51 protein-coding genes and 2 pseudogenes (1 of these 53 cut by a window edge) are annotated in these 57346 nt (G+C 70.4%); 27 read left to right on the forward strand and 26 right to left on the reverse strand.

What is annotated here, in order from left to right; genetic code table 11:
- Positions 1-222 precede the first annotated feature (222 nt).
- From fdxA to PKE79_RS14550, 7 genes are read right to left on the reverse strand one after another with little or no spacing between them, the layout of a single operon-like run.
- On the reverse strand, positions 223-543 hold the full coding sequence (gene fdxA, locus PKE79_RS14520; protein ID WP_271172157.1) for a ferredoxin: 321 nt from the start codon (positions 541-543) through the stop codon (positions 223-225).
- On the reverse strand, positions 540-1892 hold the full coding sequence (locus PKE79_RS14525; protein WP_271174427.1) for an FAD-dependent oxidoreductase: 1353 nt from the start codon (positions 1890-1892) through the stop codon (positions 540-542). Before PKE79_RS14525 ends, fdxA begins: the two co-directional genes overlap by 4 nt.
- Positions 1889-2683, reverse strand: a complete 795-nt coding sequence (gene cobA / locus PKE79_RS14530; protein WP_309299977.1) for a uroporphyrinogen-III C-methyltransferase — start codon at positions 2681-2683, stop codon at positions 1889-1891. The genes PKE79_RS14525 and cobA overlap by 4 nt, the downstream gene beginning before the upstream one ends.
- Positions 2676-3992 carry a sulfate adenylyltransferase subunit 1 gene (locus PKE79_RS14535; RefSeq protein WP_271174428.1) on the reverse strand — a complete coding sequence of 439 codons (1317 nt, stop codon included), beginning with the start codon at positions 3990-3992 and terminating at the stop codon, positions 2676-2678. The genes cobA and PKE79_RS14535 overlap by 8 nt, the downstream gene beginning before the upstream one ends.
- A complete protein-coding gene (cysD, locus tag PKE79_RS14540; RefSeq protein ID WP_271174429.1) occupies positions 3992-4924 on the reverse strand; it encodes a sulfate adenylyltransferase subunit CysD in 933 nt (310 codons plus the stop codon). The genes PKE79_RS14535 and cysD overlap by 1 nt, the downstream gene beginning before the upstream one ends.
- Positions 4921-5664 (reverse strand): phosphoadenylyl-sulfate reductase, encoded by a 744-nt coding sequence (locus tag PKE79_RS14545; protein ID WP_271174430.1) that lies wholly within the window; start codon positions 5662-5664, stop codon positions 4921-4923. The genes cysD and PKE79_RS14545 overlap by 4 nt, the downstream gene beginning before the upstream one ends.
- Entirely contained in the window at positions 5661-7394 is a 1734-nt protein-coding gene (locus PKE79_RS14550; RefSeq protein WP_271174431.1) for a nitrite/sulfite reductase, read from the reverse strand. The genes PKE79_RS14545 and PKE79_RS14550 overlap by 4 nt, the downstream gene beginning before the upstream one ends.
- Before the next feature lie 232 nt (positions 7395-7626).
- On the opposite strand from PKE79_RS14550, the gene PKE79_RS14555 reads away from it, so the two are divergent.
- The 6 genes from PKE79_RS14555 to PKE79_RS14580 all read left to right on the forward strand — a co-directional run bounded on the left by PKE79_RS14555 (position 7627) and on the right by PKE79_RS14580 (position 12735).
- Positions 7627-8901: a sensor histidine kinase gene (locus tag PKE79_RS14555; protein WP_271174432.1), complete on the forward strand. Its 1275-nt coding sequence runs from the start codon at positions 7627-7629 to the stop codon at positions 8899-8901.
- Between the two features lie 124 nt (positions 8902-9025).
- Positions 9026-9661 (forward strand): response regulator, encoded by a 636-nt coding sequence (locus PKE79_RS14560; protein WP_271174433.1) that lies wholly within the window; start codon positions 9026-9028, stop codon positions 9659-9661.
- A gap of 78 nt (positions 9662-9739) precedes the next feature.
- Positions 9740-9997: a FitA-like ribbon-helix-helix domain-containing protein gene (locus PKE79_RS14565; protein ID WP_271174434.1), complete on the forward strand. Its 258-nt coding sequence runs from the start codon at positions 9740-9742 to the stop codon at positions 9995-9997.
- A complete protein-coding gene (locus tag PKE79_RS14570; protein ID WP_271174435.1) occupies positions 9994-10389 on the forward strand; it encodes a type II toxin-antitoxin system VapC family toxin in 396 nt (131 codons plus the stop codon). The genes PKE79_RS14565 and PKE79_RS14570 overlap by 4 nt, the downstream gene beginning before the upstream one ends.
- Before the next feature lie 85 nt (positions 10390-10474).
- Complete coding sequence (locus PKE79_RS14575) at positions 10475-11272, forward strand: ABC transporter ATP-binding protein (RefSeq protein ID WP_271174436.1); 798 nt, start codon at positions 10475-10477, stop codon at positions 11270-11272.
- Positions 11269-12735, forward strand: coding sequence for an FtsX-like permease family protein (locus tag PKE79_RS14580; RefSeq protein WP_271174437.1), 1467 nt, complete (start codon positions 11269-11271; stop codon positions 12733-12735). The genes PKE79_RS14575 and PKE79_RS14580 overlap by 4 nt, the downstream gene beginning before the upstream one ends.
- 7 nt (positions 12736-12742) lie before the next feature.
- On the opposite strand, the gene PKE79_RS14585 is transcribed toward PKE79_RS14580, so the two are convergent.
- Together PKE79_RS14585 and PKE79_RS14590 are read right to left on the reverse strand one after the other, a co-directional pair.
- Positions 12743-13243 carry a hypothetical protein gene (locus PKE79_RS14585; RefSeq protein ID WP_271174438.1) on the reverse strand — a complete coding sequence of 167 codons (501 nt, stop codon included), beginning with the start codon at positions 13241-13243 and terminating at the stop codon, positions 12743-12745.
- A gap of 26 nt (positions 13244-13269) precedes the next feature.
- Entirely contained in the window at positions 13270-13776 is a 507-nt protein-coding gene (locus PKE79_RS14590; RefSeq protein WP_271174439.1) for a GNAT family N-acetyltransferase, read from the reverse strand.
- 79 nt (positions 13777-13855) lie between these two features.
- On the opposite strand from PKE79_RS14590, the gene PKE79_RS14595 reads away from it, so the two are divergent.
- The 3 genes and pseudogenes from PKE79_RS14595 to PKE79_RS14605 form a co-directional block, all read left to right on the forward strand.
- Positions 13856-14488: a 2-phosphosulfolactate phosphatase gene (locus PKE79_RS14595; protein ID WP_271174440.1), complete on the forward strand. Its 633-nt coding sequence runs from the start codon at positions 13856-13858 to the stop codon at positions 14486-14488.
- A gap of 201 nt (positions 14489-14689) precedes the next feature.
- Positions 14690-15556 (forward strand): annotated as a pseudogene (locus tag PKE79_RS14600) (IS5 family transposase).
- Between the two features lie 16 nt (positions 15557-15572).
- Positions 15573-16037, forward strand: a pseudogene (locus PKE79_RS14605) (IS256 family transposase); the annotation flags it as partial.
- A gap of 19 nt (positions 16038-16056) precedes the next feature.
- Here PKE79_RS14605 and PKE79_RS14610 read toward each other — a convergent pair.
- From PKE79_RS14610 to PKE79_RS14645, 8 genes are read right to left on the reverse strand one after another with little or no spacing between them, the layout of a single operon-like run.
- Positions 16057-17529 (reverse strand): FGGY family carbohydrate kinase, encoded by a 1473-nt coding sequence (locus PKE79_RS14610; RefSeq protein WP_271174441.1) that lies wholly within the window; start codon positions 17527-17529, stop codon positions 16057-16059.
- Between the two features lie 39 nt (positions 17530-17568).
- Complete coding sequence (locus PKE79_RS14615; RefSeq protein ID WP_243226795.1) at positions 17569-18372, reverse strand: BtpA/SgcQ family protein; 804 nt, start codon at positions 18370-18372, stop codon at positions 17569-17571.
- Between the two features lie 54 nt (positions 18373-18426).
- The gene (locus tag PKE79_RS14620; protein WP_271174442.1) at positions 18427-19215 is read right to left on the reverse strand and encodes a DeoR/GlpR family DNA-binding transcription regulator; all 789 of its coding nucleotides are present in this window, start codon (positions 19213-19215) and stop codon (positions 18427-18429) included.
- Positions 19206-20558 (reverse strand): amidohydrolase family protein, encoded by a 1353-nt coding sequence (locus tag PKE79_RS14625; RefSeq protein WP_271174443.1) that lies wholly within the window; start codon positions 20556-20558, stop codon positions 19206-19208. Before PKE79_RS14625 ends, PKE79_RS14620 begins: the two co-directional genes overlap by 10 nt.
- Positions 20555-22117 carry an ABC transporter ATP-binding protein gene (locus tag PKE79_RS14630; RefSeq protein WP_271174444.1) on the reverse strand — a complete coding sequence of 521 codons (1563 nt, stop codon included), beginning with the start codon at positions 22115-22117 and terminating at the stop codon, positions 20555-20557. Before PKE79_RS14630 ends, PKE79_RS14625 begins: the two co-directional genes overlap by 4 nt.
- Before the next feature lie 23 nt (positions 22118-22140).
- Complete coding sequence (locus PKE79_RS14635; protein ID WP_271174445.1) at positions 22141-23235, reverse strand: BMP family ABC transporter substrate-binding protein; 1095 nt, start codon at positions 23233-23235, stop codon at positions 22141-22143.
- 44 nt (positions 23236-23279) lie between these two features.
- Positions 23280-24371, reverse strand: a complete 1092-nt coding sequence (locus PKE79_RS14640) for an ABC transporter permease (protein ID WP_271174446.1) — start codon at positions 24369-24371, stop codon at positions 23280-23282.
- Positions 24368-25525: an ABC transporter permease gene (locus PKE79_RS14645; protein WP_271174447.1), complete on the reverse strand. Its 1158-nt coding sequence runs from the start codon at positions 25523-25525 to the stop codon at positions 24368-24370. Before PKE79_RS14645 ends, PKE79_RS14640 begins: the two co-directional genes overlap by 4 nt.
- 185 nt (positions 25526-25710) lie before the next feature.
- On the opposite strand from PKE79_RS14645, the gene PKE79_RS14650 reads away from it, so the two are divergent.
- Positions 25711-25941, forward strand: coding sequence for a hypothetical protein (locus tag PKE79_RS14650; protein WP_271174448.1), 231 nt, complete (start codon positions 25711-25713; stop codon positions 25939-25941).
- A gap of 515 nt (positions 25942-26456) precedes the next feature.
- Here the strand turns inward: PKE79_RS14650 and PKE79_RS14655 are convergent.
- Positions 26457-27860, reverse strand: a complete 1404-nt coding sequence (locus tag PKE79_RS14655) for a cation:dicarboxylate symporter family transporter (RefSeq protein WP_271174449.1) — start codon at positions 27858-27860, stop codon at positions 26457-26459.
- A gap of 155 nt (positions 27861-28015) precedes the next feature.
- Between PKE79_RS14655 and PKE79_RS14660 the strand changes: the two genes are divergently transcribed.
- A complete protein-coding gene (locus PKE79_RS14660) occupies positions 28016-29728 on the forward strand; it encodes a sensor histidine kinase (RefSeq protein WP_271174450.1) in 1713 nt (570 codons plus the stop codon).
- Entirely contained in the window at positions 29725-30414 is a 690-nt protein-coding gene (locus PKE79_RS14665) for a response regulator (protein WP_271174451.1), read from the forward strand. The genes PKE79_RS14660 and PKE79_RS14665 overlap by 4 nt, the downstream gene beginning before the upstream one ends.
- 14 nt (positions 30415-30428) lie before the next feature.
- On the opposite strand, the gene PKE79_RS14670 is transcribed toward PKE79_RS14665, so the two are convergent.
- The gene (locus PKE79_RS14670) at positions 30429-30917 is read right to left on the reverse strand and encodes a SprT-like domain-containing protein (RefSeq protein WP_271174452.1); all 489 of its coding nucleotides are present in this window, start codon (positions 30915-30917) and stop codon (positions 30429-30431) included.
- An 810-nt stretch (positions 30918-31727) separates the two neighbouring features.
- Here PKE79_RS14670 and erm point away from each other — a divergent pair.
- Positions 31728-32495 carry a 23S ribosomal RNA methyltransferase Erm gene (gene erm, locus PKE79_RS14675; RefSeq protein WP_271174453.1) on the forward strand — a complete coding sequence of 256 codons (768 nt, stop codon included), beginning with the start codon at positions 31728-31730 and terminating at the stop codon, positions 32493-32495.
- 3 nt (positions 32496-32498) lie between these two features.
- On the opposite strand, the gene PKE79_RS14680 is transcribed toward erm, so the two are convergent.
- From PKE79_RS14680 to PKE79_RS14690, 3 genes are all read right to left on the reverse strand, one after another.
- Positions 32499-33026, reverse strand: coding sequence for a hypothetical protein (locus PKE79_RS14680; protein WP_271174454.1), 528 nt, complete (start codon positions 33024-33026; stop codon positions 32499-32501).
- A 115-nt stretch (positions 33027-33141) separates the two neighbouring features.
- Positions 33142-34002 carry a spermidine synthase gene (locus tag PKE79_RS14685; protein WP_271174455.1) on the reverse strand — a complete coding sequence of 287 codons (861 nt, stop codon included), beginning with the start codon at positions 34000-34002 and terminating at the stop codon, positions 33142-33144.
- Between the two features lie 54 nt (positions 34003-34056).
- Complete coding sequence (locus PKE79_RS14690; RefSeq protein ID WP_271174456.1) at positions 34057-34470, reverse strand: GIY-YIG nuclease family protein; 414 nt, start codon at positions 34468-34470, stop codon at positions 34057-34059.
- 289 nt (positions 34471-34759) lie between these two features.
- Here PKE79_RS14690 and rpoB point away from each other — a divergent pair, with 289 nt between their 5' ends.
- From rpoB to PKE79_RS14720, 6 genes are all read left to right on the forward strand, one after another.
- On the forward strand, positions 34760-38254 hold the full coding sequence (gene rpoB, locus PKE79_RS14695) for a DNA-directed RNA polymerase subunit beta (protein ID WP_271174457.1): 3495 nt from the start codon (positions 34760-34762) through the stop codon (positions 38252-38254).
- Positions 38255-38296: 42 nt separating this feature from the next.
- Complete coding sequence (gene rpoC / locus PKE79_RS14700) at positions 38297-42172, forward strand: DNA-directed RNA polymerase subunit beta' (RefSeq protein WP_271174458.1); 3876 nt, start codon at positions 38297-38299, stop codon at positions 42170-42172.
- A gap of 130 nt (positions 42173-42302) precedes the next feature.
- On the forward strand, positions 42303-42482 hold the full coding sequence (locus tag PKE79_RS14705) for a hypothetical protein (protein WP_271174459.1): 180 nt from the start codon (positions 42303-42305) through the stop codon (positions 42480-42482).
- A gap of 95 nt (positions 42483-42577) precedes the next feature.
- Positions 42578-43834, forward strand: coding sequence for an ABC transporter (locus PKE79_RS14710; protein WP_271174460.1), 1257 nt, complete (start codon positions 42578-42580; stop codon positions 43832-43834).
- A complete protein-coding gene (locus tag PKE79_RS14715; RefSeq protein WP_271174461.1) occupies positions 43831-44316 on the forward strand; it encodes a DUF6121 family protein in 486 nt (161 codons plus the stop codon). Before PKE79_RS14710 ends, PKE79_RS14715 begins: the two co-directional genes overlap by 4 nt.
- Before the next feature lie 45 nt (positions 44317-44361).
- Positions 44362-45033 (forward strand): spermidine/putrescine ABC transporter substrate-binding protein, encoded by a 672-nt coding sequence (locus PKE79_RS14720; protein WP_271174462.1) that lies wholly within the window; start codon positions 44362-44364, stop codon positions 45031-45033.
- Positions 45034-45110: 77 nt separating this feature from the next.
- Here PKE79_RS14720 and PKE79_RS14725 read toward each other — a convergent pair whose 3' ends face one another.
- On the reverse strand, positions 45111-45500 hold the full coding sequence (locus tag PKE79_RS14725; protein WP_271174463.1) for an META domain-containing protein: 390 nt from the start codon (positions 45498-45500) through the stop codon (positions 45111-45113).
- A gap of 174 nt (positions 45501-45674) precedes the next feature.
- Between PKE79_RS14725 and PKE79_RS14730 the strand changes: the two genes are divergently transcribed.
- From PKE79_RS14730 to PKE79_RS14755, 6 genes are all read left to right on the forward strand, one after another.
- Positions 45675-47792, forward strand: a complete 2118-nt coding sequence (locus PKE79_RS14730) for a S1 family peptidase (RefSeq protein WP_271174464.1) — start codon at positions 45675-45677, stop codon at positions 47790-47792.
- A 272-nt stretch (positions 47793-48064) separates the two neighbouring features.
- Positions 48065-48433 carry a 30S ribosomal protein S12 gene (gene rpsL / locus PKE79_RS14735; RefSeq protein ID WP_018171438.1) on the forward strand — a complete coding sequence of 123 codons (369 nt, stop codon included), beginning with the start codon at positions 48065-48067 and terminating at the stop codon, positions 48431-48433.
- Between the two features lie 5 nt (positions 48434-48438).
- Positions 48439-48909 carry a 30S ribosomal protein S7 gene (gene rpsG, locus PKE79_RS14740; protein ID WP_271174465.1) on the forward strand — a complete coding sequence of 157 codons (471 nt, stop codon included), beginning with the start codon at positions 48439-48441 and terminating at the stop codon, positions 48907-48909.
- A 92-nt stretch (positions 48910-49001) separates the two neighbouring features.
- Entirely contained in the window at positions 49002-51116 is a 2115-nt protein-coding gene (gene fusA / locus PKE79_RS14745) for an elongation factor G (RefSeq protein ID WP_271174466.1), read from the forward strand.
- Positions 51117-51276: 160 nt separating this feature from the next.
- A complete protein-coding gene (gene tuf, locus PKE79_RS14750; RefSeq protein WP_271174467.1) occupies positions 51277-52470 on the forward strand; it encodes an elongation factor Tu in 1194 nt (397 codons plus the stop codon).
- Positions 52471-53057: 587 nt separating this feature from the next.
- Positions 53058-53894 carry an aldo/keto reductase gene (locus PKE79_RS14755; protein ID WP_271174468.1) on the forward strand — a complete coding sequence of 279 codons (837 nt, stop codon included), beginning with the start codon at positions 53058-53060 and terminating at the stop codon, positions 53892-53894.
- On the opposite strand, the gene PKE79_RS14760 is transcribed toward PKE79_RS14755, so the two are convergent.
- Positions 53891-54334: a GbsR/MarR family transcriptional regulator gene (locus PKE79_RS14760; protein WP_271174469.1), complete on the reverse strand. Its 444-nt coding sequence runs from the start codon at positions 54332-54334 to the stop codon at positions 53891-53893. The genes PKE79_RS14755 and PKE79_RS14760 overlap by 4 nt on opposite strands.
- On the reverse strand, positions 54331-55164 hold the full coding sequence (locus tag PKE79_RS14765) for an alpha/beta fold hydrolase (RefSeq protein ID WP_271174470.1): 834 nt from the start codon (positions 55162-55164) through the stop codon (positions 54331-54333). Before PKE79_RS14765 ends, PKE79_RS14760 begins: the two co-directional genes overlap by 4 nt.
- A gap of 132 nt (positions 55165-55296) precedes the next feature.
- On the opposite strand from PKE79_RS14765, the gene PKE79_RS14770 reads away from it, so the two are divergent.
- Both PKE79_RS14770 and PKE79_RS14775 read left to right on the forward strand, forming a co-directional pair.
- Positions 55297-55929: a VanZ family protein gene (locus tag PKE79_RS14770; protein WP_271174471.1), complete on the forward strand. Its 633-nt coding sequence runs from the start codon at positions 55297-55299 to the stop codon at positions 55927-55929.
- Positions 55930-56021: 92 nt separating this feature from the next.
- Entirely contained in the window at positions 56022-56354 is a 333-nt protein-coding gene (locus tag PKE79_RS14775) for a DUF7882 family protein (protein ID WP_271174472.1), read from the forward strand.
- A gap of 343 nt (positions 56355-56697) precedes the next feature.
- Here the strand turns inward: PKE79_RS14775 and PKE79_RS14780 are convergent, their stop codons facing one another.
- Positions 56698-57346: the 3' portion of a helix-turn-helix transcriptional regulator gene (locus PKE79_RS14780; RefSeq protein WP_271174473.1), read on the reverse strand. The gene runs 320 nt beyond the window's last position; the window shows 649 of its 969 coding nt (coding positions 321-969); its start codon lies beyond the right edge, outside the window; its stop codon occupies positions 56698-56700.

A 57346-nucleotide genomic window follows, 5' to 3' on the forward strand; every position in this document is an offset into this window, starting at 1 on the left:
TCCGACGCGCTTCCCGCGCCACCTTGTCGATCGCCAAGTGCGTGCTTCCTTTCGTAAGGAGAACCAGCACCCCTTACACACACCATTTGACACGCTCGACCACCAGCGACCCGGCCACCAGGGCCAGCGACCCGGCCACCACGGACCGGCGACCCGGCCACCGGGGGCGGGTGGTGGCACGGCGAAGGCCCCGAGCCGGAGCCCGGGGCCTTCGCGGATGGCCTACTCGCCCTGGGGCGGGAGGGCGGCGATGAGGGGGTGGTCCTTCTCGATCACGCCGACCTTCGACGCACCGCCGGGCGACCCGATGTCGTCGAAGAACTCCACGTTCGCCTTGTAGTAGTCCTGCCACTCGTCGGGCAGGTCGTCCTCGTAGTAGATCGCCTCGACCGGGCACACCGGTTCGCACGCACCGCAGTCGACGCACTCGTCCGGATGGATGTACAGCGACCGCTCGCCCTCGTAGATGCAGTCGACCGGGCACTCATCGATGCACGCGCGGTCCTTGACGTCGACGCAGGGGAGCGCGATGACGTACGTCACGAGCGTGCGAGCGCGTCGGCGCGCGAGATCTCGACCTGCTCCTCGCGGGGCACGACCTTGACGCGCTCCCGCTGGTGGCGGTGCGTCTCGCCGAGCGTGCGCTCGTGCGCGTCGAGGGCGAGCCATCCCTGCCACGTGGTGTACTCGACGTCGCGCTCGTCGAGGAGCGCGACGACGTCGTCGGCCGCGGGGGCCGTGAGCGATCCGGCGGCCGCGTCCTCGACGAGGTGCTCGACCGTCTCCATCGCGTCGGACTTCGTGTGGCCGATGAGGCCGACGGGCCCGCGCTTGATCCATCCCGTGGCGTACAGGCCGGGAACGCCGTCGACACGGCCCTCGACGTTCGGGATGACGCCGCGGGCGGCGTCGAACGGCGCGCCCTCGACGCGCGTGCCGTAGTAGCCGACGGCGCGGTACACGGCCTGCAGCGGGTAGTCGACGAACGCGCCCGTGCCGACGACCCGGTCGCCCTCGACGCGCGTGCGCTCGAACCGCATGCCCTCGACGCGCTCGTCGCCCAGCACCTCGGCGGGCGCGTGCCAGAAGTGCAGGTGCAGGCGGCGGGGAGCGCCGGTGAGCTCGCGTCCGCGCCACGAGTTCAGCGTGCGGAGCATGATCTTCATCTGGTTGTTCGGCGCCGCGGCCGGGTCGACGCCCTCGAAGTCGGCGTCGTCGAGCACGATGTCGACGCCGCGCACCTCGCCGAGCTCGCGCAGCTCGATCGGCGTGAACTTGATGTCGGCGGGTCCGCGACGGCCGAACACGTGCACATCCGTCACCGCCGAGCCCTCGAGGCCCTCGAGGACGTTGTCGGGCACCTCGGTCGAGCGGAGGTCCTCGGGCAGCTTCGCGAGCACGCGGGCGACGTCGAGTGCGACGTTGCCGTTGCCGATGACCGCCACCTGCTGCGCGTCGAGCGGCCAGGTGCGCGGCACATCCGGGTGGCCGTCGAACCACGCGACGAAGTCGGCGGCGCCGTACGAGCCCGCCTTGTCGATGCCGGGGATGTCGAGGGCCGCGTCGCGGATGGCTCCGGTCGCGAGGATGACGGCGTGGTACCGCTCCTGGAGCTCCTCGATCGACACGTCGCGGCCGACCTCGATGTTGCCGAGGAAGCGGATGCGGCCCGAGTCGAGCATCTCGTGCAGCGAGTTGACGATGCCCTTGATGCGCGGATGATCGGGGGCGACTCCGTAGCGGATGAGTCCGTAGGGCGCGGGGAGCGACTCCAGCAGGTCGATCGAGACCGATCCGCCCGCCTCCTCGACGGCGTTCGCGAGGAGGTTGCCGGCGTAGATCCCGGCAGGGCCCGCGCCGACGATCGCGACGCGCAGGTTGTCGAGGCTCACAGGGCTGCCTTTCGTTCGGAGTCGCGACGCACGGCGTCGACGAGCTCGGATGGTGCATAGGGGCTGAGGGTGACCACGTCGCCGATGACGACGACGGCCGGATTGCGCACCTTCCGCTGAGCGGCCTGGTGCGCGATGGTCTGCAGGGTGCCGAAGGTGACGCGCTGCCGGGGCCCGTATCCATCCTCCACGATCGCGACCGGGCAGTCGCCGCCGCGGCGGCCGGCTCCCAGCACATGCGCGGAATGGGGGAGGGTGCCCACGCCCATGAGCAGCACGACCGTGTGGTCGCGGCCGCCGCCGACCTCGTCGATCTGATCGTGCCCGGAGACGACCGTGAAGGAGGTCGCGAGCCCGCGGTGCGTGAGGGGGATGCTCGCGATCGCCGGCACGGCGCTCGCGCTCGTGACGCCCGGCACGACCTCGACGTGCAGGCCGGCCTCGCGGCAGCGGAACAGCTCCTCGCCGCCGCGGCCGAACACGAAGGGGTCGCCGCCCTTGAGCCGCACGACGTCGCGCCCGGAGAGGGCGATCTCGACGAGGAGCTCCGAGATGGCCTCCTGCGGGATCGGATGGTGGCCCGGCGTCTTCCCGACATCGATGACCTCCGCACGGAGCTCGATGCCCTCGGCAGCGAGGCCGTCGAGCACGCCGCGCGCGCCCAGGCGGTCGGCGACGATGACGTCGGCGCTCTCGAGCGCGCGGAGGCCGCGCACGGTGAGGAGGCCGGCGTCGCCCGGACCCGCTCCGACGAGGGTGACGCGCCCCTCGCGGCGCGCGGTCTCAGTCACGGACGGTGCCGGCGGCGATCGTGTGGCCGTCGGCGGGCCGGATGACGAGGAACGAGCCCGAGTGGCGGGACACGCTGTACGGCTCGAGGGGGAGCGCCTCGGCGAGGCGGATCCGCGCGCGGCCGATCTCGTTCGCGCCGAGCTGGTCGGCCGGCACGTGCGCGAGGGAGTCGAGGTCGCGGCGCTCGACGATCTCGTCGACGATCGCCTGCACGGTCTTCGTGCCGTGCTTGACGAGCACGCGGGCACCCTGCGTGAGGGGGCGCTCGTCGAGGAGGAACAGCTGCGCGTCGATCTCGCGCGAGAGCTGCGGCGGGGCATCCTCCGCCACGATCACGCTGCCGCGCGCGGCGTCGACGTCGTCGGCGAGGCGCACGGCGACCGACTGCGGTGCGGCCGCCTCGTCGACCTCGACGCCCGCGATCTCGACCGCGGTCACCGTGGTCGAGATGCCCGCGGGCAGGACGCGCACGCGGTCTCCCGCGCGCACGGTTCCCGACGCGATGCGGCCGGCCGACGCGCGGTAGTCGCGAAGGCGCTCGACGGCGTCGGGGTCGGTCGCGGCGATCTCGGGCGAGACGCCGCCCTGCGGGCGCAGGACGATCTGCACGGGAAGCCGGAACGGCTCGAGCTCGCGCTCCTCGGCGTCGGCGGCCGGCAGCTGCTCGAGGAGCTCGAGGAGCGACGGGCCCGTGTACCAGGGCGTGCGCGCCGAGCGCTCGACAATGTTGTCGCCCTCGAGGGCGGAGACGGGGAGCACGTGCACATCGGCGACGCCGAGCTCGTCGGTGACCTCGCGCACCTGGCGCTCGACGGGTGCGAAGGCGTCCTCAGCGAAGCCGAGGAGGTCGATCTTGTTGACGGCCACGATGACGTGCGGGACGCGCAGGAGGGCCGTCACGGCGAGGTGCCGGCGGGTCTGCTCGAGCACGCCCTTGCGACCGTCGATGAGCACGACGACGGCGTCGGCCGTCGTGGCGCCCGTGACCATGTTGCGCGTGTACTGCACGTGGCCGGGGCAGTCGGCGAGGATGAAGCTGCGCTCGGCGGTCGCGAAGTAGCGGTAGGCGACGTCGATTGTGATGCCCTGCTCGCGCTCGGCGCGCAGGCCGTCGGTGAGCAGCGCGAAGTCGATGCCGTCTGCGCCCGCGAAGCCGCGCTCGCGCGAGGTGCGCGCGACCTGCTCGAGCTGGTCCGCGAGGATGGCCTTGGAGTCGTGGAGCAGCCGGCCCACGAGCGTGGACTTGCCGTCGTCGACCGACCCGGCGGTCGCGAATCGGAAGAGGGTGGAGGGGGCGAGCGTGCTCATCAGAAGTAGCCGTCCTTCTTGCGGTCTTCCATCGCCGCTTCGCTGATCCGGTCGTCGGCGCGGGTCGCGCCGCGCTCGGTGAGGGTCGACACCGCCACCTCGGCGACGATGTCCGAGATGCCCGAGGCGGCCGACTCGACGGCGCCCGTGCAGCTCATGTCGCCGACCGTGCGGTAGCGCACCGTGCGGGTCTCGACCGTCTCGTCGGCGCGGGGCTCGGAGAACGGGCCCACGGCCATCCACATGCCGTCGCGACGGTAGACCTCGCGCTCGTGCGCGAAGTAGAGGGGCGGCAGGGCGATGCCCTCGCGCTCGATGTAGCGCCAGATGTCGAGCTCGGTCCAGTTCGAGATCGGGAAGACGCGCACGTGCTGGCCGGGCGTGTGGCGGCCGTTGTAGAGGCTCCAGAGCTCGGGGCGCTGGTTGCGCGGGTCCCACTGGCCGAACTCGTCGCGGAGGGAGAAGATGCGCTCCTTGGCGCGCGCCTTGTCCTCGTCGCGGCGCGCGCCGCCGAAGACCGCGTCGTGCTTGCCGGCCGCGATGGCGTCGAGCAGCGGCTGCGTCTGCAGCGGATTGCGGGTGCCGTCGGCGCGCTCGAGGAGGCGCCCGTCGTCGATGTAGTCCTGCACGCTCGCGACCTCGAGCGTGAGGCCGAGGCGCTCGACGGTCTCGTCGCGGAAGCGGATGACCTCGGGGAAGTTGTGCCCCGTGTCGACGTGCAGCACGGGGAACGGCACGCGCCCGGGCAGGAACGCCTTGGCGGCGAGGTGCAGCACGACGACGGAGTCCTTGCCGCCCGAGAAGAGCAGCACGGGGCGCTCGAACTCGGCGACGACCTCGCGGATGACGTGGATGGCCTCCGCTTCGAGCAGGTCGAGCGTGCTCAGGCGCGTGGCCGGCGCGGCGGCGGTCGCGGTCAGGGTGTCGCTCATGTGTGGAGTCCGCATTCGGTCTTGTCGAGTCCGGCCCAGCGGCCGGAGCGGGGGTCTTCGCCCGGGGCGACGGGCTTCGTGCAGGGGCGGCATCCGATCGAGGGATAGCCGAAGTTGAGCAGGAGGTTCATCGGCACCTGGTGGAGCGAGGCGTAGGCCTGCAGGTCGTCCCACGTCCACGCGGCGACCGGGTTCACCTTGACGAGGCCGTTCTTCGCGTCCCACGTGACGAGCGGCGTGTTGACGCGCGTGGGCGCCTCCTCGCGGCGCACGCCCGTGAACCACACCTCGTAGCCCTGCAGGGCGTCGTGGAGCGGGGCGACCTTGCGCAGCGCGCAGCACTGGGCGGGGTCGCGGGCGAAGAGGTCCTTGCCGTGCGCGGCGTCCTGCTCGGCGACGGTCTGCTCGGGGAGCACGTCGACGATCCGGACGTCGAGGCGGCGCTCGACCTCGTCGCGCGTCGCGACGGTCTCGACGAAGTGGTAGCCCGTGTCGAGGAAGAGCACGTCGACACCGGGCAGCTGCTCGGCGACGAGGTGCGGAAGGGCGGCGTCGGCCATCGAGCACGCGACGGCGACGGCGCCGAGGCCGAAGTTGCGCGCGACCCAGTCGACGACCTGCGCGGGCGTGGCCTCGTGGTCGGTGAGGCTGCCGAGTTCGGCGGCGCCGGCCTCGGCGAGCGCCTCGAGCTCGGCGGCGGAGCGGCGCGTCTGCAGACGCGGCGCGAGGCTGACGGTCATCGCAGGACCTCCTCATCGACGCGGTGTGCCCACTGCGCGAAGCTCTCGTCGCCCTCGCGGCTCTCCGCATAGCGGGTGGCGAGGCGCTCGACGTAGTCGGCGATGCCGGTGGCCTCGACCTTGAGCCCGCGCACGGTGCGGCCGAGGCCGGCCTCCTCGCGGTCGTGCGCGGTGAGCCCGCCGCCGAGGTGCACCTGGTAGCCCGGGACCTTGTTGCCGTCGTCATCCGTGATGATCTGGCCCTTGAGCCCGATGTCGGCGGTCTGGATGCGCGCGCACGAGTTGGGGCAGCCGTTGATGTGCAGGCTGAGCGGCGCGGGGAGGTCGACCCCCGCGAGCCGCTTCTCGAGCTCGAGGACGGCGATCCGCGCGTTCTCCTTCGTCTCGACGATCGCGAGCTTGCAGAACTCGATGCCCGTGCACGCGATCGTGCCGCGGCGGATGAGGCTCGGTCGCGCGCTGAGGCCGAGCTCGTCGAGCCCGGCGATGAGCGACTCGACGCGGTCCTCGGCGATGTCGAGGAAGACGAGCTTCTGGTGCGGGGTCGTGCGCAGCCGTGTCGAGCCGTGCGCCTCGAGCAGGTCGGCGAGAGCCGCGAGCTGCGTGCCGGACGAGCGCCCGACGATGGGCGTCGCGCCCACGTAGAAGAGGCCGTCCTTCTGGCGGTGCACGCCGATGTGGTCGCCGGGGGTCGGCGGCTTCGGAGCGGCGGGGCCGTCGGCGAGGCGGTAGCCGAGGTACTCGGTCTCGAGGACCTCGCGGAACTTCTCCACGCCCCAGTCGGCGAGGAGGAACTTCAGGCGCGCCTTGTTGCGGAGGCGACGGTAGCCGTAGTCGCGGAAGATGCGCGCGACGCCGTACCAGACCTCGGCGACCTGGTCGGGGGAGGCCCATGCGCCGAGGCGCTCACCGAGGCGAGGCACGGTCGACAGCGCGCCGCCGACCCACACGTCGTAGCCGACGCCGTGCTCGGGGTGCTCGACGGCGACGAACGCGACGTCGTTGATCTCGTGGACGACGTCCTGGCTCGGATGGCCGGTGAGTGCGGTCTTGAACTTGCGCGGGAGGTTGGCGAGCTCGGGGTCGCCGATGAACCGGCGCGTGATCTCGTCGATCTGCGGGGTCGGGTCGATGAGCTCGTCGGCCGCGATGCCCGCGACGGGCGAGCCGAGGACGACGCGGGGGACGTCGCCGCACGCCTCGGTGGTCGACAGGCCGACGCTCTCGAGGCGGCGCCAGATCTCCGGCATGTCCTCGACCTGCACCCAGTGCAGCTGGATGTTCTGGCGGTCGGTGAGGTCGGCCGTGCCGCGCGCGAAGTCGTTCGAGATGCCCGCGATCACGCGCAGCTGCTCGGTCGTGAGCTGGCCGCCGTCGATGCGGACCCGCAGCATGAAGTACTCGTCCTCGAGCTCGTGCGGCTCGAGGGTCGCGGTCTTGCCGCCGTCGATCCCGGGCTTGCGCTGGGTGTAGAGGCCCCACCAGCGGAAGCGGCCGTGCAGGTCGGTCGGGTCGATCGAGGAGAAGCCGCCCTGCGCGTAGACGGTCTCGATGCGCTCGCGCACGTTGAGGCCGTTGTCCTCCTGCTTGAACTGCTCGTTGGCGTTCAGCGGCTCGGTGCCGTCGATCTTCCACTGCCCGTTCGGCTTGCTCGACGGGCGAGGCGGACGGATGCGCGCCCCGCGCGCCGCCGCCGGTGCGGCCTGCGTGCCGGTCTCGCTCAAGGTCATGCTCGTCTCCCGCTCGCTCGATGTGGGTCGAGCTTAGGGAGCGGAGGGTGAGGGGCTCGCGCGCATGCGCAACAGACCGTCACACGCGGCGAAACAGAGCGTCACATGACGCAACGCGGGTCGTCCTCGGGGCCGCAGCGCGGCCATCCGATCAGCCGTGCGACTCGCGACGGATGGCGGATACGCCGCACGGCGGATGCCGCGCCGCGCGCCGGCCCGTACCGTGGAGGGGATGGACGGCGCCGGAACGAGCACGAGCACGCCCCTGCGCACACGGTGGCGGGGGCTCTTCCGACGCGTGTCGGCGGCGCAGTGGATCCTCGACGGCTTCACGGGCGCGTTCTTCCTCCTCTTCGCGGCCGTGCTGCTGCCGACCTACGACGACGGCTTCTCGTGGATCGGGGGCGCCGCGACGCTCGCGCTCATGACGACCGCGCTCATGCTGAGCCGCTGCGCACCGGCGCTGTCGCTCGCGGTCGCGTGGATCGGCGCGTTCGTGCAGATGGGCACGGGGCAGCAGCCGATGGCGGCGAACGTCGCGATCTTCGTCGTGCTCTTCGCGGTCGCCGCCTACGGCTCGCGCGTCGTCTTCTGGGTGGGCTTCGCCTCGGCGTGCGCGGGGGCGCTCTGCGTCGCGCTGTACCTGTTCGTCTTCGGCCCCGCGATCGCGGGCATCGGCTACGTCGGATACGTCGGGGGAGCGAGCTCGCCGCTGCAGGCGGTGCTGTCGCTCATGCTCGTGTTCGGCGCGGCGCTCTTCAGCCTGCTTCTGGCCTGGACGCTCGGCGCCCTCTTCCGCGTCGTCATCCGAAACCGCGAGACACGGCGCGCGCAGCTGCTCGCCGAGGAGCGAGCCACGGCGGAGGAGGAGCGCGGGCGCATCGCGCGCGACATGCACGACGTCGTCGCGCACTCGCTGGCGGTGGTCATCGCGCAGGCCGATGGCGCCCGGTACGCGGCCGCCGCGGACCCCGAGGCCGCGACCCAGGCGCTCGCGACGATCAGTCAGACCGCGCGCTCCGCGCTGTCGGATGTGCGGATGCTCCTGACCCAGCTGCGGCATCGGCAGGCCGAGGGGCCGCAGCCGACGATCGCCGACCTCGAGCAGCTCTACGCGCACGTGCGCGCCGCGGGCGTCGACCTCCGGGTGACGGTCGACCCCGCTCCGCCCGGCGAGCCGCCCGCGTCCGTGCAGCTCGCGGTCTACCGCATCCTGCAGGAGGCGACGACGAACGCGATGCGGCACGGCGACGGCGGGCCCGTGCACGTCCATCTCGCGTGGCTGCCGGGAAGCGTCGCGCTGTCGGTGCGCAACCGGAGGGTCTCGTCGGACACGCGTCCGGTGCCGGTCACGACGGCGCGGACGAAGGTGCTCCACGCTCCGCCCGTGCAGTCGGCGGGCCACGGGCTCATCGGCATGCGCGAGCGCGCCGAGCTCGTCGGCGGCCGGTTCGATGCCGGCCCGCAGAGCGCCGACTGGGTCGTGCAGGCGACGCTCCCCGTATGACCCGCCGGGCCCGGCGCGCCCCGATCCTGCATGTCTCGTTTCGTGCGGGTATGGCGCCGGGAAAGCCGGGGAAAGTGAGACACGTGCGGGTGCGTGAAAGAGTGGAGCGAGGAAGGGGAGACGGATGATCAGGGTCGTGCTCGTGGATGACCAGGCGCTGTTCCGCGCCGGGATCCGGATGGTCGTGGCGTCGCAGCCCGACCTCGAGGTCGTCGGCGAGGCGGGCGACGGGCAGGAGGCGATCGCCGTCGTGCGGGCGACCCGTCCTGATGTCGTCCTCATGGACATCCGCATGCCCGTCATGGACGGCCTCGCCGCGACCTCGCACCTCCTCGCCGAGCCCGACCCGCCCAAGGTCGTCATGCTCACGACATTCGACCTCGACGAGGCCGCCGCGCGCGCGATCCGGGAAGGGGCGAGCGGCTTCCTGCTGAAGGACGCCGACCCCGAGTTCCTCCTCGCGGCGATCCGCACCGTCCATGCCGGGTCGTCGGTCATCGCGGCATCCGCGACACGGGAGCTCTTCGCGCACTTCGCGGAGGCGCCGCGGCCGGCGCCGCCCGCGTTCGGCGAGCTGACCGACCGCGAGAAGGAGATCTTCGCGCTCGCCGCCCGCGGGCTCAGCAACGCCGAGATCGCCCAGCGCGAGTTCCTCAGCGAGGCGACCGTGAAGACGCACATCAGCCGCATCCTCACGAAGCTCGCCCTGCGCGACCGCGTGCAGCTCGTCGTCTTCGCGTTCGAGCACGGCCTGGCCTGAGCATCACGGTCGCGGCTGCCGAGCTGCCGGCGCCGCTCGGCAACGACCTGCTCGACCCGTGCATGCGATAATGCATGCATGGTCGCCATCCAGATCCGCGACGTCCCCGAGGAGACGCGCGCCGCGCTCGCCGCGGAGGCGGCCGAGCGCGGGGTCTCACTCCAGGCGTACCTGCGGCGGGTCCTCGACGAGGAAGCGCGCAGGCACCGGAACGCGTCCTGGCTCGCCCAGATCCGCTCGCGAGTCGCCGGGCAGGAGACGCGCGCGTGGGAGGGCCCGTCGATGGCTGAGCTCATCAGGCGCGATCGCGAGCGCGACGAGCCGGGCTCGGCATGACGCTCGTGGTCGACGCCTCGGCGTTCGCTGACGTGATCGGCCGTTCTCCGAAGGCGCTGGCAGTCATCGATGTGCTCGCGACCGATCCGCACTGGGCCGTTCCGGAGCACCTGCGTCTCGAGGTCGTGAGCGCATTGCGAGGGCGGCTGCTCGGCGGGCACCTCTCCGCCGAGGATTTCCGCGAGGCCGTCTCCGAGGTGTCGCGCGCCGAACTCGATGTGCACGCGACCGGGCCTCTGCTGTCGCGGATCGTCGACCTCTCGCCGAACGCGAACCCCTACGACGCGGCGTACGTCGCTCTCGCGGAGCACCTCCAAGTGCCGCTCATCACGACCGACGCGAAGCTCGCACGCATCCCCGGCGTCGGCTGCGAGGTCCGCGTCATCTCCTGAGGCGCGCGGGATCATCCTCGCGATGTAGCCGGATGAGCCGGGCGGGCGATGACCGCGACGGGGGTCGGTTCCTAGCGTCGTAGGCATGGAGATCACGACCACCGACATGGGGCTCGCCGCGCGCGTGCAGCAGCTCACCAAGCAGTACGGCGCTGGCGAGAACGGCGTCCGTGCTCTCGACGGCGTCAGCGTCGGCATCCGACGCGGCCAGTTCACCGCCATCATGGGGCCGTCCGGCTCGGGAAAGTCCACGCTCATGCACATCATGGCGGGGCTCGACGCGCCGTCGAGCGGACGCGTCTGGATCGGCGACACCGAGATCACGGGGATGCGCGACGAGGAGCTGACGATCCTCCGTCGGCGCCGCGTGGGATTCGTCTTCCAGGCGTTCAACCTCGTGCCGACGCTCGACGTGCAGGCCAACATCCAGCTCCCGTTCGACCTGGATGGCCGCAAGCCGTCGAGCGCCGAGCGCGCGCGCATCGACGGGCTCATCGAGACGCTCGGCCTCGCGCCGCGCCTGCGCCACAAGCCGCACGAGCTGAGCGGCGGGCAGCAGCAGCGCGTCGCGATCGCGCGGGCGCTCGCGACGGCTCCCGACCTGCTCTTCGCCGACGAGCCCACCGGCAACCTCGACTCCCGCACGGGGCGCGAGGTGCTCGCCCTCCTCGCCGCCGCGAGCCGCGAGCACGGCCAGAGCATCGCGATGGTGACGCACGATCCGTTCGCCGCGAGCTACGCCGACCGCGTGCTCTTCCTCGGCGACGGCCGCATCGTCGCCGACAAGCCGCGGCAGACGCCCGAGCAGATCTCGGTGCACATGCTCGCGGCGGAGACCGCTCCCGCGACGTCGGCCATCCCCACGGCGGGAGCCGCGCGATGACCGCGGTCGCCGCGGCACCTGCCCGGACGGCCGCAGTCCGGCCATCCGCTCGGCTCGCCTTCCTGCGCGAGCGCGGCATGGGCGCGAGCGTGCTCGTCGCCGCGCTGTCGGCGGCGTTCGGCGTGACCCTCGTGACGACGACCGGCTACATCGGCGCCGTCCTGCAGAACGACCCGTACATCGGCGACTCCGAGACGCTCGCGATCGTCGTCGCCATCCTCAGCGTGCTCCTCACCGCGGTCGCGATGTACGTCGCCGCGGTCGTGACGGCCAACACGTTCTCGACGATCGTCGCGGGTCGCGTGCGCCGGATCGCCCTCATGCGCCTCATCGGCGCGTCCGCGCGCTCGCAGCGCTCCGAGGTCGGCCGCCAGGGTCTCGTCGTCGGGGCGATCGGCGCCCTCATCGGGCTGGCTGCGGGCGTGGGGCTCTCCTACGCGGGAACGGCGCTGGGCGATCGGCTGCTCGGCGTCGCAGGGCACGGCTACGTCGTCGCGCAGCCCGTGCTCGTGCTCCCCGCGGCGATCGTCGTGCTCACGACGTGGGCGGCCGCGTGGGTCGGCTCGCGTCGCGTGCTCACCGTCACGCCGCTCCAGGCGCTCGGCGGCTCCGTCGAGCGGACGCACGACGCGGTCTCGCAGCGCCCCGCGCGCAACGTGCTCGCGATCGTGCTCTTCGCGATCGGCGCCGTGCTCCTCGGGGTCGGCGTCGTGGGCGGCTTCGTGACGCCGCTCGGCGTCCTCCCGGCCTTCGCGGGCGGGCTCCTCTCGTTCACGGGACTCGTCCTCGGCGCGACGACGGTCATGCCCCCCGTGCTCCGGATGGTCGGGCGCTGGTTCGGCAGGTCCGCGACCGCGGTGCTCGCGTCGGAGAACGCACTGCGTCATCCGGAGCGCTCGAGCCGCATGTCGATCGGCGTGGTCATGGGCGTGACGCTCGTGACGATGTTCGCCGTCGCGACCGAGACCGCCAAGGCGGTGCTCACGGCGAATGCGGGCGGCGCGCTCGACAGCGAGTTCTCGGTGATCATGGACACCTTCGCGAACATCATGATGGGCCTCGTCGCGGTGTCGGCGGTCATCGCCGCGGTCGGCCTCGTGAACCTCCTCACGATCGGCGTCGTGCAGCGGCGCCGCGAGCTCGGGCTGCTGCGCTCGCTCGGCCTCTCCGGGCGCCAGGTGCGCGCGATGGTGCTCCTCGAGGCGACGCACATCACGCTCGCCTCGCTCGTCACGGGCCTCGTGCTCGGGATCGCCTACGGATGGGCCGGGGCGCAGTCGCTGCTCGGGTCGGTGCCGGCGTATCCCGGCGGCCCGGCCGGCTCGCTCGTCCTGCCCGCTGTGCCGTGGGCGCCCGTGCTCGCGATCGTCGCCGCGATGGCCGTGCTCACCGTGGTCGCGGCGGTCACGCCGACGCGACTGGCCACGAGCATCGCACCCGTCGAGGCGCTGGCCGCCGACTGACAGGAGCTCAGCCGGCCTCGGCCGCGTCCGCCTCCGGATCGAACGCCCACGTGCGGGCGAGCTTCCGCAGGCGGACGCCGCGCACCTGCCACATCGCCCACAGCGGCAGCCAGAGCAGGGGAGCGGTCGGCCCGCCGATCGTGAGCCGCTCGCGCCACAGCGTCCGGCCATCCGCCGTCGCCGAGACCGCCATCTGGTGGTCCCAGACGTCGAGCGAGCCGAGCGGACCGGTGAGCGGCATCCCCACGTCGCGGAGGATGCGGACGGCGCCGCCCTCCTTCTCGCGGTCGACGGTCGCGATGAGCTGAGAGCCGAGCGGGATGGCCCCCGTGTCGAGCTGGACCGCCGCGTCCGACCCCGACTCCCACTGGAGCGGCATCGGATCGGCGCCGAGCGGCCGCATGCGCACGATCGGGCCGTAGAGCTCCGCGAGCACGGCGGGCGAGTGCAGCGCGCGCCAGGCGGCGTCGGCGTCGCAGTCGAGGACGAGCTTCTGCAGGATCCGCATGCTCCAGTGTCGCACCGGGCGGGGGCTCACGCGCGGGACGACTCCCTGGCCATCCGCAGCTCGGGGAGGGGCGTGCCGTCGGCCGCGTCCTCGACGCGCTCGACGCCGTCGAGCGCGAAGCCGTGCTTCTCGTAGAAGCGGATGGCCCGGGCGTTGCCCGCGAGCACCCACAGGTAGGCGGGGCGGTCGCCGATCGCCTCGCGGATCAGCGCGTCGGCGACGCCCGAGCCGTGGCGATCGGGGTCGAGGTAGAGCGCGTACAGCTCCCGCTCGGCGGGCGGCTCGGGATCGCGGGCCGGGCCCGACGACGCGAACCCCAGCACGCGTGGCCCCTCGAGCGCGATCCATGTCGGATTGCGGTTCTGCCGGAGGATGCGCTCCCACCGCCGAGCCCGTGCGGGCACCGACAGACGCGAGAGCGTCTCGGCCGGCAGGAGGTGAGCGTAGGCGATGCGCCAGGTGCGGATGTGCACCTCCGCGAGCCCTCGGGCGTCGTCGGGTCGCGCTCGCCGGATCTCGATCGTCGTCTCCACCTCAGCACGATGCCGCATCCGGCGACGCCCGCGCCAGGGGCTTGCGCCGAGCACTCGGACGGTCGGGGAGAATCGAGGGATGGCCTCCGCGTTCGATCAGTCCTCGTATCAGGTGCGCTTCGACTGGGGAGTCGACGGGCTGCGGCGCCTCGCGCCCGCCGACGTCGTGATCGTGGTCGATGTCATCCGCTTCACCTCGAACGTCGCCGCCGCGGTCGCTCGCGGCGAGCAGGTCGCGCTGGCCGACGCGCACGCCGTCTCGATCAACGGCGCCGCGGTCGCGCAGGCCGCCGCTGGGCTGGAGCACGCACCGGTCGTGCTCGCCGGGGCGCTGCGCAACGCGGCGGCCGTCGGCCGCGCCGTGCTCGCCGAGCAGGAGCGCCGCGGCGCCCGAACGAGCATCGCCGTCATCGCGGCGGGCGAGAGGGATGGCGCCGGGCTGCGGTTCGCGGTCGAGGACCAGCTCGGCGCGGGCGCCGTGATCGCCGCACTGTCGGACCTCGGCATCGACCACTCCTCGCCCGAGGCCGTGGTGCCGGCCGAGTCGTTCCGGGCGCTCCGTCGCGCGGTGAAGCACCTGCTGACCGCGAGCGGCTCGGGCCGCGAGCTTGACGGCGACCCACGGCACGCCGACGTGAAGCCCGCCGCCGCGATCGACGACCTCGACATCGTGCCCGTGCTGCGGGACGGGGTGTTCACGGCCCTGGACTGAGGGGCGCGGCCCTGTTCAGGTCGCAGTTTTGGCCGCTATTCGGCCGTTTGGGGACGGTTACTGCGACCTGGGCGGGGTGGCGGGGTCGGGGCCCTATTCAGGTCGCAGTTTTGGCCGCTATTCGGCCGTTTGAGGACGGTAACTGCGCCCTAGGGCGTGTTGCTAAAGGGGTGTCGGTGGCGCGCGGGTGACGCTTGAAGCGTGTCGCGTACTGAGATCTCCGATGAGGCCTGGGCTGTGATCGGCCCACTGTTCCCGGTCGCGAAGGCGACGGGCCGACCGCCGGTGGACCGGCGTGCAGTGGTCGAGGCGACCGCATGGCGTTACCGGACCGGGGCTCCGTGGCGGGATGTGCCGGAGCGGTTCGGGAACTGGAACACGATCTACAAGAACTTCAACCGCTGGTCGGAGCAGGGCGTGTGGGCGCGGGTGCTCGAGAAGGTCCAGTCGCTGACGCATCTGCGCGGCGAGCTCGACTGGATGGCCTCGATCGACTCGACGATCGTGCGCGTGCATCAGCACGGCGCGACCCTGAAGCGGGACACAGGGGGCCGGGTCGAACTACAAGAAGTTCGGGGCCGAGCCTCCTGATCACGCGATCGGCCGCTCCCGCGGCGGGCTGACGACGAAGAATCACCTGGTCCGCGACGGGAAAGGCCGCGCGCTCGCGTTCGTGCTGACCCCGGGCAGGCCACGGACACGAGCATGCTGAATGACACGCTCTCCGAGATCCGCGTGGCCGGGCACACCGGCAGGCCGAGATCGCGACCGGATCGGGTGCTCGCCGATAAGGGCTACCCGTCGAAGGCGAACCGGGCCTGGCTGCGCGAACGAGGCATCGCCACGATGATCCCCGAACGCGACGACCAGATCGCCCACCGCCGCAAACGGCCAGGCCGGCCCATCGACTTCGGGCGCGAGCAGAAGGAACGTTACAAGCGCCGCAACGTCGTTGAGCGCTGCTTCAACAAGCTCAAGCAGTGGCGCGGCATCGCGATGCGCTCAGACAAGACCGCCCGGAACTATCACGCCGCCATCTGCCTCGCCGCGACCCTCCAATGGGTTTAGCAACACGGCCTACTGCAAGGTCCGCATCGACCACCGCGTCGTCTCCCAAGCCGTTGTCGTCGCGATCGGTGTCGCCGCCGATGGCCGCAGGGTCGTGCTCGGCTTCGACGTCGGTGACAGCGAGACCGAACAGTTCTGGAAGCAGTTCCTGCGCTCGTTGAAGACCCGGGGGCTTTCCGGGATGAAGCTGGTGATCTCCGACGCCCACGCGGGGCTGAAGAAGGCTGCAGCGACGGTGTTGCAGGGCGCGGCCTGGCAACGCTGCCGCGTCCATTTCATGCGCAACGTCCTCACTGCCCTGCCAAAGGGCCGTCAGGAGATGGTCGCCAGCGTGATCCGCACGATCTTCGCCCAGCCCGACGCCGAGCACATCGACGCCCAGTTCGACGAGGTGCAGCGCATGATCGAGCGCGTCCACCCCAAGACCGCCGGCATGCTCGCCGACGCCCGCGACGACATCCTCGCGTTCAAAGCGTTCCCTGCCCGCCGTGCCCCTCCCCTCACCGTCGCGCGAGGGCGCGCATCGTCGGCGCCGTCGCGCCGGCGAGATCCCGCCACAAGCCGTAGGCCTCGTCGTATCGTTCGACGAGAGGGGGCACGGGATCGATCGTGTCGCCCGCGCGCACCACCTCGAGCGCCTCCGGCCAGGCCGCGAACGATCCCGCTCCCATCCCGGCCGCGAAGGCGGCGCCGAGCGACGCACCCGGGTGGTCACGCACCGTGCGCAGCGGCGTCGCCAGCACCGAAGCGTGAATCTGCTTCCACAACAGCGAGGTCGCACCACCGTTGGTCACTGTCGCCGATGTCAGCGCCACCCCGCGCGAACGCAGCACCTCGGCGTTGTGACGGAAGCCGAAGGCGATGCCCTCCAGCGCGCACCGATACACGTCCGCCCCATCGTGACCGAGATGCAGGCCCGCGAACACACCCCGCACGTCCGGGTCGTTCAGCGGGCTCTTCTCGCCGAGGAAATACGGCAGGCAGAGGATCTCCGCGGCCTGCCGCTCGGCTGCCACCGCATCCATCGACCGCAGATCGTCGATGCGCAACACCGACTGCACCCACCGCACCAGGCTGCCGCTCGTCGCCATGCACCCGTTCGGCAGCCACAGCCCGGGAACAGTATGCGCATCGAGGAAGAACCGCTCATCGACCACTGGCGCATCCGTGACGGCGAGGATGTCTCCCGCGCCGCCGAGCTTCACCAGCCAGTCCCCCGCCGCGGCGAGTCCTGCACTGTACGCCGAGAGCACGTGGTCCGCCCCGCCCACCACGAGCGGGACGCCCGCCGGTAGCCCGACCCGGTCGGCGACCGCCGCACTCAGCCCTCCCACGACCTCCCCGGAGACTCGCACGGGCGCGAGCCGATCGGCGAGCCCCGGAACCGCCTCGGCCATCGGGGCGAACACCGCGCCGTCGAGATCGAACAGCCCCGACTCGAGCGCCCAGTTCGCCTCCACGTGCAGCGCAGCGCCGAGCTGCATCAGCACCCAGTCGTACGAGCCGACGAGTGCACGGGTACGACCCCACGAGTCCGGCTCGTTCGCCGCGACCCACATCGCCTTCGGCGCCACCGACTGCTGGCTCGGAACCGACCCGGTCGACGCCAGCGCGCCCGCATCCGCGGTCTCGTCCGCCAGCATCCGCACCTCGTCCCTCGCGCGCGCGTCGTTCTGCAGGATCGCAGGACGCACCGGCTGCCCGTCCTCGTCGACGAAGACGAGGGACGGCACCATCCCGGTCGTCGCGATCGCGCCGACCGCACGCCCGCCGGCGCGAGACACCACCTCCGTCAACGCGGACAGCACGTTCTCGCGCCACTGCGCCGGGTCCGCCTCCGCCCACCCCGGATGCGGCGAGCCGAGCCGGTTCGCCCGGGTGGCCTGCGCGACCACCCCCACGCCGGGGTCGACCAGCACCACCTTCACCCCGGTCGTGCCGATGTCGATCCCGACGAGCAGGCGCTCCGTCATCCGTTCTCCCGTTCCATCCGCTGCGCGTTCCGCCGCACTCTACGCGTGGGCGGCGTCGACGAACCGACGCGCGCGGTCGGCATCCACCGGGTTCCAGGTGTAGCCGTCGACCTTCAGCGACGACCCCACGATGCAGCCGTCGGCGATCGTCAGCATCTGCGCGATCGTCTCGGCCCGCGCCCCCGTGTTCAGCAGCACCGGTACCTCCGCGGGAACCGCCTCTCGCACCTCTCGCAGCACCGAGGTGTCAGGCCCCGCACCTGCCATCGGGCCCGAGACCAGGATCGCATCCGACAGCGACGAGACCACGGTCGACTTCGCGATCTGCGCGAACGACCGCGACCCGATCGGCGACGCGAACTCCGGAGAGATGTTCATCAGGACCGCGACCTCGGTCGCGTCGAGGCGACGCCGCTCCCGCAGCGTCTCGGCCGCATCCGTGTTCCACAGCCCCATGTCCGACTCCCAGACGCCCGTGACGACCTCACGGAGGAAGGACGCCCCCGTGGCGACGGCCGTGGCCAGGGCGATCCGCGGATCCCAGAGATAGTCGACGCCGAACGGGATCGACGTCGGCCGGCACTCGGTGACGACCCGCGCCATCACCGCGGCCGCCTCCGGCCCCGCGTGCAGCTGATACGGGCGGTCGTTCTCGTTGCAGAACATGACCGCGTCGAAGCCGGCATCGACGAGCACGTCGACATCACGCCTGACGTGCTCGACGAGCGCATCGACGCCGCCCTCGGCGTCGTACAGCGGGGTGCCCGGCAGCGCCGGAACGTGCGCCATCGCGACCAGCGGCGTGTCGGTGTGCGGAAAAAGGGCGCGAAACAGAGAGGTCATGATGCTCCATCACTCGATTGAAAGGAAAAAGTCAGCGGCGCGGGACGCCCACGCCTACACGGGACGCGACGCCGGCGCCGGCGCGAACACGACCTCGGTGCCCGCGGCCTGGGCCTCCAGCACGGTCGGATGCGACGCCTCGGCGTCGGTGACCAGCACCTCCACGGCCGCGAGCGGTGCGATGTTCACCAGGTGCACGCGCCCGAGCTTGGCCGCATCCGCCCCCACGACCACACGCCGTGCGGCGGCGACGGCGGCGCGCTTCACGGAGGCCTCCTGCGGGTGGTACTCGGTGAGGCCCCGCTCGGCGTCCACTCCGGCGACGCCCGCCACATACGTGTCGCAGTTGTACGCGGCGATCACCCGCTCGGCCTCCGAGCCGATCACGCTGAGCTCCCCCGGCCTGACGACCCCGCCGGCGAGGATGACGGTCGTGTCGGGTTCGTCGGCCAGCGTCGCCGCGACCGTCAACGACGGGGTGACGACCGTGAGCCCCAGGCCTCGACCGCACAGCGCCCGCGCCACCGAGGCGACCGTCGAGCCGCTGTCGAGGATGACGGTCTCACCGGGCGACAGCAGATCGGCGATGGCCCGGGCGATATGCGCCTTCGAATCGACCGCACGACCTGCGCGCGACCCGTAAGAGGGCTCGAACGCCGTGCCGCCGACGGCGATCGCGCCGCCCGCGATCCGGCGCACGACACCGGCCGTCTGCAGCGCCTCGATGTCGCGCCGGATCGTCATCTCGCTGACGCCGAACTCCTGCGCGAGCTCCGCGAATTGCACCTCGCCGTTGCGGATCACACGGTCCTCGATCGTGCTCCGCCGCTCCGTCACGTCCATGATGATCCCCTGTCACCCCGTGCGATCCTCGACACCAGGATGTCGTAATCCCGCTGCTGCTGGGCGAGCGCGGCGGCGACATCCACAGAGAGCACCTCCCGGTCGCGCATGAGCCATCGCCCGGCGACCATCGAGTCGCGCACCGAGGCCCCGCTCGTCCCGTAGACGAGCCCCGCCTCCAGGCTCTGCGCCCCCACCGGTCCGCGAGCGATCTCGGCCAGCGGAATCGCGAGCAGATCCGCGACGGCGCCGGGCTCGATCCGGCCGTCCTGCGGCGCACCGCCGAGCGCACGGTGCCCGTTGACCGTGGCGATACCCAGGATCTCGCGCGGCGTCACCTGGTTCGGCACCTGCGAGGTGAAGGCCGCCAGCTTGCCGAGCAGGCGCATCTCCTCGAACAGATCGACGTTGGTGTTGTTGCAGACGTTGTCGGTGCCGAGGGTCACGGTGACCCCCGCATCCAGCGCCGCCCGCACGGGCGCCGCCGGCACCCCCGACTGCATCGCGACCGACGGGATCACCGCCATGGCGGCCGACGTGCCCGCCAGCAGAAGCAGCTCATCGACCGGCACCGTGTTGCAGTGGGCCAGGATGGTCGGCACCGAGAGCATGTCCATGCGGCTCAGCTGCTCCAGCGCCGACGTGCCGTACGCCGACCGGCAGTACTCATCCTCCTCACCGGAGGTGGAGAAGTGCACATGGAGTCCGACCCCGAGCCGGGCCGCCGCCTCGCGCTCGGCGAGCATCGCGTCGGGCCGGTTGTCGACGAAGAAGGCGTGCGGCCCAAGCCAGCCGCGCACGACGTCCGAGACGCCCTGCATCGACTCCGCGAACGCCGTCGCTGCGGCGATCTCGCGCGCCCGGGCCTCGTCGTCGCCGAGCTCGACGATGCCCCACGCCAGCGCGGCGCGAAGGCCCGACTCGATCACCGCGGGGGCGATGCGGTCGGCATAGAAGTACTGGTCTGCGAAGGTCGTCACCCCGTGCCGGATGAAGTCGGCGCAGCTCACCGAGACGGATGCGGGCACGAGGTCGGGCGTCAGGTGCGCCTCCCGGGTGCGGAGCACCTGCAGGAAACCCTCCATCGTCAGCAGCGAATGCCCCTCCGCGACGCCCCGCATGAGCGACATCGGGGTGTGGGCGTGGGTGTTCACCAGGCCGGGCATCACGAGCGCCTCTCCGAGGTCGACGACGCCCGGACCACTCGGCCGGCTGTCGCGCACCGGCCCGACGGACACCACCCGGCCGCCGTCGATCTCCACGACGCCCGGGGAGTAGGTGATGCCGGGCGGGGTCCACACCACATCCGCCACGATCAGGCGGGGATCCGCGTGCTCGGTCATACTGCGGCCTTTCCCGCCGCCATGATGCGGCCGATGCGTTCCCGATCGACATCCGCCCGATCGAAGGGGCCCACGAGCTCACCGCGGTACATCACCGCGACGCGATGCGACAGCGCGAGGACCTCATCGAGCTCCGTCGACACCAGGACGACGCCGGCCCCGGCCGAGCACGCGTCCAGCAGGGCGCGATGGACGAACTCGATCGAGCCGACATCGAGACCGCGCGTCGGCTGGTTCGCCAGGACGACCGCCGGCTCGCCCGCCAGTTCGCGGCCGATCACGATCTTCTGCAGGTTGCCGCCGGAGAGCGACCTCACCGCGCGGCCCGCCGCGGCGCCGCGCACCTCGTAGTCGGCGATCAGCTTCTGTGCGAACCGGCGCCGGGCACGTCGGCGGATGAGCCCGAAACGGCTGAACCGTCGCGAACGGAATGCCGTCGCCGCGGCGTTCTCCTCCAGCGTCGCATCCAGGTTCAAGCCGACGCGCATGCGGTCGGCGGCGATGTGCGCGATTCCGGCGGCACGCCGCTGCGCAGGCGAGGACGCCGTGATGTCTCGATCGGCCAGCCGGATGCGACCGCCCGCGATCGGGGTGAGTCCGGCGATCGCCTCGACCAGCTCGTCCTGACCGTTGCCGCTGACGCCGGCGATGCCGACCACCTCGCCGCGCCGCAGGCCGAGGCTCGAGCCGTCGCCGTGGTCGTGGCCGCGGCGGTCGTGGCGGTCGCCGTGGCCGTGGCCGGCCAGCCGCACCCCCTCCAGGCTCAGGACGACCTCGCCCTCCTGGGAGCCGCGGGTCGCCGAGGCCGCGTGGACGTCGCGCCCCACCATGAGACGGGCCAGTTCCGCGTCGTCGGCATCGCCGCGCGCGAGGGTCGCGACCACGCGACCTCGACGCATCACGACGATGCGGTCGGCCACGGCCTGTACCTCCGGAAGCTTGTGAGAGATGAACAACACCGACCGGCCCCCGGAGGCGAGCCCTCGGATCATCGTGACGAGCTCGTCGGCCTCCGCCGGGGTCAGCACAGCCGTCGGCTCATCGAAGATGAGGGTCTGCGCATCGGCGGCGAGCGCCTTGAGGATCTCCACGCGCTGCTGCGAGCCGATGGACAACTCGCCCACCTTCGCCGCGGGATCGATCGACAGCCCGCTCTCGGCGGCGACCCGGGCGACCCGATCACGGGCCGCCCGGTCGTCGTACAACCCGGAGCGAACCGGCTCGTGACCGAGCAGCACGTTCTGTGCGACGGAGAAGCTCGGCACCAGCTCGAAGTGCTGATGGACCATGCCCAGTCCCGCGTCGATCGCATCCTGGGTGGTGCGGATGTGTCGCACGCGTCCGTCGACGAGGATCTCACCGGCATCGGCGCTGTGCACCCCGAACAACAGGTTCATCAGCGTGCTCTTGCCGGTGCCGTTCTCACCGATGATCGCGACGACCTCGCCGGGCCAGACCTCGAGTGAGACATCCGCGACGGCGAGCACTCCGGTCGAGGCGAAGTACTTGCGAAGGCCCCGCAATTCGAGTCGCGGCGCGGGCACCGAGGTCTGGCCCATGGTCATCTCCTGTCCGGTGTCGGTCAGCTGCTGAGCCCGAGGGCGGCGCACTGATCGGACGTCGCGTCGTTCAGCGCGTCGCACACCTCGATCTGCCCGTCGAGGATCTGCTGCGACAGCTCTGCGACCTTGGCCTGCACGTCGGGCAGCAGCGCGACCATGTCGGCGGGGCCGTTGTCGGCGAAGACGGTCGACTCGTCATCCCACGACAGCCCGCTCACGCCGTCGGCCATGCCGGCCGCGACGAAACCGGACTGGAACTCGCCGTCCATCGCGGACTTGATGAGGTTGAAGGTCGTCATGTCGACGCGCTTCATCACCGACGTGATGACGGTGCCCGGGGCATCGCCATCCTGGTTCGAGTCGACGCCGATCGCGTACTTGCCCTCCTGCTCCGCGGCGGTGAAGACGCCCTGGCCCGACAGCCCGGCCACGGCGTAGACGATGTCATTTCCGTCCTGGTAGAGCGCGAGCGCGGCCTCCTGCCCGACCGAGGGGTCGGAGTACTCGTTGTTGAGGTAGCTCGGGGTGACCACACAGTCCGCGCACGCGGCAAGCACACCCTGCTTGAATCCGTAGAAGAACTGGTTGATGCCCGGGTTGTCACCGCCGAGAACGGCGCCGACCTTCTTGGTCGTGGTCATCGCACCCGCGACGTACCCGCCGAGGAAGCTCGACTCGTTGACGTTGATCGAGTACGCCTGAACGTTGTCGGGCAGCTCGTCGACGAAGATGTCGCTGGGGACGCCGAACAGCTGGTCGGGGTTCTCCTCCGCCACCGCGAGCAGCGAGTCGGGGTCCAGGCCCGGGGCGAGGATGATGTCCGGGTGGGTCGCCACGGTCGAGCGCAGCACGCTCTCCTGCTGCGACACCGACTCGGCTTCCACGACGCGACCGGTGACGCCCAGCTGTTCCTCGGCCAGCTTCGCGCCGGCGATCGAGGAGTCGATGTAGCCGCCGTCGCCGGCAGCACCGGGGGTGACGAGCGCATAGGTGAACGCCCCGTCGGCCGAGTCGCTGGATGCGGCCGTGCTCGCGCCCGAACAGCCGGTCAGAGCCAGCGCGGAGACGACACCGACGGCGAGCGCGAGACCGCCGGTTCTGTGGATGCGGGACATGGTTCCTCCTGGAGATGAGATCGACGCGAGCCGCGTCGATGGGATCAGTGGTGCAGGGTGGAGCGTCTGGGGGCGTCCGGCGCGGTGTCGTCGGCCGGGGGGTCGGAAGGAGCGACGCCGGCATCCGGTCGTGGAGCGACGGCGTCAGGTCGTGGAGCGACAGCATCCGGTCGCGGAGCGACGGCGACCGTGCGCCTGCGTCGAGGCAGTGCCAGCGAGATGCGGGAACTGTTCGACCAGAGGCGAAGAACCTGGCCGCGCGAGGTCGAGCGCAGTCCCACCAGCACGAGGGCGACGAAGGCCGCTCCCTGGGGGATGAACTGGGTGAGGTTGGCGGGGACGTCGAACTGCTGCAGGCGGATGCTGGCGGCGCTCGCGAGCCCGAACACCCCGGCGGCCGGGATGAGGAACGCCGGCTTGTTGAGCGCGAGCAGTGCGGCGGTGATCCCGATCCATCCGCGATCGGCGCTCATGTTGCGCGTGAAGAGCCCGAGATCGCCCACCGAGAGGAACGCGCCGCCCAGACCCGCGATCGCGCCGGCGACGATCAGCGTCAGCACCTGGGACCGGCCGACCTTCAGACCCGCGCTCGCCGCAGCGAGCGGCGCCTCGCCGACCGCGAGCAGATGACGACCTGCCCGGGTGCGGAACCACAACGCGATCGCCGGCACCAGCAGGTAGGCGAGGTAGACGAGCCAGTTCAGGCGGGAGAGCAGGTTGCCGGCCACCGGCAGGTCGCTGAGCACGGGGACGCTCACGGACGCGATCGGGTCGATGTCGGGCTTGTAGGTTCCGACACCGCCGAGGAAGGAACGCATCAGGAACACCGTGAGCTGCAGCACGAGGATGTTCAGACCGATCGCCAGCACGACGAGGTCGACACCGAGTCGGTGCGCCGCGGCCATCACCGCACCGATTGCGGCGCCGGCGGCAGCCGCGGCCACGACGCCGAGGAGGGTGTTGCCGGTGCCGGCAGCGACGAGGATTCCGACGAAGGCGCCGATGAGAACCTTCGACTCGATGGCGAGATTGAGGATCCCCGCCCGTGCGGAGAGCATCGAGGCGATCGCCGCGAACAGGATCGGCGTGGTCAAGCGGATGCCGGAGTTCAGGAAGTCGGCCAGGACGAGGATCATGCGGATGCTCCGATCCGGGGTGGAACAGCGAGGTTCCGGTCGATGAGCCGGTTGGCCCGCCGCCGTTCTCGGGCGCGTTCGATGCGGGTCGTGAGGGGTGCCTGCACGGCGACGAAGACGATCATCAACGCCAGCACGGTCGAGCCGATCTCCCGGGGGACGCCGAGCACGATCTGCAGTCCGTTGACCGCCCCCACCGTGATGCCGGCATAGAGGAACCCGACGATCCCCGCACCGATCGCCGTGGTGCCCCCGAGGATGGCGGCGGTCAGCCCGGTCAACCCCGTGCCGTCGCTGAAGCCCTCGATCACCCGGTAGTTGGCACCGAGCACCTGCACGGCTCCGCCGATCCCGGCGAGGGCACCGCCGATCACCCCGGCACGCAGCACGCTGGATGTCGCAGACATCCCCGCGTAGCGGGCGAACATCGTGGCCTCGCCGCTCATGCGCTGCTCGTATCCACGGGTCGTGCGCGAGAGGTAGAACCAGACCGCGACGCAGGCGATCGCAGCCAGCACAAAGGCCAGTCCCGACTTCGTCGACGCGTCGAAAACGGGCAGCTTCGCCGTGTCCGCGATCGAGGGCGTGTACCCCACGGTGGAGGCCTCCGCCCGCAGCGGATAGTTGACGAGGAAGTCGACGAGCAGCCCCGCGATCGCGTTGAGGACGATCGTGATGATGAGTTCGTTCACCCCCAGGTACACCTTGAGCGCCGCGGGGATGAGACCCCAGCCGGCGCCGACCGCGGCGGCTGCCGCGATGCACAGCACGGGGTGGATAGCGGCCGGCGCTGGGACAGCGAACCCGACGACCGCGGCAGCGAGGCCGCCCAGCGCGTACTGCCCCTCCTGGCCGATGCTGAACAGGCCGCTTCGCAGGCTGACGACGGCGCCGAGGGCGCAGAAGATGATCGGACCGGCCAGCGCGAGAGTACCGCCCACGTTGCAATAGCCCGGGTCGCAACCGAAGCCCGCCTGCACGACCGTGGCGGCGGCATCCAGTGGCGGCACACCGAGGGTCGAGATCAGCAGCCCTCCGACGAGCAACGCCAGGACGACGGCAGCGACCGGCAGGGCGGCGCGAAGCGCGGCCTGCTCGACACCTTCTCGCGTCACGGCACTTCCTCTCCCTCCGGCCCGCAGGAGCGGGCACATAGCAGAATGACGTGACCGTGTAACAGAATCACACTGTTTGCGTTTCTCGGATGTAACAGATTCACATCCGCGTGCGTGCCGGCGCGCCGAATCGGTTGCACGCGCGAGACTTCTGCTCGACCTCCCACCGATATGCTCCGAAGCGTCGCTCACCGATTCAGTCGCTCGCCGATTCAGGGGGAACCATGAACGGCTACACGGGCGCCGGACTCGGCGTCGGCATGTTCCTGATCTTCGCGCTCATCTACCTCTGCATGATCGCGCTCATGCTGTGGGTCGGCTACCTGGTCATCCGCACGGCCGTGAAGAACGGCATCCTGCGGGCAGATGCCGAACGCGCCGCGCGATACACGGCGGCCTCTGTGGGCCCGCCCTCCGGCGGCCCCGCCGGCCCGCCCGCGCCGCCGGTCCGATGAGCGCCGACACACACGCCGGCTGGTACCCTGACCCCTGGTCGCCCGGGCCTACCCGCTGGTGGGACGGCTCCGGGTGAGCGCCCCCTCGTCTCCGCCTCCCCGGGGCGAGCCTACGGATGGCGCGGGCGCGGCGGCATCCCCCGCACGGGTGAGATGCGGTGGGGCTCAGATGCGGCCGCGCCGGGCGCGTGCGGCGAAGGCGTCGAGAGCGTCGAGGACGTCGGGTGCCTGCCAGATCCGGTAGCGGGCCTTGCCCGAGGCCTTCGTGAGGATCCCGGCGTCGGCGAGGCGTGAGATCGCGGAGGCCGCTGCGACGTCGCTGATCCTCAGAATGGTCGCGAGAACGCGGGTCGTGACGACGGGCTGGGTGAGCAGCGCGTCCAGCGCACGATGGACCGAGGAGCCGATCGTAACCGAAGGCTATCGCCTTAGCCTTTTGTCAGAGCGCGAGACGTCCGCGCACGACGCGGCCCCGGCCATCCGACCGGGGCCGCGTCGCAGCGGATGAGCGGGACTTATCGCCCGGCGCGCACCTCGTCGGTGCGGATCACGCGCGAGATGGGCGACGGGCCCTGGCCGTCCTCGGGGAGCTCCGGCAGGTTCGAGAAGTCGGGCTCGTCGTGGTCGTCGGTCATCGTCTCCTCGTCGAACGGCCGCTCGCCGCGGAGCACCTGGCGCGCCTGGTCGCGGTCGAACTCGCGCGTCCACGTCGCGATGACGATCGAGGCGACGGCGTTGCCCGTGAAGTTCGTGAGCGCGCGGGCCTCCGACATGAAGCGGTCGATTCCCGTGATGATGCCGACGCCGTCGACGAGGTCGGGGCGGTAGGTCTGCAGGCCGCCCGCGAGGGTGGCGAGCCCCGCGCCGGTGACGCCCGCGGCGCCCTTCGACGCGATGATCATGAAGACGAGCAGCCCGATCTGCTCCGAGATCGACAGCGGCGTGCCCATCGCGGTGGCGATGAACAGCGACGCCATCGTGAGGTAGATCGCGGTGCCGTCGAGGTTGAACGAGTAGCCGGTGGGCACCGTGATGCCCGCGACGGGCTTCGAGACCCCGAGGTGCTCCATCTTCGCGATGAGGCGGGGCAGGGCCGACTCCGACGACGACGTGCTCACGATGAGGAGGTACTCGCGGGCGAGGTACTTCATCACGGAGAAGATGTTGATGCGCGCGGTGAACCACAGCACGGCGGCGAGCACGACGCCGATGAAGAGGATGCACGTGACGTAGAAGCCGATCATCAGCGTCCCGAGCGCGAGCACGGCGCCCCATCCGGTCGAGCCGACGACGCCGGCGATCGCGCCGAAGGCGCCGACCGGGGCGACCCAGAGGATCATCGTCAGCACGCGGAAGACGACGGCCTGCACGAGGCGGATGCCCTCGAGGATGCGCTCGCCCTTCGCTCCGAGGCGCTGGATGGCGAAGCCGACGAGCAGCGAGACGAAGAGCACCTGCAGGACCGACTCGCCCGTGAGCGGCGAGAAGAGCGTCGCGGGGATGATGCCCATGAGGAAGTCGGTCGTCGACTCGGCCTCGCCCTCGACCTCGTAGCCCGGGTTGCTGAGCTGGAGTCCCTCGCCGGGGTGGATGAGGTTGCCGACCACGAGGCCGATGAGCAGCGCGAAGGTCGACATCACGAGGAAGTAGCCGAGCGCGAGCCCGCCGACCTTGCCGACGGTCGCGGCCTTCGCGATGGAGCCGATGCCGAGCACGATCGTGCAGAAGATCACCGGGGCGATCATCATCTTGATGAGGCCGACGAAGGCCTTGCCGATCCAGGCGAGCGATGCGCCGAAGTCGGGCCAGATGAGTCCGACCGCGATGCCCGCGACCACGGCGATGATGACCGCGATGTAGAGCCAGTGCTGCTTGTCGATGCCGCGCCTGCGCTGCGCGGCCTGTGGCGTCGTCGCCATGGTGCGTCCTCTCCTTCGGGGCACCGGAGCCTCGGGTTCGCGGTCCGGCGTGCGGGGTTCATCCTGTTCCGGGGCGGATGGCCCGGACGACTTGCGTGCATAGTGTTCGCGTCGAGAGGCGGATGATGAGGGCGCGCGGCCGACACAATGGGGGGATGGCACGACGAGGCGCCGGGATCGGCGCGCGCGGACGACGACGCAGCGTGGCGGCGTGGGTGCTCGGCGTGCAGACGGCCGTGCTGCTCGCCGGCGGGGCGATCGTGTTCGGCGTGCTCGCGTGGGACGCGCAGACCGCGGCGCACGCGGACGCCGAGGAGCGCTCGACGAGCCTCGTGCTCACCCTCGCGAGCGAGCCGACGGTGATCGAGGTCGTCTCGGCCGCTCACGCGCGCATCGGCGCCGACCCGGAGGGCGCCGTCGCGACGGCGTCGGCCGAGCTGCAGCCGTACGTCGAGCGGATCATCGCCGCGACGGGCGTCTCGTACGTGACGATCATGGACACCGATCGCACCCGCTACACGCACGCCGACCCCGCGCGGATCGGCGGAGCGTTCATCGGCACGATCGCGCCCGCCCTCGAGGGGGAGACGTTCACCGAGGTGTACTCCGGCACGCTCGGGCCCTCGGTGCGCGCGGTCGCTCCCGTCGCGGACGACGGCGAGATCGTCGGCCTCGTCTCGGCCGGCGTGACGCTCGAGAACGTGACCGGGTCCATCCTGCTGCGTCTGCAGCTCGTCGGCCTCGCCACGCTCGCGGTCGTGGGGCTGGGAGCGCTCGCGACCATCCTGCTGTTCCGCCGCCTCTACCGCGTGACCGACGGCCGCGATCCCGACGAGCTCGCGCGGCTCTTCGCCGCGCACGAGGCGGTGCTCCACTCGCTCGAGGAGGGCCTGCTGCTCGTCGAGCGCCCGCGATCGGATGGCGCGGCGCGCGTCGTGCTCGCGAACGACCAGGCGGGCGTGCTGCTCGGCATCGCGGAGGAGCCGCCGTTCGCGGTCGACGATCCGGCTCTCCCGGCCGAGGTGCGCGACGTGCTCACCGGGCGAGACGGCGGAGCCGTCGTGCGGGTGGGTGCGCGCGAGCTCGTCGTCGACCGGTCGGAGATCGAGCTCGGCGGCCGTCGCGCGGAGATCCTCGCGCTCCGCGATCGCACCGAGCTGCGGCGGATGGCCGGCGAACTGTCGTCGGTGAAGACGATCTCCGATGCGCTGCGCGCGCAGGCGCACGAGTTCGACAACCGCCTGCACGCGATCGCGTCGCTCATCGAGCTCGGGCGACCCGACGAGGCGCTCGCGTTCGCGGCGTCGGAGCGCGACCTCGGGCAGAGGCTGGCCGACCGCGTGCTGCACGCCGTGGACGAGCCGGTCATCGCGGCGCTCGTGCTCGGCAAGGTCGCGCAGGCGCATGAGCGGGCCGTGGAGATGCACTTCGAGACCCATCTCGCCCCGGGAACGCATGGCCTCCCGCCGGCCGACGTCGTGACCATCCTCGGCAACCTCATCGACAACGCGATCGAGGCGTCGGCGAGGCGGGCGGCGCGCACGGGCGTCCGCGATGCGTGGGTGGAGGTGTATCTCGGCGAGACGGAGGACGATGCGCTCGTGTTCCAGGTGACCGACAGCGGAGACGGCGTCGCGGCGGTCGACCGCGAGCGCATCTTCGAGCGCGGGTTCTCGACGAAGGCCGATGACGCGCAGGGCCACGGCTACGGTCTCGCGCTCGCGCGTCAGGCCGCGCGCGGGCTGGGCGGCGACATCGAGGTCGCCGACGCTCCGGGCGGGGGAGCCGTCTTCACGGCGACGCTGCCGCGGCCGGATGGCGCGGGAGCCGCGGGGGAGGACGCGGCCCGCGCGGGGGAGCGGTCATGACGCCGATCCGGGTCCTCGTCGTCGAGGACGACCCCCGAGCGGCGCAGGCGCACGGCGCGTACCTGGCCCGCCTCGACGGGTTCGCGCTCGTCGGGACCGCGCACACCGCGGCATCCGCGCGCCGGGCCATCCGCCATGCATACGCGACCGACGAGCGCATCCATCTCGTGCTGCTCGACCTCAACCTGCCGGATGGCCACGGGCTCGAGCTGTGCCGAGAGCTGCGGGCGGCGGGGATCGCGATCGACGTGATCGCCGTCACGGCCGTGCGCGAGCTCGGCGCGGTGCGGCAGGCGGTCGCCGTCGGCGTCGTGCAGTACCTCATCAAGCCGTTCACGTTCGACGTGTTCGCGGCGAAGCTGCGGGCGTACCGCGAGTACTTCGAGCGAATGCGGTCGCCCGTGTCGGCGCTCAGCCAGCGCGAGGTGGACACGGCGTTCGCGGCGCTGCGGACGACGAACCTGCCCGGGCTGCCGAAGGGCCTCTCTCAGGAGACGCTCGACGCGGTCACGGAGCTCATCGCGGCCGAGGGGCTCTCGGCATCCGAGGTGGCCGACGTGCTCGGACTGTCGCGGGTGACGGCGCGCCGGTACCTGGAGTTCCTCGCCGACGGGGGCGTCGTGGCGCGCTCGCCGCGTCACGGCGGCCGCGGGCGCCCCGAGCTGGAGTACCGGCGCGTCGAGTGAAGGCCGCCGGGGTCTTACCGCGGCGTCATCGCGGCGACGCGGTCAGCGCGCGTGATCTCGCGGCGCTCCCACGTGAAGAGGAAGCGCCGGTCGAACGTCGGCGCGCACTTCACGCACGACGACGCCCGCGCCGGACGCCGATGCCGGTACACCGTGTGGCCGCCCGGGCACGTGCCGACCCAGGGCGCGAGTTCGGTCGCCGTCTCGCCGTCGTGCGTCGTGCCACCGACGTAGCCGAGGTCGCGGGCGATGCGCTTCCAGGCCTTGCCGTGCCCCGCGGCGCGCCCCGCGAGGGCGTGCGCGACCTCGTGCAGCAGGGTCTGGTGGTTCGTGTCGTCGTCGTACCGTGCGGCGAGGTAGCGCGAGACGGTGATCCGCTTGCGTGAGAAGTCGCACTGGCCAGCCCGGCGCTTGGCGTTGTCGAAGGCGAAGCTCCAGCTCTCGTCGAGGTGCTGGGCGATGAGGGCTTCGGCCCATCGGGTGACGCGCTGCAGATCCGACACGCTTCGAGGCTAAGCGCCCCCGCCGACAACGCGGCCCAGCGCTGGCCCGCGGGTGGGCGTGTGTCGCGCGGCGCGTGGGGCGTGGTGCGGAGGCGTGGGGCGCGGAGGCGTGGGGTGTGGGGTGTGGGGTGTGGGGTGTGGGGCGTGGGGGCGAGGGGCGTGGGCTTCCATGTCTCACTCGGCGCGGCCATCCGCCGGTCTTTCTGGTCCGCCGTGAGACACGCGTGGTTCGCCGGGGTCACCTGCCTCGGCACACGGCACGTCGTGTCTCACCTGGTGCGGGTATCCCGCGGCTTATCCCGCCGGGGGTGAGACATGTGGTGTCGGCAGGGCCACCGTGTCTCGGTCAGTGCGGGTATCGGCCCGTCTTTCCCGCCGTGGGTGAGACACGCAACGCCCCCCAACCGCCCGTGTCTCGCCCGCCGCGGTTATCGGCCCGTCTTTCCCGCCGGAAGTGAGACACGCAACGCTCACCCAACCGCCCGTGTCTCGCCCACTGCGGCTATCCGCCCGTCTTACCCGCCGAAAGTGAGACACGCAAAGCCCCCACACCCCCCCCCGCGTCTCACGCCCCACCGCCATCCGCTCGTCTTTCCCGCCGAGAGCGAGAAATGCATAGACTGGGGCGCATGGGGACTCTGTGCAGCGCGCTGACGGCGTGCGTCTACGTCCGCGACCGCCGCGCCTGACGGCGCGTTCGCAGGTCGACCTTCTCCGCGCCGTCGTTCCGGATGCCATCGCGCCCGGACGCGCGTCCTCGCTCACGCCCGACGTGCCCGGGTGCTCCGAATCCTTCCCAGGAGCGCTCGCATGCGACCCCGATCCATCCATGGCGGACGCCATGAACTCGGACAGAACTTCCTCATCCACCAGCCCACCATCGACCGGCTCGTCGCGCTCGTCGCCGACACCACCGGTTCGGTGCTCGAGATCGGCGCGGGAGACGGCGCCCTCACCCGCCGCCTTGCGACGCTGCCGCGTGACCTCACGGCGCTCGAGATCGACGAGACGCGGGTGCGCGGGCTCCGCCGACGCCTGCCCGGCGTGCGGATCGTCCGCGCCGACGCGCTCGGCCATCCGCTCGACGCCGACGTCGTCGTGGGCAACCTGCCGTTCCACCTGACGACGCCCCTGCTGCGTCACCTGCTCGCCGCGCGGCGCTGGACCGACGCCGTGCTCCTCACTCAGTGGGAGGTGGCGCGCAAGCGGGCGGGCGTCGGCGGCGCGACCCTCATGACGGCTCAGGCCGCGCCGTGGTTCGCCTTCGCGCTGCACGGGCGCGTTCCGGCGCGGGGCTTCCGCCCGGTGCCCGGCGTCGACGGCGGCATCCTGACGATCTCGCGCCGGGCGACCCCGCTGATCCCGATCCGGGAGCGACGCGGCTACGAGCGCTTCGTGCGCTCCGCCTTCACCGGCCAGGGGCGGGGGATGGCCGAGATCCTGCGCCGTGCGACGGGTGCGGATGGCCGCAGCGCGCGCCGTGCGCTCGCGGCGTGCGGCATCGACGCGGCGCGTCTCCCGCGCGATCTCCAGCCCGAGGACTGGGCGGCGCTGTGGCGGGAGGTGTCGCGGCGGTAGCCGTCAGCTCGCGACGGCGGAGCGGGGGCGACGGCGCTCGGCGGCCTCGATCGCCGACATCGTCGCCTCGAGCTGCTGCTCGGGGGCGCCCATCTCCTGGCGCAGGAAGAGCACGCGCTTGAAGTCCTGGCGGGCGCCCTCGAAGTCACCAGCGTCGAAGCGCGTCTTGCCGCGGTGCTGGAGCGCGAAGGCGGCGATGCCCGCCCACTCCTGGCCCTCGGCCTCCTCGATGCAGGTCGACAGCTCGTACTCGGCGGCCGCGTACGCGCCGCGGAACTGCTGCACCGTCGCGTGCAGCACACGAGCGCGCAGGAGGTCCTTGCGGGTTCCGGCCATCCGCGCGACGCGGACGGCCTGCTCCGAGATCGAGAGGGCCTCGTCGAGCTCGCCGAGCACCTTCAGCAGCCACACCCGCTCGAGCAGAGCGGGGAGGCTCCGCTGCGGGCCGATCTCCGCGAGGCGCTCGCGGCACTCGGCGGGGTCGACGACCTCACGAAGGGTCTCCGGATCGTATCCGTGGATGTAGCTCAATTCCCACTCCCTTCCGCGCAGTCGCCTGTCCAGTGTGCAACGCGTCCGCGCATCCGCCGGGCAGGCACACCGGGCCGGGTCGGATCGATCGCGGATCGGAAGAAACGCGCCCGCGTCAGCGCTCGAAGAGCAACGCGGATGGCTTGGGCGAGGCCGTCGCATCCGCGTCGGTCGCGGGGATGGCGCCGCGCACGAACTCGTCGATCTCGCGGCCCTCGGCGACCTTCGCGGGGTGCGGCCCGGCCGCCATGAGCCGCGGCAGCCACTCGGTCGGGAGGGGTGCGGCGGACGCCGCGACGACGAGGTTGCCGAAGCGCCGGCCCTTGAGCACCTGCACCTCGGCGAGCACGACGACGTGCGGCAGCACGTCGCGGATGGTCGCCACCTGCCTCCGCGCGAACGCGAGGCCCGCGCCATCCGCGACGTTGACGAGCAGCACGCCGTGCGGCGCGAGGAGCGCGGCGGCCGCGCGGTAGAACTCGACCGTCGTGAGGTGCGCGGGCGTCTGCGCGCCCGAGTACACGTCGGAGACGAGCAGGTCGACCTGCCCCGTCAGGGCGGAGGGGAGTCGTCCGAGGCCCTCGCGTGCATCGCCGATCCGGATGCGGATGGCCGCGCCGCGAGGGAGCGGGAGCTGCGCGCGGACGAGGTCGACGAGCGCCTGCTCGAGCTCGACGACCTGCTGCCGCGACCCCGGCCGCGTCGCGTCGATGTACCGCGGGATCGTGAGGCCCCCGCCGCCGAGGTGCACGGCCGTGAGCGGGCCGGGCGGCAGCTGGTCGATGACCGCGCCCATCCGCGCGACGTACTCGAAGTGCAGGTGCGTCGGATCGTCGAGGTCGACGTGCGACTGCGGGGTGCCGTCGACGATCAGCTCCCAGCCCGAGCCGAACTCGCTCGGCGCGATCCGTGCGATCGACCCGTCCGACAGACGCGCCTGCGGCTCGTCGCGCTCGTCTCTCCGCTGGCGTCCCATGCGTCCATCCTCTCGCGGGGCGATGCGTCTCGTGCCGCAGGGCCTCTCGCGGGGTCAGGGACGATGCGCGTCGGCGAGCCAGCGCAGGTACCGGTGCCACGGGTCGCCGTCGGCGAGCGACGCGATGTGCGCGAGCAGCTCGGGCGCGGCCGTGAACCACTCGCCGCCCTCGCGCAGGTGCGCGAACTGCGCGTGCCGCGCCTGCTCGACCGGCCTCCCGCCCGGCTCGAACGCGAGCAGCTCCTCGTGGCGGATGGCGCGGAGCCGGCGGCGGGGATCGGCCGACGTCCCGATCTTCACGCGCTCGGCGTAGCGGAGGTAGTAGACGACCTCGACGCGCGGCGGGGCGAGGTCCGCGTCGGGAACGTCGCCGACGATCCATCCGCACCGTGCGCACCGCGGCCATCCGCCGACGCGCTCGCCCTCGCGCCCTCCGCAGAAGGCGCACGGGTCGGCCAGTGTCGTCACCCGCCGAGGCTACGCCGGGGCGCCGACACCAGCCGCAGCGCCGCTGGGCGCGCATTTATACCGGACAGTCCGAGCGAGGTCAAGGACTCCGCTTGCCACGGCGCGTCAGAGGGTCTATGCTTGAGATTTGCGCTCTTATGGGTCATCCATGCCTTCATATGGTGGTCGGCTGGCTCCCGTGATCCCCGCAGATAGCGGCGTGCGAATCACAGGATAGACCCGAAGCGCACCTCACCTGTCGACAAGGAATCTAGCGGCCCCGCACGCGGGGCTCATGGAGGTTTTCCCCTTGGCTGCTGCGCGCAACGCATCCACCACCACCCCGAAGAACGGACGCGGAGCATCCCGCCTCTCGTTCGCCAAGATCTCCGACACGCTCACGGTCCCCGACCTGCTGGCGCTGCAGACCGAGTCGTTCGACTGGCTGGTCGGCAACGAGGCCTGGAAGGCCCGCGTCGCCGAGGCGAAGGCCGCCGGACGCACCGACGTGCCCGAGCGGAGCGGTCTCGACGAGATCTTCGAGGAGATCTCGCCCATCGAGGACCTGAGCGAGACGATGCAGCTCTCGTTCACCAACCCCTACCTCGAGCCCGAGAAGTACACGATCGAGGAGTGCAAGGACCGCGGCAAGACCTACGCGGCCCCGCTCTACGTCGAGGCCGAGTTCATGAACCACCAGACCGGTGAGATCAAGACTCAGACGGTCTTCATGGGCGACTTCCCGCTGCAGACCGACAAGGGCACGTTCATCATCAACGGCACCGAGCGTGTCGTCGTGTCGCAGCTCGTCCGCTCGCCCGGCGTCTACTTCGACAAGACCCCCGACAAGACGTCCGACAAGGACATCGTGTCGGCGCGCGTCATCCCCAGCCGCGGCGCCTGGCTCGAGTTCGAGATCGACAAGCGCGACCAGGTCGGCGTCCGCATCGACCGCAAGCGCAAGCAGTCGGTCACGGTGTTCCTCAAGGCCCTCGGCCTCTCGAGCGACGACATCCTCGCCGAGTTCGCCGGCATCTCCTCGATCGAGGAGACCCTCGCAAAGGACACGATCCTCACGCAGGAGGAGGCGCTCCGCGACATCTACCGCAAGCTGCGTCCGGGTGAGCAGGTCGCCGCCGAGGCCGCGCGCTCGCTGCTCGACAACTTCTACTTCAACCCGAAGCGCTACGACCTCGCCAAGGTCGGCCGCTACAAGCTGAACCAGAAGCTCGGCCTCGACAAGCCGCTCACCGACTCGGTGCTCACGGTCGAGGACATCGTCGCGACGATCAAGTACCTCGTCCGCCTGCACCGCGGCGACGAGACCTTCGAGGGCGTCCGCAAGGGCGGCGAGGTCGTCGACCTCCGCATCGAGGTCGACGACATCGACAACTTCGGCAACCGTCGCATCCGCGCGGTGGGCGAGCTCATCCAGAACCAGGTCCGCACCGGTCTGTCGCGCATGGAGCGCGTCGTCCGCGAGCGCATGACCACGCAGGACATCGAGGCGATCACGCCGCAGACCCTGATCAACGTGCGCCCCGTCGTCGCCGCGATCAAGGAGTTCTTCGGAACGTCGCAGCTGTCGCAGTTCATGGACCAGAACAACCCGCTCGCGGGTCTGACCCACAAGCGCCGCCTGTCGGCGCTGGGCCCCGGCGGTCTCTCGCGCGACCGCGCGGGCGTCGAGGTCCGTGACGTCCACCCGTCGCACTACGGCCGCATGTGCCCGATCGAGACGCCGGAAGGCCCGAACATCGGCCTCATCGGCTCGCTCGCGTCGTTCGCGCGCATCAACGCGTTCGGCTTCATCGAGACGCCGTACCGCCGCGTCGTCGACGGCCGCGTGACGAACGAGATCGACTACCTCACCGCCGCCGAGGAGACGCGCTTCAACGTCGCCCAGGCCAACGCGGTCCTCAACGAGGACGGCACGTTCGCCGACGAGCGCGTGCTCGCGCGTCAGCGCGGCAACGAGGTCGACCTCGTGCCCGCCGACGAGGTGTCGTACATGGACGTCTCGCCGCGCCAGATGGTGTCGGTCGGAACCTCGCTCATCCCGTTCCTCGAGCACGACGACGCGAACCGCGCGCTCATGGGCGCCAACATGCAGCGTCAGGCCGTTCCGCTCCTCGTCGCCGAGTCGCCGCTGGTCGGCACGGGCATGGAGCGCTACGCGGCCATCGACGCGGGCGACTCGATCATCGCCGACAAGGCGGGCGTCGTCACCGACGTCACGAGCGACTACGTCTCGGTGCAGCTCGATGAGGGCGGCCGCCGCGACTACTTCCTGCGCAAGTTCGACCGCTCGAACCAGGGCAACTGCTACAACCAGCGTGCGATCGTGACCGCGGGCGAGCGCGTCGAGGTCGGCGAGGTCATCGCGGATGGCCCGGCGACGGAGAACGGCGAGCTCGCACTCGGCAAGAACCTGCTCGTCGGGTTCATGTCGTGGGAGGGCCACAACTTCGAGGACGCCATTATCCTCAGCCAGAACCTCGTGAAGGATGACACCCTCACCTCGATCCACATCGAGGAGTACGAGGTCGACGCCCGCGACACGAAGCTCGGCAAGGAGGAGATCACCCGCGACCTCCCCAACGTGAGCCCCGAGCTCCTGAAGGACCTCGACGAGCGCGGCATCATCCGCATCGGCGCCGAGGTCCGCCCCGGCGACATCCTCGTCGGCAAGGTCACGCCCAAGGGCGAGACCGAGCTCTCGGCCGAGGAGCGCCTGCTCCGCGCGATCTTCAACGAGAAGAGCCGCGAGGTCCGCGACACGTCGCTCAAGGTGCCGCACGGTGAGCAGGGCACGATCATCGCGGTCAAGGAGTTCAACGCCGAGGAGGGCGACGACGAGCTCGGCTCGGGCGTCAACCGCCGCGTCGTGGTCTACATCGCCCAGAAGCGCAAGATCACCGAGGGTGACAAGCTCGCCGGCCGTCACGGCAACAAGGGCGTCATCGCGAAGATCCTCCCCGTCGAGGACATGCCGTTCCTCGCGGACGGCACGCCGCTCGACGTCGTGCTGAACCCGATGGGCATCCCCGGTCGAATGAACTTCGGCCAGGTCCTCGAGACGCACCTCGGCTGGATCGCCAAGCAGGGCTGGAAGATCGAGGGCGAGCCCGAGTGGGCCGTGCACATCCCCGAGGACGCCCGCGAGGTCGACCCCGGCACGAAGGTCGCGACCCCCGTGTTCGACGGCGCCTACGAGTCGGAGATCGCGGGTCTGCTCGACTCGACGCTCCCGACGCGCGACGGCGACCGCCTCATCGACCGCTCGGGCAAGGCGCAGCTCTTCGACGGCCGCACCGGCGAGCCCTACCCGGCTCCGATCTCGGTCGGCTACATGTACATCCTGAAGCTGCACCACCTCGTCGACGACAAGATCCACGCGCGCTCGACGGGCCCGTACTCGATGATCACCCAGCAGCCGCTCGGTGGTAAGGCGCAGTTCGGCGGTCAGCGCTTCGGCGAGATGGAGGTGTGGGCCCTCGAGGCCTACGGCGCCGCGTACGCGCTGCAGGAGCTCCTCACGGTCAAGTCCGACGACATCCTCGGCCGCGTCAAGGTGTACGAGGCCATCGTCAAGGGCGAGAACATCCCCGAGCCCGGCATCCCCGAGTCCTTCAAGGTGCTCATGAAGGAGATGCAGTCGCTCTGCCTGAACGTCGAGGTCCTCTCGTCCGACGGCACGGCGGTCAACCTCCGCGACACCGACGACGAGGCCTTCCGCGCTGCGGAGGAGCTCGGCATCAACATCTCCAGCCGATTCGAGTCCGCCTCGATCGACGAGATCTGATCCGGCCAGCCGATTTAGAGATTTCCGAATACAGGAGAACTAGTGCTCGACGCAACAACTTTCGATGAGCTTCGCATCGGCCTGGCCACCGCCGACGACATCCGTCGCTGGTCCTTCGGCGAGGTCAAGAAGCCCGAGACCATCAACTACCGCACGCTGAAGCCGGAGAAGGACGGCCTCTTCGGCGAGCAGATCTTCGGTCCCAGCCGCGACTGGGAGTGCGCCTGCGGCAAGTACAAGCGCGTCCGCTTCAAGGGCATCGTCTGCGAGCGCTGCGGCGTGGAGGTCACCAAGAGCTCCGTCCGCCGTGAGCGCATGGGCCACATCGAGCTCGCCGCGCCCGTGACGCACATCTGGTACTTCAAGGGCGTTCCGTCGCGCCTCGGGTACCTGCTCGACATGGCGCCGAAGGACCTCGAGAAGGTCATCTACTTCGCCGCCTACATGGTCATCTCGGTCGACGAGGAGGCGCGTCACCGCGACATGCCGACTCACGAGAACAACCTGCGTCTCGAGATCAAGAACCTGAACGACCGTCGTGACTCGCGCATCGCGGCTCGCCTCCAGAAGCTGGAGGAGGAGCTCGCGGCTCTCGAGGCCGAGGACGCCAAGGCAGACCAGAAGAAGAAGGTCCGCGACGCCGCCGAGAAGGAGATGGCGACCATCCGCAAGCGCGCGGACGAGTCCATCGCCAAGCTCGAGCGGATGTGGGAGGAGTTCCGCTCCCTCAAGGTCGGCGAGCTCAAGGCGGAGGACGACGTCTTCCAGGAGCTCCAGGACCGCTTCGGCCAGTACTTCGAGGCGCACATGGGTGCCGAGGCGATCCAGCGTCGCCTCGCGGAGTTCGACCTGGAGGCCGAGGCCGAGTCGCTGCGCAACCAGATCGCCGAGGGCAAGGGCCAGCGCAAGATCCGTGCGATCAAGCGCCTCAAGGTCGTCAACTCGTTCATCTCGACCGGCATGACGCCGGCCGCGATGGTGCTCGACGTCGTCCCGGTCATCCCGCCGGAGCTGCGCCCGATGGTCCAGCTCGACGGCGGCCGCTTCGCCACGAGCGACCTGAACGACCTCTACCGTCGTGTGATCAACCGCAACAACCGTCTGCGCCGCCTTCTCGACCTCGGGGCTCCCGAGATCATCGTGAACAACGAGAAGCGCATGCTGCAAGAGGCCGTCGACGCGCTGTTCGACAACGGCCGCCGCGGTCGCCCCGTCACCGGCACCGGCAACCGCGCCCTGAAGTCCCTGAGCGACATGCTCAAGGGCAAGCAGGGCCGCTTCCGCCAGAACCTGCTCGGAAAGCGCGTCGACTACTCGGGCCGTTCGGTCATCGTCGTCGGCCCGCAGCTCAAGCTGCACCAGTGCGGTCTGCCCAAGCAGATGGCGCTCGAGCTGTTCAAGCCGTTCGTCATCAAGCGCCTGATCGACCTCGGTCACTCGCAGAACATCAAGGCCGCCAAGCGCGCGGTCGAGCGCACGCGTCCCGAGGTGTGGGATGTGCTCGAGGAGATCATCCGCGAGCGCCCGGTTCTCCTGAACCGCGCCCCCACGCTGCACCGTCTGGGCATCCAGGCGTTCGAGCCGCAGCTCGTCGAGGGCAAGGCCATCCAGCTGCACCCGCTCGTCTGCGCGGCGTTCAACGCCGACTTCGACGGCGACCAGATGGCCGTGCACCTTCCGCTGTCGGTCGAGGCCCAGGCCGAGGCGCGCATCCTCATGCTCGCGTCGAACAACATCCTGAAGCCGTCGGACGGCCGTCCGGTGACCCTGCCCTCGCAGGACATGATCATCGGCCTGCACCACCTGACCACGCTCAAGGACGGCGCGACCGGCGAGGGCCGCGTGTTCGGCTCGGTGTGGGAGGCGCAGCTCGCCAAGGAGGAGGGCACGCTCGACCTCCAGGCGAAGGTCCGCATCCGCATCCCGGGTCTCGAGTTCCTCGAGGGCCAGGCTCCGGAGGGCTACGACAAGCACGGCCTCGTCGACACCTCGCTCGGCCAGGCGATCTTCAACGACCAGCTGCCGAAGGGCTACCCCTTCGTGCGCGAGCAGGCCGACAAGGGCAAGCTCTCGCAGATCGTGAACAAGCTGGCCGAGGAGTACCCGAAGGTCGTCGTGGCGGAGACGCTCGACAAGATCAAGGACGCGGGCTTCTACTGGGCCACGCGCTCGGGTGTCACGGTCGCGCTCAGCGACGTGCTCACGCCGCCGAACAAGGCCGAGATCGTCGCGCGCTACGAGCAGCAGGCCGCGAAGGTCACCGCTCAGTACGAGAAGGGCCTCACGACCGACGAGGAGCGCCGCACCGAGCTGGTCCGCATCTGGACCGAGGCGACGGACGAGATCCAGAAGGAGATGCGCGCCAACTTCCCGGCCGACAACACCATCAACCGCATGGTGTCGTCGGGCGCCCGTGGTAACTGGCTGCAGATCCGGAACATCGCGGGTATCCGCGGTCTGGTGAACAACCCGAAGGGCGAGATCATCCCCCGCCCGATCATCTCCTCGTACCGCGAGGGCCTGTCGGTGGCGGAGTACTTCATCGCCACGCACGGTGCGCGCAAGGGTCTCGCCGACACGGCTCTCCGTACGGCCGACTCGGGCTACCTCACGCGTCGTCTCGTCGACGTCTCGCAGGATGTCATCATCCGCGAGGAGGACTGCGGCACGTCGAAGGGCCTCGAGTACCCGATCGCCGCGGCCGACGCGTCGGGCGTGCTCGTGCGCGACGCGAACGTCGAGAACTCGGTGTTCGCCCGCAGCCTCGCGGTCGACGTGGTCGGGGAGGACGGCACCGTCCTCGCGCAGGCCGGCCAGGACGTCGGCGACGTGCTGATCGACCAGCTCGTGGAGTCGGGCGTCACCTCCATCAAGGTGCGCTCGGTGCTCACGTGCGACTCGGCGGTCGGCGTCTGCGCCCGCTGCTACGGCCGCTCGCTCGCGACCGGCAACCTGGTCGACATCGGCGAGGCCGTCGGCATCATCGCGGCCCAGTCGATCGGCGAGCCCGGCACGCAGCTCACGATGCGCACGTTCCACACCGGTGGATCGGCGTCGGCAGACGACATCACGCAGGGTCTTCCCCGCGTGCAGGAGCTGTTCGAGGCCCGCACCCCGAAGGGCGCATCGCCCATCGCGGAGGCGGATGGCCGCATCACGATCGAGGAGACCGAGAAGCAGAAGAAGGTCATCCTCACGCCCGACAACGGCGACGAGCCGCACGTCTACCCGGTGCTGAAGCGCGCGACGCTTCTCGTCGAGGACGGCCAGCACGTCAAGGTCGGCGACCCGCTTCAGGTCGGCACGCTCGACCCGAAGGAGATCATGCGCGTGCAGGGCGCCCGCGAGGTGCAGAAGTACCTCGTCGGCGGCGTGCAGGGCGTGTACCGCTCGCAGGGTGTGCCGATCCACGACAAGCACATCGAGGTCATCGTGCGCCAGATGCTGCGGAAGGTCACCGTGGTCGACCACGGCGAGACCGACCTGCTGCCGGGTGAGATGGTCGACATGCGCCGCTACCAGGACATCAACCGCGCGGCGATCGCCGAGGGCAAGCGCCCCGCGTCGGGTCGTCCCGAGCTGATGGGTATCACGAAGGCGTCGCTCGCGACGGAGTCGTGGCTGTCGGCCGCGTCGTTCCAGGAGACGACGCGCGTGCTCACCGAGGCCGCCATGCAGGGCAAGCGCGACCCGCTGATCGGTCTCAAGGAGAACGTCATCATCGGAAAGCTCATCCCCGCGGGGACGGGCCTGTCGAAGTACCGCGATGTCGTGGTCGAGGCGACGGAGGAGGCGAAGAGCGAGCGGTACCCCAACCGCATCTTCGCGTCGGACGGCGCCTACGCCGAGGGCGACTACTCGTTCGTCGACTTCGACGCGTTCTCGACCGACGACTTCACGCCCGGGACGTACAACTGATCCGGCTGTGAAGCACGCCAGGAGGCCCCGGGGTTCGCCCCGGGGCCTCCTTCGTCGTCCGGGGCCGGATGGCACTCCCAGCGGACGCGTGTCGCGCGCGGGCGCCGGGTGCGGGCTCTACCCTGGTGCCATGGCGATCGGGGGACGCAATCTCGCAGCCACGTGGATCGCGGGGCTGCTCATCGTGGGGATCATCGGCGCGATCCTGTGGGTCGCGTTCCCGTCGCTGCACATCGTCGGCGACTGGGTCGTCGCGGCGGTCGACTTCTTCTTCGACTGGCTCCGCTCGATCACGCCGACACGCCCGTAGAGCCCGACATTCCGCGGCGAGGCTCCGGCGACACGCCGCGCCGCGTAGGTATTCTCGCGGGCAGGGGAGAGTCCCCGTCGTGAGGAGTGCTTCTGATGAGCGACGCCCAGGGTTCGAACGGCGGACCGCGCAACGGCGATCCCATCGAGGAGTCGGCACCCGCCGACGCGCCCGAGACCGCCGTGCCCGAGAACGACGACGCCCGCGCCGCCGAGGCGTGGTCGCCCGCGGATGGCCAGGGCGCGGAGAGCGCTGAGGTCGCGAACTCCGACGGGCGCGTCGCGGGCACCTTCACGGAGTCCGCGGAGCCCGCCCCCGCTGCGCCCGCGTCGAGCGAGGCCCCGGCGGACGACTCCGAGGCAGGGCCTGCCGACGCGGCCATCCCGGCGGCGTCCTCGGACGAGCCCCACGTGCCGGCCGCTCCCGAGGACGACGCCACGGCCGCCGATGCGCCCGTCGCGGACACTCCCGCCGATGCAGCCGCGTCCACGCACGTCCCGCCGGTCGACAACGACCACGACGGCGAGCCCGACTACGCGGCCCTGGCCGCCGAGCTCGAGGAGTTCGAGCGCCGCAACGCGGACGCGAGCGACTCCTTCTCCGCGCCGGGCGCCGCAGGGCCCACGGCCGCGGGCGTCGCAGCCGCGGGTGCCGCCGACGCGCAGGACAAGCGGAACGACCCGTGGTTCGAGCCGGCCAAGACCGAGACGTTCTCGGCCTCGGAGCCGGCGGTCACCGCATCCGAGCCCGTGGTCGAGCCGCAGACGACGGCTGCCCCGGTCGCACCCCAGCCGATCTTCGTGCAGGCGCCCGAGCCGCCGAAGGTCCGCGGCAACCGCGGCGCGGCCGGCCTCATCGGCCTCGTCGCCGCGATCGTCTTCGCCATCCTCTACTTCGCCGCGACCCTCGGCTGGCGCCTGCTCGCCGGCGAGGCCGAGCTCGCGACCATCGCCGAGCCCGCCGTCGCGCTTCTCACGAGCTTCGAGTTCTGGGTTCCCGTGGTCGTGTTCTGGCTCGGCTTCTGGCTGCTCGGCGCCCTCGTGAACCGCGCCCGCTGGGGCAAGTGGGTCATCTTCGGCCTCCTCGTGGGCGTGATCTCCTACGGCGGGCACCTCCTCGGCCAGCTGTTCCAGGCGCCGTTCTGGATGCTCACGCCGTCGCAGGGGTTGGAGCTCGTCGCCGAGAGCCTGCTGTCGCCGGTCGCGATCGTCGCGTTCATCCTCGGCCGCGAGATCACGATCTGGTTCGGAGCCTGGGCCGCCCGCCGCGGCGCCAAGGTCACGGCGCAGAACGCCGAGGCTCAGGCCGAGTACGAGCGCACGCTCGAGGCAGGTCCGCAGCTCTCGCAGTGACCGCACCTCTTCGCGAAGGCGAGGGGCTTCCCGCAGGGACGCTCCTCGCCTTCGCTGTCGCTGCCGACGGCGCGCTCGTCGTCTGCGGGCTCGGCTTCGGCAGCCTCCTCACGGGCAGCGATGTCATCGAGACCCCGGGCATCGGGATCGTCCCGGCCGCTCTCGCGGTCGTCGTGAGCATCGCGGTGTTCGGCCTCGCGCTGTGGCCCGCGCTGCGCATCCCTCATCCGAGCTTCGTCCGCGTGATCGGGGTGCTGTTCGCGTCCGCCGCGGCTTACGGTGCGGCGCTCTGGCTGCTCGCGCTCGCGTTCGGCGCGGGCATCGCGTCGGCGACGGCCGCGGTCGCCGACGTGACGATCGGATGGCCGGTGCCGGTCATCGCGGGCGCCGCGGCGGTCGCGGCCTGGGGCGCGATCGCCGTGCGGCGCACGCGCGCGCGGCGCCCCCTCTGGCCGTGGGAGCGCCACGATGACGACGAGTAGCCGAGAGTCCGCACCGCGAGAGCCCGGGCGTCATACCCTGTGATCATGGAGCGCGCGCTCGACTCGCAGGTGGCGCAGGCGGTGGATGCCTGGCTCCGCTGGCTGCCGCGCTGGCAGCCGGCGACGCACCGCGGTCGATCCGCGCCCTGCCGCCGCTGCTTCGGCTCGCCCGTGCTCTCCGCCGCGGGGGTCGGATCGGATGTCCCGCACGGCGTCCAGCACGGCCTCTCGACCCGCATGAAGAAGATCGTCGACCTCGCGGTCGCCGAGTACACCGCCCGGAACCTGCCGCTTCTCCAGCTCGAGCTCGACCAGCAGGCGGCGCGGAATCAGGCGCGCTCGTATCGTCCGGGGGAGGACCTCGCCCCCGAGTACGAGGGGCTGCCGCTCGACCCGGATCCCGTGCCGGGCGCCCCGTTCCTCTTCACGATCGAGGGGCTCGCGAGCGAGGCAGACGCCGAGGTGCCGAGCCTGCCGCCGCTCTCCGACGAGGCCAAGGAGGCTCTCCGCCGCGAGGTCGGCCTGGCTGACGAGTATGCGAACCTCGTCGGGCGGGAGATCTGCTCGCTGCTCCTGGGGCACCGACTGCGGATCCAGGCCGCGATCGTGGAGTTCGTCGAGCCTCAGGTCGAGGCCATGCTGGCCGAGCTGACGCGCTCCCTCGACACGCCGTTCGGCCCCGACGACTTCCTCCCCGGGCCGGGCAAGACCGCCTGAAACGCGACATCCCCGCCTCCGAGGAGACGGGGATGTGTCCATTCCGATGGGCAGTTGTGCCCATCGAAATCGTCGAATCAGCTCTCGCGAGCGAGCGATCCGAGCGGCTCGCCGGTCTTGTCGAAGACCTCGAGAGTGGTCTCTCCGACCGTGATCGTCTTGACCTTCGAGAGCCACGTGTCGACCCCGGGGCAGCCCTTCAGCGTGCTCGCCGCGAACGTCACGGTGACGGTGTCGCCGTCCTGCTCGTAGCGGCCGCCGATGCCGTTGCACCCGTCGTTTCCCTGGAATTTCCCGTCCTCCGAGAAGGTCAGGTACGGCTCGTTCTCCTCGCTGCTCTGCCAGGTTCCGACAACCGAGTTCACGTCTTCCACCCCTTCTCCGCTGGTCGCGTTCGACGCGCAGCCGGCGAGCGCGAATCCCGCGAGCATCATCGCCGCTGCGGCCGTGATCCGCTTCCTGACCATGTCGTCCCCCGTTCATGTCGGCGAATGTGGACTTGCGTTTCATAGTAGGTGTGCGGATACTCTGGGTTCGCTGTGTCTCTCCCGAGAGACCCAAGCTTCCGGGGGCTGTGGGCCGAACCAGGCCTGGACCCCTGTTCCGAGAAGTTCGCACAAACGAGATCTGGGGGACTGGGTTTGAAGTCTTCAATTACGCGCGTCGCGCGTCTGGGAGCGCTGGGCGTCGCATCGGCGCTGGCGTTCGGCGGTGTCGCCGCGACGTCGGCGACCGCCGCCGAGGGCGCGGTCGCGCCGACCGAGGGAGAGGCCTTCGAAGCGCTCGCGCTCGACCTGTTCAAGGACGAGGCCGTCACGGGCGTCCTCCATGACGGCGCGGGCAATGTCGTCGTGCAGCGCCTCGAGGAGACCGCGGGCTCCGCCTCGGCCAAGATCGACGCGTCCGCCGCGGCTGCGGAGATCGCCGGCGCGTACGAGAACGTGAAGATCGTCCCGGTCACCGAGGACGAGCTCGCCAAGCCGACCGCCGCGACCGACGTCGTCGGCGGCTACGGCATCGGCCTGTTCGACAACTCCGGCAGCGGCGGCGTCTGCTCGGTCGGCTTCCCCGCGTGGACGCCCGACGGCAAGCCCGCCGTGCTCACCGCCGGCCACTGCACGGGCGATGGCGCCTACAACAACGTGTACCTCACCGACCCCAAGGGCGACACGGCCGGTGGCGGCGCGGAGGACCTCTCGACGGTCACGCCGACGCACGAGGTCGGCCAGGTCGGCTTCAACCAGTTCGGCGGCTCGGGCAACACCGCCGGTGAGCCCGGCAACGCGACCGACATCGCCGCGATCGACGTCACGAACGCCGACCTCGACCTCATCGCCGCGATGACGGACTGGAAGAACACGAACGACCTGTCCGCGTCGCTCGCGTCGAACATCACGGGCGTCGGCACGGCCGAGGTGGGCGAGACGGTTCAGCGCTCGGGCCGCACGACGGGCTACTCGTCGGGCGTCGTCGACACCGACCAGATCAACCCCTACGTCGACTACGAGGGCTACATCGAGGTCGACGGGCGCCTGGTCAAGGGCTTCTCGGCCGCGACCGAGGTCATCCCCGGCGACTCGGGTGGCACCATCCTCCAGGGCAGCACCGCCGTGGGCGTCGTGACGGCCACGTTCGAGTTCAACGGCGAGCCGCACATGTGGGGCGCCGACCTCAAGACGGGCCTCGAGGCCGCGGCCGGCTACACGGTCAAGCTCGACCTGCCCGAGGCGAAGGTCACCTCGGTCAAGGACGGCGCGAACGTCTCGTGGAACGCCGAGCTCTCGGGCACGGCCGGCGCGAACGCCGAGGTCGAGTACGCGTTCGTGAAGCAGGGCGCGAAGGCGTCCTGGAAGAACAGCGCGAAGACGAAGGCCGACGGCGAGGGCAAGTGGACGCTCACCGGCCCCGCGACCCCCGGCGACTACACGATCTACGCCCGCTCGACGAGCGGCTTCAACACGTCCGACGTCACGTCGATCGACGTGCAGGTCTTCCCGACCGCTCCCGGCATCACCTCGCCCGAGAACGGCAAGACCTACACCGACCCGGTGACGAAGATCACGGGCAACGCGGCGCCGAACACCGAGGTCACGCTCTCGGGTGACGTCAACGCCAAGGTCACGTCGGACGCCGACGGCAACTGGTCGCACAGCGTCGACCTCGCCGACCGCCGCGAGTACACCGTCAGCGCGCAGCAGACGATCAACGGCAAGACCTCGGACCGCACCACGGTGACCTTCACGGTCGGCGCGGCTGCTCCCGCGGCGCCGGAGTTCATCAACCCGGTCGACGGCGGCTCGTACGTGGAGGGCCAGGTTCCGACGACGATCACCGGCACCGGCACGAACGGCGCCACGGTCGAGCTCCGCGTGGGCGACAAGGTCGTCGGCACGGGCACGGTCGACGCCAACGTGTGGTCGATCAAGATCGAGCAGCTGCCGGTCGGCGAGCACAAGCTCGCTGCTCGCCAGATCGTCGACGGCGTGGCCAGCACCGACGCCGTGATCACCATCACGGTGACGGCCGCTCCGCAGGAGCCGCAGCAGCCTGAGCAGCCGCAGGGCGAGGAGAGCCCGACCCCGGCTCCCCAGGACCCGCAGCAGCCCCAGAAGCCCGAGCAGGAGAAGGACGGCAAGCTCGCTCCCACGGGCGCGGAGTTCAACGCCACGGCCCCGATCGCCATGAGCCTCGGCCTCGCGGTCGTCGCCGGCGGTGTCCTCCTCATCGCGCGTCGGCGTCAGCTGAACTCGGAGCGCTGAGCACGAGTTAGCGCATAGCGCAGAAGGGGCGTCCCGTACGGGGCGCCCCTTCTTCGTGCGTGCGGATCGCCGTTTGACCGCGTGTCGCGCGACCCGTATCATGGGACGGGTGTGCGTACACGCGTCTGCGTGCGTGCCCACGATCGGGATGGGCCTGCGAACAGGTCACCCCCACGGCATATCCACCAGAAGTCTCTCGCTCTTTCGGCGTGGGGGTGGGTTTTCGTGAAACATCACGCGCTGTCACCGTGCAGCAACGAACAAGGAGAAACGTGCCAACTATTCAGCAGTTGGTTCGCAAGGGCCGTTCGCCGAAGGTCTCGAAGACCAAGGCTCCGGCGCTGAAGGCGAACCCGCAGCAGGCGGGTGTCTGCACCCGCGTCTACACGACCACGCCCAAGAAGCCGAACTCGGCGATGCGCAAGGTCGCCCGTGTCAAGCTGCGCAACGGCACCGAGGTCACCGCCTACATCCCCGGTGAGGGTCACAACCTTCAGGAGCACTCGCTCGTGCTCGTCCGCGGTGGTCGTGTGAAGGACCTCCCCGGTGTGCGCTACAAGATCGTCCGCGGTGCGCTCGACACCCAGGCCGTCAAGAACCGTAAGCAGGCGCGCAGCCGCTACGGCGCGAAGAAGGGTTGAGTTAGATGCCTCGTAAGGGTCCGGCCCCCAAGCGCCCCGTCGTCAACGACCCGGTCTACGGCGCCCCGATCGTCACGCAGCTGGTCAACAAGATCCTCGTCGACGGCAAGAAGTCCATCGCCGAGCACATCGTCTACACCGCTCTCGAGGGTGTGGCCGCGAAGAATGGCCAGGACGCTGTCGCCACGCTGAAGAAGGCGCTCGACAACGTGCGCCCGACGCTCGAGGTCCGCAGCCGCCGCGTCGGCGGCTCGACGTATCAGGTTCCGGTCGAGGTCAAGCCTCACCGCGCCAACACGCTCGCTCTGCGCTGGCTCGTGAGCTACGCGAAGGGTCGCCGCGAGAAGACGATGACCGAGCGTCTCATGAACGAGATCCTCGACGCGTCGAACGGCCTCGGTGCCGCGGTCAAGCGCCGCGAGGACACCCACAAGATGGCCGAGTCGAACCGCGCCTTCGCGCACTACCGCTGGTAGGAAGCGCCCCGAGCCGGTCCCGGATCGCTCCCCGGGGCATCCGGGGCCGGCTTCCTGCTTCATTCCCTCTCCACACGTAAGGAAGAACGCAAGTGGCACAAGACGTGCTCACCGACCTCAAGAAGGTCCGCAACATCGGCATCATGGCGCACATCGATGCCGGTAAGACCACGACGACCGAGCGCATCCTGTTCTACACGGGCGTCAACCACAAGATCGGCGAGACCCACGACGGTGGCGCGACCACCGACTGGATGGAGCAGGAGCAGGAGCGTGGTATCACCATCACCTCCGCCGCTGTGACGTGCTTCTGGGACAAGAACCAGATCAACATCATCGACACCCCCGGTCACGTCGACTTCACCGTCGAGGTGGAGCGCTCGCTCCGCGTCCTCGACGGCGCGGTCGCCGTGTTCGACGGCAAGGAGGGCGTTGAGCCCCAGTCCGAGACGGTGTGGCGTCAGGCCGACAAGTACAACGTCCCCCGCATCTGCTTCGTCAACAAGATGGACAAGCTGGGCGCGGACTTCTACTTCACGGTCGACACGATCATCAACCGCCTGAAGGCGAAGCCGCTCGTGCTGCAGCTTCCCATCGGTGCCGAGAACGACTTCGTCGGCGTCGTCGACCTCGTCAACATGCGCGCACTCACGTGGCCCGGCGACGCCAAGGGCGACGTGACCATGGGCGCCAAGTACGAGGTCGGCGAGATCCCCGCCGACCTCGCCGACAAGGCTGCCGAGTACCGCGAGAAGCTCCTCGAGACCGTCGCCGAGAGCGACGACGTGCTGCTCGAGAAGTACTTCGGCGGCGAGGAGCTCACGGTCGACGAGATCAAGGGCGCCATCCGCAAGATGACGATCGCCAGCGAGGTCTACCCGGTCCTCTGCGGCTCGGCGTTCAAGAACCGCGGCGTGCAGCCCATGCTCGACGCGGTCGTGGACTACCTCCCCTCGCCCCTCGACGTGCCGGCCATCGAGGCCCACGACCCGAAGGACGAAGAGAAGATCATCGAGCGTCACGCCGACCGTGACGAGCCCTTCGCGGCTCTCGCGTTCAAGGTCGTCTCGCACCCGTTCTTCGGCCGTCTGACCTACATCCGCGTCTACTCGGGTCACCTCGAGTCGGGTGCGCAGGTCGTCAACTCGACCAAGGGCAAGAAGGAGCGCATCGGGAAGATCTTCCAGATGCACGCCAACAAGGAGAACCCGGTCGAGTCGGTCACCGCGGGCCACATCTACGCGGTCATCGGCCTCAAGGACACGACCACGGGCGACACGCTCAGCGACCCGAACAACCAGGTCGTCCTCGAGTCGATGACGTTCCCGGAGCCGGTCATCGAGGTCGCGATCGAGCCCAAGACGAAGGCCGACCAGGAGAAGCTGGGTCTCGCGATCCAGAAGCTCGCGGAAGAGGACCCGACGTTCCGCGTCGAGAACAACGCCGAGACCGGTCAGACCGTCGTCAAGGGCATGGGCGAGCTGCACCTCGACATCCTCGTGGACCGCATGAAGCGCGAGTTCAAGGTCGAGGCCAACGTCGGCAAGCCGCAGGTGGCGTACCGCGAGACGATCCGCAAGGTCGTCGAGCGTCACGACTACACGCACAAGAAGCAGACCGGTGGCTCGGGTCAGTTCGCGAAGATCCAGTTCAAGCTGGAGCCGCTCGAGGTGACCGCCGACAAGACCTACGAGTTCGTCAACGAGGTCACCGGTGGTCGCATCCCGCGCGAGTACATCGAGCCGACGAACCAGGGCTTCCAGGACGCGATGAACACCGGCGTGCTCGCCGGCTACCCGATGGTCGGCGTGAAGGCGACCCTCGTGGACGGCGCATCGCACGACGTCGACTCCTCGGAGATGGCGTTCAAGATCGCCGGTTCGATGGGCTTCAAGGAGGCCGTCCGCAAGGCGAACCCGGTCATCCTCGAGCCGCTCATGGCCGTCGAGGTCCGTACGCCCGAGGAGTACATGGGCGACGTCATCGGCGACCTGAACTCGCGTCGTGGCCAGGTCCAGTCGATGGAGGACGCTCAGGGTGTGAAGGTCGTCAAGGCCCTCGTCCCGCTCTCGAGCATGTTCGGCTACATCGGCGACCTGCGTTCGAAGACGTCGGGCCGCGCTGTCTACTCGATGGAGTTCGACAGCTACGCCGAGGTCCCGAAGGCTGTCGCCGACGAGATCATCCAGAAGGGCAAGGGCGAGTAATTCGCCCGAGCCTCATGGCTCGCCGGGGCCGGCTGCGTGGCCGGCCCCGGCACCTCAAAACTTCATAACGAGTCTCTACTAGACTGTGAAACATCCCCGTAGAGGCCCGGTCGCAATCCGGCGACCGTGATCTCTGCACGACCGTCCTGAGGAGGACCCAGTGGCTAAGGCCAAGTTCGAGCGCACCAAGCCGCACGTGAACATCGGAACGATCGGTCACGTCGACCACGGCAAGACGACGCTCACCGCGGCGATCTCGAAGGTGCTCGCTGACAAGTTCCCGTCGGCGACCAACGTGCAGCGCGACTTCTCGTCGATCGACTCCGCTCCTGAGGAGCGCCAGCGCGGCATCACGATCAACATCTCGCACGTCGAGTACGAGACGCCGAAGCGTCACTACGCTCACGTCGACGCCCCGGGTCACGCCGACTACATCAAGAACATGATCACCGGTGCCGCCCAGATGGACGGCGCGATCCTCGTGGTCGCCGCGACTGACGGTCCCATGGCTCAGACCCGTGAGCACGTTCTGCTCGCGAAGCAGGTCGGCGTTCCCTACCTGCTCGTCGCGCTGAACAAGGCCGACATGGTCGACGACGAGGAGATCCTGGAGCTCGTCGAGCTCGAGGTCCGCGAGCTCCTCTCGTCGCAGGACTTCGACGGCGACAACGCTCCCGTCGTCCGCGTCTCGGGCCTCAAGGCTCTCGAGGGCGACGAGAAGTGGACGCAGTCGATCCTCGACCTCATGGAGGCCGTCGACGAGTCCATCCCGGACCCGGTGCGTGACAAGGACAAGCCGTTCCTCATGCCCATCGAGGACGTCTTCACGATCACCGGTCGTGGCACCGTCGTCACGGGCCGCGCCGAGCGTGGCACGCTCGCCATCAACTCCGAGGTCGAGATCGTCGGCATCCGCCCGACGCAGAAGACCACGGTCACGGGTATCGAGATGTTCCACAAGCAGCTCGACGAGGCGTGGGCCGGCGAGAACTGCGGTCTTCTCCTCCGTGGCCTCAAGCGCGAGGACGTCGAGCGCGGCCAGGTCGTCGTGAAGCCGGGCTCGGTCACCCCTCACACCAACTTCGAGGGCACCGCGTACATCCTCTCGAAGGACGAGGGTGGCCGTCACAACCCCTTCTACACGAACTACCGCCCGCAGTTCTACTTCCGCACCACGGACGTCACCGGCGTCATCACGCTGCCTGAGGGCACCGAGATGGTCATGCCCGGCGACACCACGGACATGACGGTGGAGCTCATCCAGCCCATCGCCATGGAAGAGGGCCTCGGCTTCGCGATCCGTGAGGGTGGCCGCACCGTCGGCGCCGGCACGGTGACCAAGATCATCAAGTAAGTTCTTCCGAACCTGCTTCGTCAGCGGGGTCGCCCTTCGGGGCGGCCCCGCTTTCGTGTGTCCGCGGTTCTATCGCGTCCACGTGCGGGCATTTGCCGCGATCGGCCGGTGAGGATGGCGGATGCCGGCCACTCGCGGCAAGCCCCCGCGGCGGATGGCCCTGCCCCGGTCGTTGAGCGAGCGGAGCGAGTCGAAACGTGGTGACCTTTCGAGGGTCGGTCGCGTCGTTTCGTCTCGGTCGCTGGCGCTCCCTCGCTCAACGACCGGGGGCGAGCGGATGGGCACCTTCCGGTCGTTGAGCGAGCGGAGCGAGTCGAAACGTGGTGACCTTTCGAGGGTCGGTCGCGTCGTTTCGTCTCGGTCGCTGGCGCTCCCTCGCTCAACGACCGGGAGGCGTCGTTTCGTCTCGGTCGCTGGCGCTCCTTCGCTCAACGGCCGGGGTCGGGGCGTTTCGTCTCGGTCGCTGGCGCTCCCTCGCTCAACGACCGGGAGGCGAAGCTCGCCACCGACCCGCGAGAACCGCCGCGACATCCAATCGCGGTGTCAAGCCGCTCGCGCCATCCGCCGTCGCCGTCTAGGAAAGACGCATGACCATCCCCACCTGGACTGCACATGGCGGGCTCGAGCTGCCCGTCCTCGGATTCGGAACCTACCGCCTCAAGGGATCGGATGGCGCGGATGGCGTCGCGCGCGCCATCGAGAAGGGCTACCGGCTCATCGACTCTGCCTTCAACTACGAGAACGAGGGCACGGTCGGCGCGGGGGTGCGGCGGGCCGGGATCGACCGCGACGAGGTCATCGCCACGTCGAAGCTCCCGGGTCGGCATCACGCGTACGACGAGGCGCTGGAGACGATCGAGGAGAGCGTGTTCCGGTCTGGGCTCGGCGATCTCGACCTCTATCTCATCCACTGGCCCAACCCGAAGACCGATCGGTACGTCGAGGCGTGGGAGGCGCTCATCGAGGCGCGCGAGCGCGGGCTCGTGAAGGCGATCGGGGTGTGCAACTTCCTGCCCGAGCACCTGGAGCGGCTCGAGCGCGAGACCGGCGTGCTGCCCGAGGTGAACCAGATCGAGATGCACCCGTACTTCCCGCAGGAGGAGCTGCTGCGGTTCGATGCGGAGCACGGCATCCTCACCGAGGCCTGGAGTCCGCTCGGGCGCGGCAACGACCTCCTCGAGAACGAGGTCATCGTCGACATCGCGCGCAAGCACGGCGCGACACCCGGCCAGACGGTGCTCGCATGGGCGATCGCGCGGGTGTCGATCCCGATCCCGAAGGCGGCGAGCGACGAGCGGCAGCTCGAGAACCTCGGCGCGCTCGAGGTGGAGCTCGACGAGGACGACATCGCGGCGATCACGGCGCTCGGGCGCGCGGATGGCCGACTCGCCGACCAGGACCCCGCCGAGTACGAGGAGTTCTAGGTCGCGCGGCGAGCTCGTGCACGCAGCACGTGCTCGCCCGCCTCGACGTACGACGTGAACAGCTCGGTCACGTCGTGCAGTCGGTCTGCGGTCTCGGGCGTCTCGGTGAGGCTCTCGGCCGCCTGCAGCGTGCGGATGAACGCGCGTGCGCGCTCATGGCTCGCCGCGAGCAGGCTCTCGAATCCGCCTGTCGCCTCGATGAGGAGGCGCCGGCTGCCGGGCTGGGGGATGGTCCGGGCGAGCCCCCACGCCACGAGCTCGCGGACGGCGGTGCTCACGGCTCCCGCACTGAGCGAGAGTTCGGCGCGCAACTCCTCTGCGCGGGACGGCTCATCCTGGAGCAGGAGATAGCCGTAGACTCGGCCGGTTGCGCGAGGGAGGTTCCACGCGGCGAGTCTGTCGCCCATCGCGTCGATGAACTGCTCGCGGTCCGCGCTCATCCGCGCCGCCCCAAGGGCCCGGGCTTCGCGGCACGCCACTCGTCGAGGATCTCGCACAACGCGCGAGACGTCTCCGCGGGCGCATCCCAGGTGAGGATATGCCCGGCGCCGGGAATGACCCGTTCGCGCACGTCCTCGGCCGCCGCCCACCGCGCCATCGCCGACGCGATGTTCCCCGTTCGATCCTCCGCGCCGCGCACGAGGCCGAGCGGCACGGGGGAGAGGTAGGTGGGATCCGGCTGCACGAACGAGGTCGTCGCCCGCCAGACGTCGAGGAAGACGCGCTTGGGCATCCGCGCGAACACCGACTCGGCTCGAGTCACCGCCTCCGGCCGCACAGCCGACGCACGGGCCATCAGGCGCGCCATGGTCCGCGCCGGCATCGCCGCGAGCGCAGGCGCGGCGAGCCGGAGGCCGAGCCGCTCCATCGCGGACAGAGGGCCGGTGTTCCACGTCGACCCGAGCACGATCAGACCGCTCACGCGATCAGGGTGCGCACGCGTGAAGGCCTGGGCGAGGTTGCCGCCGAGCGAATGCCCCACGAGCACCGGCGACGGATGGTCGCAGGCCGAGAGAAGAGCGTCGAGATCCCGCAGCGCGTCCTGCGCGGCGAAGCGCGTGCCCGCCTCCATCGCGGATTCTCCGTGCCCGCGCAGATCGCAGACGACGACGCGGATGCCGCGCTCGATCAGGGCGCCGGCCTGGTCGTCGAACATCGTGTGGTCGAGGCCCGCCCCGTGGAGCAAGACGACGGCCTGCTCGCCGCTGCCTGCGTCCTCGTACGCGAGCTGCGCGTCCCCTCTCTCGAGCCGCTTCGTCAAATTCACCACTTTCTGAAAATAACCCATCCGACACGACGCGGCCACCCACCCCGGTCACCCAACCGTTACCCGAGGCACCGATGATTGCCAGGTGACACCGCCTATCGTCGAGGGCATCATCTGCTCCAGAGGAGGCACCGCATGACCGACGTCCTCGGACCGAAGCCGCCCCGCAGTCGCGCTCGCCTGTGGGTCGCCACGCTCCTTCTTCTCGTCTACGCGGGCTTCGTCGCTCTCGTCACGCTCTGGCCCAACCCGAGCGACCTCGAGTTCGGCGGCATCGCCGACCGTGTGCTGAACGTGCTGTACCGCTTCGGCGTGCCCGAGTCGTTCGGCTTCGACGAGCTCGAGTTCACGGCGAACATCGGCATGTTCGTGCCCCTCGGCTTCTTCCTCGGTCTCGCGCTGCCGCGGCGCGGATGGTGGCTCGCGCTGTTCCTCGTGCCCGGCTACTCCGGCTTCATCGAGTTCACGCAGGCGACGGCCCTCGAGTCGCGCGTCTCGAGCATCCTCGACGTCTTCGCGAACACGACCGGCGGCTACATCGGCCTCCTCTTCGCGATGACGATGCGCGCCATGATCTATGCGCGCGACCGGCGGATCATCGCGCGTGCCATCTGGGAGCGCGACGCGGAGATCATCCGCGCCCGGCAGCATCCGCTTCCGCAGCAGCGCGTGACGCAGCGGGAGCCCGACCCGGCGACGCGGATCTTCGAGCAGCGGCCCGCCTGGCGCGACCCCCAGGACGCCCCGACCGAGCGGCTCCCGTTCTGAAACGAAAAGTTAACTTGGCTAATCGCTTCCATGTCTAGTAACCTCCGAAGTGTGGGCAGACGCTCACAGGTCGACGAACGAGGGGGCACGTCATGGGCAGGATCTTCTACGGCACGAGCGACCAGGCGATCGAGATCGAGGACCGGCTCCTCGCGCACGTCCAGGCCGTCGTCATCACCAAGCTGCGGCGCGGGGAGTCGTTCTCCCTCACCTGCCGCGCCGCGGATGGCTCGCGCGAGACGATGTGGGTCAACTCCGCGATCCCGATCCGCATCGTCCTCGACGAGGAGACGGATGGTCGACTCGACCGGGAGCTGCTCGTGCAGCTCGTCGAGGCGGCGAACTCGAACCGTGGGCTCGACGTGACCGAGCTCATGGCCGAGTCGGCGTCTGCACGACGCCGGGATCTGCCGCGCGCCGCCTGAAGGGGCAGGCACCTGCATCCGGTGGGGGAGCCGGGCACAGGGGATGACGCGCAGCGAATATGACCGAGAGGAGACGGGCCGAACGCCGGGGGACGTTCGGCCCGTTTCGCATATCCGGATGGTGCGGGCTCAGGAGGCGCTCGTCCCGGTCGTCGAGCGAGGGAGCGCGAGCGCCCTCTCCCCGGTCGTTGAGCGAGGGAGCGCCAGCGCACTGTCCCCGGTCGTTGAGCGAGGAGCGCGAGCGCACTCTCCCCGGTCGTTGAGCGAGGGAGCGCCAGCGACCGAGTCGAAACGCGGTGACCGTTCCTCCACAGCTCACCCCGTTTCGTCTCGCTTCCCTCGCTCAACGACCGGAAGCGCCGCCCGCCGCCCGCTGGAGGCGCGCGGCGAGCCGTTCGAGCGCCGCGACGACCTCGTCGCCTTCGAGCACCTCGATGTCCGCGCCGAGCTGCGTCAGTGAGAGCGCGAGCCGGTCGGGGTCGTGCGAGCCGAGCTCGAAACGGCACGTGCTCTCGTCGATCTCCTCGATCTCGATCGGGATGGGGATCCGCGCGGCGACCTCGGCGGCCGGCGCGTGCACGATCACGCGCGCGCGGTACGTCCAGGTCGACCGCGCGACGCGGCGCACGACGAAGTTCACGACCTCCTCTTCGGGGATGACCCGCGGTCGGAACCGCGCGCCCGTCGGCGTGTGCGGCACCATCCGATCGACGCGGAAGATGCGCCAGTCGTCGCGAGCGAGATCCCACGCGAGCAGGTACCAGAGCGGCCCCCAGTTCACGAGCCGCTGCGGCTCGACGTGGCGCGGCTCGGTGCGGCCGTCATGCGTCGTGTATCCGAAGCGCAGCCGCTCATGGCTGCGGATGGCCGCCGCGACTGCGCCGAGCACGGGGAGCTCGACCGGCCCGCCCGGATCGGGCACGGCGCTCGTCGCCGCGCGCACGGCCTCGACACGCCGGCGCAGGTGCGACGGCAGCACCTGCTCGAGCTTC

The sequence above is a fragment of the Microbacterium barkeri genome (genome assembly GCF_027921765.1).
GTDB classification, from domain to species: Bacteria; Actinomycetota; Actinomycetes; order Actinomycetales; family Microbacteriaceae; genus Microbacterium; species Microbacterium barkeri.

Coding starts and splice junctions, on each gene's coding strand:
- PKE79_RS14655 (WP_271174449.1), bottom strand. CDS start 27,860: ATGGCGACGACGCCACAGGCCGCGCAGCGCAGGCGCGGCATCGACAAG.
- PKE79_RS14560 (WP_271174433.1), top strand. CDS start 9,026: ATGATCAGGGTCGTGCTCGTGGATGACCAGGCGCTGTTCCGCGCCGGG.
- PKE79_RS14630 (WP_271174444.1), bottom strand. CDS start 22,117: ATGGGCCAGACCTCGGTGCCCGCGCCGCGACTCGAATTGCGGGGCCTT.
- PKE79_RS14550 (WP_271174431.1), bottom strand. CDS start 7,394: ATGACCTTGAGCGAGACCGGCACGCAGGCCGCACCGGCGGCGGCGCGC.
- PKE79_RS14705 (WP_271174459.1), top strand. CDS start 42,303: ATGGCGATCGGGGGACGCAATCTCGCAGCCACGTGGATCGCGGGGCTG.
- PKE79_RS14775 (WP_271174472.1), top strand. CDS start 56,022: ATGGGCAGGATCTTCTACGGCACGAGCGACCAGGCGATCGAGATCGAG.
- rpsG (WP_271174465.1), top strand. CDS start 48,439: ATGCCTCGTAAGGGTCCGGCCCCCAAGCGCCCCGTCGTCAACGACCCG.
- PKE79_RS14635 (WP_271174445.1), bottom strand. CDS start 23,235: ATGTCCCGCATCCACAGAACCGGCGGTCTCGCGCTCGCCGTCGGTGTC.
- PKE79_RS14660 (WP_271174450.1), top strand. CDS start 28,016: ATGGCACGACGAGGCGCCGGGATCGGCGCGCGCGGACGACGACGCAGC.
- PKE79_RS14640 (WP_271174446.1), bottom strand. CDS start 24,371: ATGATCCTCGTCCTGGCCGACTTCCTGAACTCCGGCATCCGCTTGACC.
- PKE79_RS14585 (WP_271174438.1), bottom strand. CDS start 13,243: ATGCGGATCCTGCAGAAGCTCGTCCTCGACTGCGACGCCGACGCCGCC.
- PKE79_RS14665 (WP_271174451.1), top strand. CDS start 29,725: ATGACGCCGATCCGGGTCCTCGTCGTCGAGGACGACCCCCGAGCGGCG.
- PKE79_RS14650 (WP_271174448.1), top strand. CDS start 25,711: ATGAACGGCTACACGGGCGCCGGACTCGGCGTCGGCATGTTCCTGATC.
- PKE79_RS14620 (WP_271174442.1), bottom strand. CDS start 19,215: ATGGACGTGACGGAGCGGCGGAGCACGATCGAGGACCGTGTGATCCGC.
- PKE79_RS14565 (WP_271174434.1), top strand. CDS start 9,740: ATGGTCGCCATCCAGATCCGCGACGTCCCCGAGGAGACGCGCGCCGCG.
- PKE79_RS14535 (WP_271174428.1), bottom strand. CDS start 3,992: ATGAGCACGCTCGCCCCCTCCACCCTCTTCCGATTCGCGACCGCCGGG.
- erm (WP_271174453.1), top strand. CDS start 31,728: ATGCGACCCCGATCCATCCATGGCGGACGCCATGAACTCGGACAGAAC.
- PKE79_RS14595 (WP_271174440.1), top strand. CDS start 13,856: ATGGCCTCCGCGTTCGATCAGTCCTCGTATCAGGTGCGCTTCGACTGG.
- PKE79_RS14580 (WP_271174437.1), top strand. CDS start 11,269: ATGACCGCGGTCGCCGCGGCACCTGCCCGGACGGCCGCAGTCCGGCCA.
- PKE79_RS14545 (WP_271174430.1), bottom strand. CDS start 5,664: ATGACCGTCAGCCTCGCGCCGCGTCTGCAGACGCGCCGCTCCGCCGCC.
- PKE79_RS14615 (WP_243226795.1), bottom strand. CDS start 18,372: ATGACCTCTCTGTTTCGCGCCCTTTTTCCGCACACCGACACGCCGCTG.
- PKE79_RS14625 (WP_271174443.1), bottom strand. CDS start 20,558: ATGACCGAGCACGCGGATCCCCGCCTGATCGTGGCGGATGTGGTGTGG.
- PKE79_RS14760 (WP_271174469.1), bottom strand. CDS start 54,334: ATGAGCGCGGACCGCGAGCAGTTCATCGACGCGATGGGCGACAGACTC.
- PKE79_RS14570 (WP_271174435.1), top strand. CDS start 9,994: ATGACGCTCGTGGTCGACGCCTCGGCGTTCGCTGACGTGATCGGCCGT.
- PKE79_RS14710 (WP_271174460.1), top strand. CDS start 42,578: ATGAGCGACGCCCAGGGTTCGAACGGCGGACCGCGCAACGGCGATCCC.
- cysD (WP_271174429.1), bottom strand. CDS start 4,924: ATGAGCGACACCCTGACCGCGACCGCCGCCGCGCCGGCCACGCGCCTG.
- PKE79_RS14725 (WP_271174463.1), bottom strand. CDS start 45,500: ATGGTCAGGAAGCGGATCACGGCCGCAGCGGCGATGATGCTCGCGGGA.
- PKE79_RS14770 (WP_271174471.1), top strand. CDS start 55,297: ATGACCGACGTCCTCGGACCGAAGCCGCCCCGCAGTCGCGCTCGCCTG.
- PKE79_RS14575 (WP_271174436.1), top strand. CDS start 10,475: ATGGAGATCACGACCACCGACATGGGGCTCGCCGCGCGCGTGCAGCAG.
- PKE79_RS14610 (WP_271174441.1), bottom strand. CDS start 17,529: ATGACGGAGCGCCTGCTCGTCGGGATCGACATCGGCACGACCGGGGTG.
- PKE79_RS14555 (WP_271174432.1), top strand. CDS start 7,627: ATGGACGGCGCCGGAACGAGCACGAGCACGCCCCTGCGCACACGGTGG.
- PKE79_RS14685 (WP_271174455.1), bottom strand. CDS start 34,002: ATGGGACGCCAGCGGAGAGACGAGCGCGACGAGCCGCAGGCGCGTCTG.
- PKE79_RS14755 (WP_271174468.1), top strand. CDS start 53,058: ATGACCATCCCCACCTGGACTGCACATGGCGGGCTCGAGCTGCCCGTC.
- PKE79_RS14645 (WP_271174447.1), bottom strand. CDS start 25,525: ATGTGCCCGCTCCTGCGGGCCGGAGGGAGAGGAAGTGCCGTGACGCGA.
- PKE79_RS14720 (WP_271174462.1), top strand. CDS start 44,362: ATGGAGCGCGCGCTCGACTCGCAGGTGGCGCAGGCGGTGGATGCCTGG.